The sequence below is a fragment of the Anaerococcus senegalensis JC48 genome, assembly GCF_000321005.1.
In the GTDB taxonomy this organism is placed as follows: Bacteria; Bacillota; Clostridia; order Tissierellales; family Peptoniphilaceae; genus Anaerococcus; species Anaerococcus senegalensis.
On sequence record NZ_HE578907.1, the window covers coordinates 825,824 to 869,459 of the forward strand.

Genomic DNA, 43,636 nt, shown 5'->3' on the forward strand with positions numbered 1-43,636 from the left:
TACTATATGGTATTTGCATCTCCAACTTGTATGTGATAAAGTATTTTTATCCATGATTACCTCCTTATTTAATTGTGCATGTGACTATCACAATTATACATTAAGGAGGTTTTCTTGGTGCTTAAAGCTAAAGCTTAATACCTCCACCTGCATAGCAGGTGGTTTTTTGTTTCGCTCTCTTTCGTTCGCTCAACTCACTTAAGTGGACAAAAAAACTCTTGCAAAATAAAATTTTGCAAGAGCTGAATTTTTCTATTAAACTTTTAATCTTTTTTCTCCATTATAAACTTCATCTATAATGCAAGATCCCAAGCATACTTCTCCATCATAAAAAACTGCGGCTTGTCCTGGGGTTACGGCCTTTGTTTTATCGTAAGTAATTTCAACTTTTCCGTCATCTAAAATTTTCACATGGGATTTTATATCTTTTTGTCTGTACCTAAATTTACAGGTGCAGTCAAATTCTTTTTTTAGTCCTTTAGCTGAAATTGATGATAAATTTGATCCTATTAATCTATTTGAAAATAATTTTTCGTTATTTTTTCCTTGGCAAACTATAAGTTCATTTTTTTCTAAATCTTTTCCACAAACAAACCAAGCTTCACCTTCTCCACCAATTCCAAGTCCTCTTCTTTGTCCGATTGTATGATACATTAAACCATAGTGTTTTCCCATTATATTTCCATCAGTATCGACAATATCTCCTTCTTTTGCTGGAAGATAATTTGATAAAAATTCGTTAAAATTTCTTTCTCCTATAAAACAAATTCCTGTTGAATCTTTTTTATCAGCTGTTGCCAAATTATTTTCTTTGGCAATTTTTCTTACTTCTTTTTTATCAAGATCTCCTACTGGAAATAAAACATCTTTTATTTGGTCTTGGGATAATTGAGAAAGAAAATAAGTTTGGTCCTTATTTGAATCTACTCCTCTTAGCATTTTTGTTTCATCATCTTCCCTATCAACTCTTGCATAGTGACCTGTTGCAAGGTAATCTGCACCTAAATCTTTTGCATAGTCCAAAAATGCCTTAAATTTTATTTCTTTGTTACACATTATATCTGGATTTGGAGTTCTTCCTTTTTTATATTCATCAAGAAAATATGAAAATACCCTGTCATAATATTCTTTTTCAAAATTTATTGAATAATATGGAATTCCTATTTGATTGCAAACTTTAACTGCATCTTCATAATCAACTTCTGCTGTACAAACTCCATTTTCATCTTCTTCGTCCCAATTTTTCATAAAAATTCCACTTACATCATAGCCTTCATTTTTTAATAAAAGGGCAGCAACAGATGAATCGACTCCACCACTTACACCAACGATAACTTTTATATCTTTTTTATCTTTCTTTTCCATCTATCCCCCTTAATTTTTTCAAAACTTCAAATGTATAGTCAATATCTTCTTTTGTATTTGTAAAACCAAAAGAAAATCTTACAGAATGTCTTGCCCTTTCTTCGTCATACATATTTTTTATAACATTACTTGCTTCGACACTTCCTGCTCTACAAGCAGATCCAACAGAAATACAAATACCATTCATGTCCAAATATGTAAGAAGAAGTTCATTTTTAACTTTTGGAAAATATAAATTTAATATATGGTCAGTTGAATTTTCCAAACTTCCATTTATTTCATATAAAAAATTTGACTCTTCTAATTTTTTTAAAAAATAAGATTTTAATTCTTTGACTTTTTCTCTTTCACTAATAGCTTTTGGGAAAGATTTTGCCATGGAATAAGCTCCCATTGTAAAAGATGTTCCAGCGCGCCTATCTTTTTCTTGCTCTCCACCTTTAATAAGAGGCTTGATTTTTTTATTACAATAAAGAATACCGAAAGAATTTATACCTCCAATTTTGTGGCCAGAAAGAGAAAGTGAATTGCAATGAAGTTTTTTAACATCAATATCAATATGAGAATAAGCTTGAACACAATCTACATGGAAAAATACATCCCTTTCTTTTAAATATTCTCCAATTTCATAAACTGGCTCAATTGCACCTATTTCATTATTTACAAACATTAAAGAAACTAATTTAATATCATCTGTAAGTTTTTCTTTCAATTCATCAAGTGAAAAATATCCATTTTTATCCACATCAAGAAAAACTGTTTTTTCCTTATTTACAGTATTTAAAATAGAATCATGCTCAATTTTTGAAGTTATTACAAAATCATCATTAAAATTTGACAAAATTGTATTATTTGCCTCACTAGCAGATGAAGTAAAAATAATATGATTTGGATTAGCATTGATTGATTTTGCAATTTCCATTCTTGAATTTTCCAAAACTTTTTTTCCAGCCCTTCCCAAGGCATGTAAAGAATCAGGATTTCCATCAAAATTTTCCATATGATTAAAAATATCTTCTAAAATTTCTTTTCTTTTTATTGATGTAGCTGCATAGTCAAAATATATCATTAAAATTTCCTTTTAATTTATAAAAGACCTAAATATTTAGGTCTTAGTCATCAAATTCTTCTTTTAAAACTTCAGCTTCTTCCTTAGTAAAAGTAATTCCCTTGCTCATCCTTGTATGATCTTCATTCCAATCTCTCAAATCATATTTTGGATCTCTCTCATTCCAAGAAACAAGATTTAATTCCTTTGTCCATCCTTTGGCATTGGTTGAAAGAACACCTAAATTTTCTACTATATCAAATTTAATTGCCATAAAAACTCCTAACTATAATAATTTCTTGGCAAAGAGCTTAGCAAAACATTCTCAATTTCACTAGCTGCCAATTCCATTTTTCTAATTCTTCTTTTTATTCTACCCTTTTGTTTTATAATTTCCTTATCATCAAGATCTTTTATATCATCAAAACTTTTTAAAAGATTTTTTATTTTAATATCATCTGTCTTATAAGAAAAGTTTAAATCAGTAAACTTATCAATCTTTTCAACAAAATCATAGGGATTATGGTCCATCAATGAAATATAAGAATCCATAAAAATTCTATTAAGCTTATTTTTATCATTATAAAATTGGTTTAAATTTTCATATCCTGTCAAATAAAAATTCAATTCAAACTCAGCCTTAATCAAACGAATCTTTAGTTCCATTAAATTTTTTTGATTTTTAGTTAAATTATTTTCATCAAAAACGCCCATATTATCCTCTCCTTTGAGTATAATATCACAGAAAAATTTCTCTTACAAGGATTGTATTATAAAGTTTTAAAATATCAATTTTTATTAATTAAAATTTTGTAATATAAAAAACCTAGACTAAGCTAGGTTTGGTTTATCTAATAAATTAATATGGCAATAGCCATTTGGATTTTTTTCTAAATAATTTTGATGGTAATCTTCTGCTTTTATGAAATTTTCTAATTTTTCCACTTTTATTTGTATTTTTCTTTCTTCATTTTTTTGTTTTTGATCTAAAAATTTTCTAGAAAATTCTAAATCTTTTTCATCATTTGAAAAAATCCCACTTCTGTATTGACTACCTATATCATTTCCTTGTTTATTTATTGAAAATGGATCTATAATATAGTAAAAATATTCTAAAATTCTTTCTAAAGATTTTTCTTTTCCATCATAGATTAATTCTACAGTTTCTGCGTGATTTGTTTTATATAAATTTTCATAAGATGTATTTTCCGTATTTCCATTAGCATATCCTACAAGAGTAGATTCTACTCCTTTTATATCTTTAAAATATGCTTCTACTCCCCAAAAACATCCTCCTGCTAAATATATTTTTTTCATTTTTTCTTTTTTCTCCAATCATATCTTTTACTAGGTTTTCTAAATTTAAATCCTCTTAATGATTTTGATAAAGCTGATGCCAATAAAATACCAAAAGAAATTGCTGACGCAGCTGCTAGGGTATCAAATAAATTTATTAAAGCCAAAGATTTTTCCCCATCAACAAAATAATATAGGGTATTATAGATTCCTTTTCCAGGCACTAAATTAATTATTCCAGGAACTATAAAAAGTATTGCTGGCATATGACATTTTCTTGCAAAAATTTCTCCCATAATACCTGTAAAATATGCTCCTGCTAGGGCTTTTAAAAAAACTCCATCTCCAATTACATCTCCAACTATTTGATAGATTACAAATCCTATTGCTCCAGCAAGAGATGATAATTTTATTGAACTTTTTGGACAAGAAAATAGCATAGCAAAACCCACAGCCGAAATATATGAAAATATAAATCCTAACACTAAATGCATATTTCCTCCTTATAAAATAGTCATAGGGACTGCAACTCCAATTGCAAGAGCTAATGAAATAAATAAAGACATTGTAAGTCCTACAAGTCCACTCGTTGCATCTCCACTCATCAAATCTCTTATAGAATTTGTCAAAATAAATCCTGGTACATAAGGCATCATCGATGAAATTATTACATTTGCCGTATTAAATCCACCAAAAAATTTTCCAATCATCAATGTTAAAAATGATACCATTATTCCAGCAACAAAATTATCAATAAAGTACCCATACATTTTCTTTTCAATATTTCTATAAATTAGAAAAGTCAAAAATGATACAACTAAAGTTACTGGAAGATCTAAAAATATTGGCGATTTTGGATTTACCAATATTGGAAAAGCTGTTGACGCAAGAACGGCTCCTATAATTGTAACTTTGGGATCAATTACTGTAGCTTTTCTTATTTTATCAAGTTCTAACAAAGCCTCATCCAATGTTAATTCATGGTTACAAAATTTTCTTGAAAAAGAATTAACCTTATCTACAATAATCAAATTATTTCCTCTATTTTTTACTCTCTTAACATTAGCATAAGTTTTTCCATCAACATTAAAAGAATACATCATAGCATTAAACGTCGCAAAAACATCTATGTCTCTAGCATTATAAATAGATCTTATAATTCTTTCTACAGTATCTTCAACCCTATAAATTTCAGCTCCATTTTTTAACATCATAGCTCCTGCTCTTGATGTTATTTCTAGTAATTTATTAATATCATCTTCCTTATATTTCATCTCTAAAATCCTTTTTAAAATACAAAAGTAACTTTCCTAAATTGAAGGAAAGTTACTTTAAGAAAAATTTTACATATTTTTATATTTATTTATATTTTCAGAAGTTAGAAAGTCATAAGCATCATTTATTTTTTGAAATTTTTCTGTAGCATTTGGATCTGTACTAATATCTGGGTGAAATTTTTTAGCAAGTTTTCTATAGGCAAGTTTAATCTCATATTGATCACTTGTATATGAAACTCCCAAAGTATCACATGCTTTTTGATATTTTTCCTTAAAACCAAGGTCATTTACAAATCCACCATTTTGATATGATCCTGTATTATAACCACCATCAAAATTTCCTGTGTCAAAATCAAATCCAGAAAAATTAAATCCTTGAAAAAATTCCTCAAATTTTTGATTCATTTCTTCTTGTCTTCTTTGTCTTTCTTCTTCAGCTTGTCTTCTTCTTTCTCTTTCTTGGTCAAGCCTATATTTTTTGGCGTAATCTGATAAATTTTCATATCCTTTCATTTGTCCAGATATTAATGTATCAGCCTTATCATACATCCATTCTATTAAGGTATAATTTCCATATCTTAATAAAGAAATAAATGATTTTCCTAAAAATGGAACTACAGCAATTATTAAAAATATAGTTAAAAGTCTTGGTGGAATTGCTATAAAAAATATTGGTAAAACAAATATAGCAGAACATCCAATTAACATTATAACTTGGCTTAAACCCTCAAAGACTGTAACAATGGCATTTAAAATATTAATTAAAAAATTAAATATAGAATTTAATACGCTTGCCAGTCCATGGATAAATTTTCCAAATATTTTTTTCACTTTTTTCTCCAATCTACCATGATTATACCCAAGTTATTTTTGTATGTCTACTAACCAAAAAGCTCTTCATTATTAGAATTATAAAGCTTGTAATAAATTCCTTTTTTATCTAATAATTCTTTATGACTTCCTCTTTCAACAATTCCCTCATCAGTTAATACAATAATAGAATCCGCATTTATAATTGTAGAAAGTCTGTGAGCAATGGTTAATGTTGTTCTTCCCTTGGATAATTTTTCTAAAGAATCTTGAACTATAGCCTCACTGGTATTATCTAATGAAGAAGTTGCCTCATCTAAAATTAAAATTGGTGGGTTTTTTAAAAATACTCTTGCAATAGAAATTCTTTGTTTTTGACCTCCAGAAAGTTTAACACCTCTTTCTCCAATATAAGTGTCAAATCCATTTGATAGTTCCATAATAAAATCATAAGCTCCTGCAAGCTTACTTGCCATAATTATTTCCTCATCACTAGCATCTTCTTTTCCATACAAAATATTTTCTCTAATAGTTCCACCAAATAAATAAACATCTTGTTGGACAATACCTATATTATTTCTCAAAGAATTTAGGGTTAAATCATTAATATCCTTATCGTCAATTAAAATTCTTCCCTTATTTGTTTCATAAAATCTAGGAATCAATTTTGTTACAGTAGTTTTCCCTGCTCCAGATGGCCCAACAAGAGCAACATTTTCTCCAACATTTATATCAAAATTAATATCTTCCAAAATCCATGGATCTTTTTCTCCTTGGTCGGGATATTTAAAATATGCATGGTCAAAAGAAATTTTTCCCCTAACATCTTCAAGTTTTTTGGAATTATCTTTATCAAAAATATCAGACTTCATATTAATAACTTCATTAAATCTTTCAATTCCTGTAATTCCTTTTTGATATTGGTCAGTAAATTCTACAAGTCTATTTACAGTTGCAATAATTGTATTTAAATATAAAACAAAGGCAACTAGGTCTCCTGGGCTGATTATATTTTTTATTACAAAGTTTCCGCCCATAATTATTAAAATTGCATACATACTTCCTGCAAATAATTGGTTAATCATATTATAAGATGCCATATTATAATATTTTACTTTTTTAATATCGACAAACTTATCATTGCCTTTTTTAAACTTTCTTTTTTCTAAATCTTCATTTGCAAAAGATTTAACAACATCAATTCCCAAAAGTGAGTCTTCTATACTTGCATTTATTTCCCCAATTTGTCTTTTTTCACTTTTAACTGATCTTGAAAAAGCTCTTCTTTTAACTCTTGCAGCATACACCATTACTGGAATAATAATATATAAAACCAAAGTTAAAGGAATATTTATAGTCATCAAAACTACAAATGAAATAGTTAGTTTTATAAATCCTATAAAAAATTCTTCAGGACAATGATGAGAAAATTCTGTGATATCAAATAAATCTGTTGTCATCCTACTCATAAGTTGACCAATTTTTGTTTCGTTAAAAAATGCAGTTGACATTGTCAAAAAATGTTTGAAAATATCTCTCCTCATATCTTTTTCAATATGAGCTCCCATTATATGACCATAAGATTGCATAAAATATCTTCCAGCAACTTCTACAAGTTTCGTTAGAGCATATATTAAAGTAAGTTTCATTATAATAGAATAAGTTAGGCTAGAATTTGATGCATGATCTGTGAGTGTTGATAAAATAATTGGTAAAATCAATTCACAAACAGTTGTTAAAAATGCAGAAAATAAATCAATAGCCAAAATATTTTTGTAATCCTTGTAATAAGGAATAAATTTTTTGATTAATTCTTTGTCAGAATAAGTTCTTTTTTCCATTTCTCCTCCTTTTTTATTTATACTCTAGTATTTTACTATTAATTTAAACTTATTCACTTGATTTTTTATCTGTAATTGTTAAAATATTATTAAAGATATTATTAGGAGGAAATATGGCAAGAATAATTGAAAAAACAAATCTTAATGATTCTACCATTAAATTTGTTGTAAATTCTCCAGATATTGCTAAAAGAGCAAAACCTGGCCAATTTATAATTTTAAGAATAGACGAAAAAGGCGAAAGAGTTCCTTTTACAATTTCTGAAACTGATGATGAAAACGTAACTATTATTGTTCAAATTGTTGGTGGAACAACTATAAGAATGAATGAATTAAAAGCTGGTGATGGATTTTTAGATTTTGTTGGCCCTTTAGGACAACCAACAGAGCTTAATAAATATAAAGGAAAAAATGTTTGTGTAATCGGTGGCGGTCTAGGAACTGCAATTGCCTACCCTCAAGCAAAATATTTACATAAAATAGGAGCCCATACAGATGTAATAATGGGTTTTAAAAACAAAGACATAATAATTCTTGAAGATGAATTAAAAGAATCCTCAGATAATTTATATATAACTACAGACGATGGATCTTATGGAAAACAAGGTTTTGTTACTGAAGTTTTAAAAGAAAATATTGAAAATGGAAAAAAATATGATCTTGTTTTAGCAATTGGTCCAATGATAATGATGAAAAATACTGCCCTTGTTACAAAAGAATATGACATACCAACTATTGTTTCACTAAACTCAATTATGGTAGATGGAACAGGAATGTGTGGTTGTTGTAGAGTAACAGTTGGTGGTGAAATGAAATTTGCCTGTGTTGATGGCCCAGATTTTGATGCTTTTGAAGTAGATTTCGATGAAGCAATGAATAGAGGAAGAAATTACCAACAAGAAGAAAGAGAACATATTTGTAGACTAACAGGAGATATAAGAAATGGCAAAATTTAATATGAGTAAAGAAAAGGTAACTATGCCTGAACAAGATCCTAATGTTAGAAACAAAAATTTTAAGGAAGTATCTTTGGGTTATGATTTAGAAATGGCTCAAGAAGAAGCGCTTAGATGTGTTCAATGTAAAAACAAACCTTGTATGGGAGGATGTCCTGTTTCTGTAAGAATTCCAGAATTTATTCACCAAGTTGTAGAAGGGAATTTGGATAAGGCTTATGAAATTATTTCATCCACAAACAACCTCCCAGCAATTTGTGGTAGAGTTTGTCCGCAAGAAAGTCAATGTGAAGGAGTTTGTACTAGAGGAAAAAATGGTGATCCTGTTGGAATCGGTCGTCTTGAAAGATTTGTTGCAGATTATCACATGAACAAATCCTATAATAAACCGGTTGAAGTTAGAGGACAAAATAAAAAAGTTGCAGTGGTTGGATCTGGTCCTTCTGGACTTTCTTGTGCAGCTGACCTTGCAAAATTAGGATATCAAGTAGTAATGTTTGAAGCTTTCCACACAGCGGGCGGAGTTTTGATGTATGGGATTCCAGAATTTAGGTTGCCAAAAACTTTGGTTCAAAAAGAATTGAAAAATGTAATTGGACTTGGTGTAAAACTTCAAAGAAATACAATTATCGGTAGAACAAAATCAATTAATGAATTATTTGACGAAGGTTTTGAAGCAGTTTACGTTTCAACAGGTGCTGGTCTTCCAAAATTTTTGAGAATTGAAGGAGAAAATTTAAATGGAGTTTATTCTGCAAATGAATTTTTGACAAGAATGAACTTGATGAAAGCATATAAATTCCCAGAATATGATACACCAGTTCATATAGGAAAAAAGGTCTGTGTAGTTGGTGGTGGAAACGTGGCAATGGATGCGGCAAGAAGTGCAAAAAGAATGGGTGCAGATGTAACTGTTGTTTATAGAAGAAGTTTTGAACAAATGCCAGCTAGAATTGAAGAAAGTCATCACGCAAAAGAAGAAGGAATAAACTTTATGAACCTACATAATCCTGTCGAAATTAAAGGAGAAAATGGTTGGGTTAAAAAAGTTAAATTAGAAGTAATGGAATTAGGAGAAAAAGACAAATCTGGAAGAAGACGTCCAATTCCAACAGGAAAATATGAAGAAGTCGAATTTGATTCCGTAATTGTTTCAATTGGTCAATCACCAAATCCATTAATTAAACAAACAAATTATGATATTAATACAGAATCTTGGGGTGGAATTATAATTGATGATTCTACAATGACAAGTAAAGACGGAGTTTTTGCAGGAGGAGATGCAGTTAGCGGCGCTGCTACTGTAATTCTTGCAATGGGGGCTGGTAAAAAGGCCGCTGAAAATATTGATAAATATATAAAAAATAAGAATAAATAATTTTATTTAGCTTAATTAATAATTTAATGTATCAACCTAAATCTTTATTTTAGATTAGATTGATACATTTTTTATGTGAATTTTAGAAATATATATTAATTTTTTAAAATTATATAATAGCAATATTTTAAAATAAAAATCCGATTAAAAGATTTTTTATTAATCTGTTTAATCGGATTTTTAAATTTAGATTCTATTTTATTTTTTCAATTATTCTAGATTTTGTTTCAAAATCGTCGCTAGTACCTGTAATTGATTTATTTTCTTTTGCGATTTTTGACATTTGTTCTAGAATATCACTAATTTCTGTTACATCTCCAGATTTATTTGCAAGTTTATCAATTCCTTTTGTTTTATAATCATTTAATCCCTTTTTAAATTTATCAAATGATGAAACATAATGATCACTTCCATTTTTTAGTTGACCTGTAGAATCACTTAATTTATTAATTCCATTATCTAATTGTTTAATTCCATTTGCCATTGGATTTATTGCTGTTTCATTTATATTTGCAAGTTGAGAAAGAGATTTTGATCTTTCTTGGAATTGATTTAATCCACTAGATAAAGATGCAGATCCATTTCTTAGTTCTTCGGAATTAGAATCTAATTGACTAATTGCATTTGAAAGTTTATTTACACCTTCTTGATTTGCTTGAGTTCCATATTTTAATTTTTCTGAACCTGCTTTAATTTGTTTTGTAGACTCATCAAGCATTACTACAGAATCTTGTAATTTTTTAATATTACTATTTGATAAAGCTCCACCAATTTTTTTGCTTGCTTCTGAAAGTTTTGCTGATGATGTTTGAACAGTTTCTTTTGACTCATTTAATTTTGAACTTACTTGACCTAAATTATTATTTACTTGTCCTATTGATGATGTAAGTTCTGATGATCCATTAGCTAATTGTCCTAGTCCTTGTTTAATAGCAGCATTTGCTTGGCCATTTACACTTATTGATCCAGCTTCATTGTTTAATCCTTGTTTTACTGCCTTTAAGTTTTCAATTTCTGCTGAAAGAGAGCCATCCTCATTTTTCGCTTGTAAATTTGCTATAACTTGGTCGATTGCACCAGCTTGAGCATTTATATTTTGAACACTAGAATCAAGGCTTGGTGCATTTTGAGCACTTTGATTTAAATTATTTATACCTTGATTTAATGTTTTTGAAGATTCTTCAATTTTTGAAAGTCCCCCGCTCAATTGACTAACACTATCTGCTAGTGGGCTAATTCCATTTGATAATTGACCAAGTCCATTTGATAGTTGATTCATAGAATTAGTTAAATTTGCTATATCATTTCCATTAGTTGCTTTTGATAGATTATCTCTTAAACTTGCTGTTCCATTGCTTAATTTCATAAGTGATGAATCTAATTGACTAGCTCCATTATTTAAACTAACAGATCCATCTTGCAATTTTGCCATATTATTATTTATTTGTCCAACTGCTATTGTGTATTGGTTAACACCATTATATAGCTTTGAACTTCCATTATTTAGTTGGTTAACTGCTGTATTCACTGTTTGAATTTTTCCTGGCAAACTAGCAAAAGCATTTGATAATTGATCAAATGAGCTTACTATTTTATTAGATCCTTGAGATAATTGACCTGCCCCTTGATTTAATTTTCCAATTCCATCGTTTAATTTTTTGCTTCCTTCATCTAATTTATTTGAACCATCAACAAGTTTTGCTGCATTTTCTTCTAAATCATTTACTCCATTTTTTAATTCATCTAAGGAATCAAGTTTTGCATCTTCTTGGAAAAATTCATTAGTGATAAGAGCATAAACTTCAGTTGGTTCGTAGTCTTTAACATCCATTTCCATTTCTACTTTATCTTTGAAGTTATCAAGCTTATCCCCTTCTACAACTCCTTGGAAATTTTCTTTAAGTCCTGGTGTCAAAACAGCTGCAACTATTTCATTTTTTCCGTCTTTAACAAGCTTTCCACTATTTGTTGTAAGATTTTTCACCTTATCAGAATTAAAATTCATTTCAGCAAGGGCAAGGTATGGAGAATAAATTTCTTTATTTTTACCATCTATTTTTGCATTAGTTTTCTTTTTATTAATAGCTTCTATTTTTATTTTTAAATGCCCAGATTTACCCTTTAATTTATCTGAAGTTATTTCTTTACCATCTAAAAAGTATTTTACATTTATATCAACTGGTAAATCTTCTTTTGTTTTACCTTGATAGTAAATATCTTTACTATCTTCATTCCAATTAATATAACCATTATCCAGATTAACTTTTTTATCTGTCTTTAAATTTTTTATATCTTTTAGATTTGTTTTATCTTTTACTTTTATATTATTATCAGAATTTATCCAAATTGAACCAGTTTTATCTTTTATTTTATTAGCTTCTTTTGTAACATATATTGTTTCATTTTTTCTTACACTTGAATCTTGTGCATAAGCAACATTTGTCATTAATAATGAACTTGCAAGAACTAGTGAGAAACCTTTCATTAATTTATTTTTCATATTTTCCTCCTAATTTAATCCCTTAGTTGTCTTTTTAATAAATGGAAATGCAATTTTTATTAGTGCTGGTAGGAATAAAATAATTGAAAGCATACTAATTATTGCTCCCCTTGCCAACAACATACAAATTGTTGATACAATTTCCATTTTTGAATACAAGCCTACGCCTACAGTTGCTGCCATAAATGATAAAGCAGATGTAACAATTGATTTAGATGTTTCTTTTACAGTCAATTTTAAGGACTGATCCACATCTTTAGTTTCTTTATATTCTACTAAAAATCTATCCATCATAAGAATTGAATAATCTATTGTTGAACCTAATTGAACTACTCCTATAATTATTGATGTTACGAATGGAATAGTTTGACCTAGATAAAATGGAACTCCCATATTTATTTGAATAGCAAGTTCTATTACTGCAATTAAGACTACAGGAATAGCAAATGATTTAAATACTACTGAAATAATTATAAAAACTATAATTATTGATGCAATATTTACCATTTTAAAATCTTTGTCTGATAAAACTGTTAAATCTTTGGTTAAAACAGCCTCACCTGTTAAATATCCTTTTTTATCATGATCTTTTACAATATTATTAATTTTATCTACTTGATCGTTTACCTTATCAGATGCCGTTTGATATTTTGAATTTACCATTATCATTTGATATCCATTTTTATTAAAATTATCTTTTAATTTATCCGGCATAACACTATCTGGTAAAGTTAGGCCTGTAAATGAATTTAAACTTAATACGCTATTTATACCTTCAACATCTTTTAATTCATCAACAAGTCCATTAACATTTTTTTTGCTTAATTTATCATCAACAACCACAAAATGTGTAGATGCCATATTAAAATCTTTTTTCATTTTATTTAAAGCAACTATTGAATCTAAATCTTGTGGCAAGGACCTATCAAGATTGTAATAAAGATCAGTATTTCTTGCTCCATAAATTGCAGGAATAAACAAAATTAAAAATGCAATAAATAATCCATTTTTATGACCCAATACAAAATTTGATGTTTTTTCGAATGATGGCAAAAATACTCTATGATTAAATCTCGCAACCAATTTTTCTGCAATTAAAATCATTGGTGGTAAAACTACTACTGTAGAAATTAGTCCCAATAAAACACCCTTACTCATAACAAGACCTATATCTTTTCCAAGTCCTAAACGCATCAAAATTAAAACAATAAATCCTGCAAAAGTTGTAAGTGATGATGCAAAAATTGAAGATACAGTTTTTTGAATAGCTATATCCATTGCATCATTTTTATCATCATTTTTTTTCTTCTCCTCAACATATCTATGGTACAAAAATATAGAATAATCTGTAGTCACAGCAAGTTGTAAAACAGCTGCTATAGCTTTTGTTATATAAGAAATTTCTCCTAAAAATAAGTTTGTACCAAAATTATATAAAATAGCATAACCAATATTTAAAATAAACAAAAATGGTATTATTGTTGATTCGTTTGTAAGGGATAAAATTATTAAAGCCAAAACTACAGCCAAAATAACATAAATTGGAGTTTCATGGTCTATTAAATCTTTTGTATCTTTTACAAGTGAGCTCATACCACTTAAGAACTTTTCCTTAGATTCTATTTTCTTGATATTATCTATGGCTTCCATTGTTCTAAAAGATGATGATCCTTCCTCAAATTTAACCATCAGCAAAGTACAATCTTTAGAATAAAAAACATCTCTTATTTCATCTGGTAAAAATTCATTTGGAAAACTATCACCTACAATTGATGATTTAGAAATTACATCTTCAACTCCATCAACTTTTAAAATCTTATCTTTAAGTTTATCAGCATCATAATCATCGCCTTTCAAAAGAAGCATGCCAGTTGCAGCATTTTTAAAATCTTTATCAAGAATTTCTTGACCTTGTGTGGATTCTAAGTCAGATGGTAAATATGACAAAATATCATAATTTACACCCGTATTCTTATATCCAAACCATGCAGGTATTAATAACAAAGTCATTATTAATAACATAAGTCTAGGATGATGCGAAATAAATTTTGTTATTTTCTTCATTTATTATCTCCTGTTCTATCAAAAATTTTTCTAATAATAGCAAATAAAACTGGCTTCATTTCTTCAATTGATAAAATTGAATCTTCCAATACAGCACTTTTACAAGTAGACATCATGATTTCTAGAGTGAGAGAAAGTATATAAAGTTTTTGAGACTCAGTATGATTTTTTAAAAATAAATTATCGTATTTATTTAAAATAAATTTCAAAGTCGAATCAGCTTCGCTAAGCCCATAATCATTTTCAATTTTTGTATAAAGAGTCCAAGTAATATTTTTACTTAAAAGATCTAGTTCAAAAGAATGGGCAATTAAATAATCTATTATATAATCAACAAAAGAAATATATCTTTCAATGGGATCGGTTTGTACACATGTTTTTTCTGCATTTAAAATAATTTCTGTTACAATATTTAAAACCATTTTTTCCTGCAAATCATTTTTATCTGTGTAATACAAATAAAATGTACCTAAACCAAAACCTGCTTCTGTCATAATATCTCTTACAGAAGTTTTTTCAGCACCCTTTTCTTTAAAAATTTTAAGAGCTGCCTCCATAATTTTTTCTTTTTTATTTTCTACATCACTCATAAATTATCTACTCCTTTTAATAAAATGAACACCGTTCATTTATTGCTACATTTATTATGATACAGCTTTCTGAACAATGTTCAACTTTTTTTCTAAAAAAATATTTAATTTTTTTATTTGTATAACAAATTAGATAAAATCAAGACTCTAAAGAATTATTTTTTGAATTTTTTAAAGCAAATTTTATAATTTCTATTCCTTGGTCAATTTCTTCAATACTTAAATTTGCAAATCCCAATATAAAATAATTTTCTTTGCCATTTTTTTTGTAAGTAAATCTATTTAAATCAATTAAGTGTAGGGATTTATTATTTAAAATTTTTTTAAACTTTATTATATCTATAGATTCATCTATTTTTATAAGTAAATTTAGAGAATCCACTTTTTGGGGAAAAGAAATCTCTTCAATTTCTTCCAATTTTTCAACTATAAATTTAAATTTTTTAAAATAAATATTTTTCATTCTATTTATATGTTTTTCAAATTCTCCACTTTTAATAAAATTCGCCAAGGCTTTTTGTACAAAAGTTGATACAGTATTTGATAAACCCTTAAAATTTTTTTCATATTTTTCTAACAAATCATCTGGTAAAATCATATAAGATATTCTAAGTGAAGGAGCTAATAATTTTGAAAAATTTCCGAAATAAATAACATCAGAATTTTTATCCATAGCCTTTAAACTTTCTGTAGGATAGCCTGTAAATTTAAATTCACTATCGTAATCATCTTCAATTACATATCTATCTTTTGAAAGAGATGCCCAATTTAATAATTCAATCCTTCTTTGGATTGACATAACTGTACCCATTGGAAATTGATAAAAAGGGGTTACAAAAAGACAAAGTGCATTTAAATCAGAAAGTCTATCTATTTTTACTCCCTCACTATCGAGTTCTAAAGGTATAGGATTTTTTAAATCATAAGTATAAAATTTATTACCAAAAGCATAACCAGGATTTTCAAAAGCAAAAAGTGTTTGATCCGTTAAAAGTTTCTTTATTATTGAAAATAAATGCTCAGTTGATGATGAAATAATTATATTTCTAGAATTTGTTGAAATGTTTCTAGAATTTTTCAAATAAACTTTTATAGCATTTCTTAAAGGTTCATATCCCTTATATGATCCCTTATCCAAAATTTTTATATCATATTTATCAATTGATTCTCTCATATATTTTTGAAGAGTTTTATAAGGGAAATTCTCATAATCTACCCCACTTATTGAAAAATCATATTTAATTTCTTCACCAATTTCTCTATTTTCTTCTATCTTTTTCTTATCTAAAATTATCAAGTCATCTATTTTCCTACAATAAAAACCACTCTTATCTTTTACATAAATATATCCTTCTTCTTCAAGTTTGTAATAAACTTTTTTAATTGTGTTTATTGAAACATTGATATCTTTTGATAAACTCCTAATCGATGGTAGTTTTTCATTTTCCACGATTTCTCCATTTATTATTTTATTTTTTATAATTTCATAAATTTTATCATATAAAAATTTATTATTTTTTGGTAAATTTAAATACATCTGTACCCCTATTTTTTTTATTTTTTGTTGCTTTTATTAGTTACAGTTTAGCATATAATTAAATCAAAAGAAATATTAAGGAGATAAAAATGGTAAATAAAGATATAAATAAAAAATTTGAAAAAAAGGTTATCATGGACGTGATGAATGTTGAACAAGCAAAAATTGCTGAGGCTGCTGGTGCTAGTGCAGTTATGGCTCTTGAAAGAGTTCCTGCAGATATTAGAGCTGCTGGTGGAGTTTCTAGAATGAGCGATCCTAAAATGATTGAAGAAATTATGAAAGCTGTTAAAATTCCTGTAATGGCAAAGGTAAGAATTGGTCATTTTGTTGAAGCACAAATTCTTGAATCCTTAGGTATTGATTATATTGACGAATCTGAGGTTTTAACAGTTGCTGATGATTTTAACCATATTGATAAAAAGAAATTTAAAACTCCATTTGTTTGTGGTGCTAGAAATATTTCTGAAGCTTTGAGAAGAATTTCTGAGGGTGCTTCTATGATTAGAACAAAAGGTGAAGCTGGTACTGGAAATGTTGTTCAAGCTGTAAGACATATGAGAGAAATTAATAGAGAAATCCAAAGAATTTCAGTTTTAACTGATGATGAAATTTTTTCTTATGCAAAAGATTTGGCAGTTGATGTTGAACTTTTAAAATATGTTAGAGATAATAAAAAACTTCCTGTTGCAAATCTTTCTGCTGGTGGAGTTGCAACTCCAGCTGATGCTGCTTTAATGATGCAACTTGGAGCTTATGGTGTATTTGTTGGAAGTGGAATTTTTAAATCAGGAAATCCAGAAAAAAGAGCAAATGCAATAGTAAAAGCCGTAGCAAATTATGACAATCCAGACGTGATTCTTGAAGTTTCAAAAGATCTTGGTGAAGCTATGGTTGGAATTAACGAAGACGAAATTAAAGAAATTTTTGAAAATAGATAAAAATTAAAATCAAACAATTGCCCCATATAAAAAATTCTGCAAAATAATTTGCAGAATTTTTTCTTTATACTCTTTTTAATAAATCTTTTAACCATTTTTCATCTTCAGGATCTGATGAATATCTTTTTTTAAGGTCAATTGATTTTATTGCCTTCAAATCTTTTTCATCAAGAGAAAAATCAAAAATATTTATATTTTCCTTTATCCTTTCTGGATTTGTTGATTTTGGAATTGGCATTGTTCCTCTTTCAACATGCCAACGTAAAACTATTTGAGCAGGAGTTTTATTATATTTATTAGCAAGTTTTTTTATTACAAACTCTTCCAGTAACTCACTTCTACCCCTAGCAATTGGTGACCAAGCTTGGTGGATTATATTATTTTCTTTTAAAAATTTTACAGTATCATCATTTTGAAAATGTGGGCTTGATTCTAATTGGTCGATTGCAGGTTTTTCTCCAATTTCTAAAAGTTTTTTTAGTTGAGAAAGTTCAAAATTTGAAACTCCAATTGTTTTTACTATCCCTTGTCTTTTATAATCTTCAAAAACTTTCCAAGATTTATCAAAATCCTTTCCAAACCAATGAAGTAAAACCACATCTAAATAATCTGTTTGTAGTTTTTCTAGAGACTCATCCAATGATTTTTTTGTTTTATCATATCCAAAATCACTTGGCCAAACTTTTGTTGCCAATTGATATTGATCTCTTTTTTTACCAGAATTTTTAAGCTCAGCTCCAATCATATCTTCATTTTCATAAAGCTTTGCTGTATCTATATATTCATAGCCATTTTCTAAAGCTGCTTCAATAGTTTTTGCCATATCTTCTCTATTTGTAATTTTATAAGTTCCAAGACCTAAAGCTGGAATTTTATTTCCATCATTTAATTTGTAATATTTCATACTTTCCTCCTGTTTTAATTTCTTACCCTTAAACTTATGTTATAATCATTGTATGAAAACTGTATTAATAACAGGCGCATCAAGAGGGATTGGTGAAGCCATAGCAAAAAAATTAAATAAATCCTATAATTTAGTTTTAACTTATAATAAAAATAAGAATAAGGCATTAAGTTTATTAGAAAAATTAAGAAAAGAAAATCCAAATGTAATAGCTGTAAAATGTGATGTAAAAAATGAAAATGAAGTTAATAATTTATTTGATATTGCTGAGAAAAATTTTTCTCATGTAGATATTTTGATAAATAACGCAGGAATTTCCCATTTTGGTCTTATTCAAGATATGGATTTTTCTTCTTGGAATGATATTATAAATACAAATTTATCTTCGATTTTTTTAACTTCAAAAAGGGCAATTCCATATATGGTAAGTCAAAAATCTGGAGTAATAATAAATATGTCATCTATTTGGGGTAACTTGGGAGCAAGTTTTGAAGTAGCTTATTCTGCAAGTAAGGGTGGAATCAATTCTTTTACAAAGGCTCTTTCTAAAGAACTTATACCTTCAAATATAAGAGTCAATGCAATTTCTCCTGGAATTGTTGATACGGATATGACCAAATTTGATTTATCCAGCGATGATAAAAAGGCTTTGAAAGAAGACTTAATTGAAAAAAGATTTGCAAAATCCGAAGAAATTGCAAATCTTGTTGAATTTTTAATATCTGATAAGGGATCTTATATTACAGGATCAATTTTTGATATTAATGGAGGTTTTTATTAACTTGTTCAAATTCTTTAAAATTGTACCAATAAATATATGATTTTGAAACTTTTTTACCTAGGGCTTCCTCTATGGAGTCCTTGTAAATTTCTAATTGCTTATCATAAAATCCTTCTCTTTTATAAGAGTCTGTTTTAAAATCCATTAAAATTATATGATCTTCAAATTCAAACATTATATCAATCTGACCATTTACGTAAAAATTATCTATTTTTCTTAAAAATGACTCTTCTTTTCTTATAAGTGGTGATTTTTCCCTTATATCTTTAATAATTTTTGAATTAAAAAATCCCAAAAATTTTTCTAAATTTAAATAGGAAATATATTCTTTTCTTATTTTTCCTAAATCAATAAGCTTATTAATTTCATTTTTTAAAGAATCTAAATCATATTCTTTAAATTCAAGTTCTTGGAAAATTTTATGGATAAGTGTACCTTTTTCTGTAGCTGATAGGCTAATTTGATCAAAATTTGGCCTTCTAAAGTCATGAGAAATTCCCATATCATCAAACGTAGATTTTTCATAACCGTTATTTGATAAATCATAATTTTTTGCAATTTCTGTAACTGATTTTTTTAGAGATTTGTTTGTATTCTCCAAATTTTTATAAGAAAAATTAAATGTATCTTTAATATGATTATAAATTCTTTTGTCATAATTATTTCCATCAAGTAAATCTTTTACATCAGTAAAATCAAGTTTAGAATCTGCCTTAAATTCTTCAATATAATCAATTTTAACTGAACCATTATTAAAATTATCAGTCTTATAATCCAAATCTATAAAATCAGCCATAATTTTATCATCACAAAGAATTTTTAATATCCAATCCATATAAGAAGATAAATCTAGCAAGGAATCTGTGCTTAAAATTTTATCAAGTCCTTTTTCATTTAGATCTTTTTGACCAATAATAGATAATTTTCTTTCTGCACGAGTTAAGGCAACATATAAAACTCTCATCTCTTCTTTTTTGTCATTTAGATTTAATTTTTCCAATATCAAGTCTCTTTTTATTGATGAAATTTTTATTTTGTTATCCCAATCAGAAATATTTATTCCTATTCCCAAATCCTTATCCAAAAGCATATCCTTACTTTTTCCTCTAGTATTAAATCCTTTTGAAGCTTCTGGCAAAATTACAGCCTTAAATTCCAAACCCTTTGACTTGTGGATTGTCATTATTCTTACCAAATCTTCTTCATCAGATAAATTTCTTGATGCTTTTAGATTATCCTTTTTTTGATTTTTCAAATTATCTATATAAGTTAAAAATCCAAACAAAGAATTTTCATTATTTTTATCATAATCATCCATAAGTTCTATAAAAGCTTCAATATTTTGAACTCTTTCATATCCCCTATCCCTAGCCTTTAGAAAGTCATAATATCCAGATTTTTCAAAAATTATATTTGCAAAATCATACATAGTAGAAAAATTCAAAATATATGAAAAATCTGCAAAAGTTGTGTTAAAGTCTGAGATTTTTTGGCTTAATTCATCATTAAAATTTTCTTCATAAAGTGAAAATTTTTCATAAAAATATTTTTTATCAGAAGAAAGACTTATTAATGAAAGCTCATCTTCAGAAAAATCAAAAATTTCACTTCTTAAAACAGAAAGTAAGGTTAAATCTTCTTTAGGATTTGCTATATATTTTAAGATATTTATGAAAAAGTCTACCTCTACTGTTTCAAAAGAAATTTTTGAAATATCAGATGAAAATGGAATTCCAGCTTTTTTTAATTCATTTTCAATTAAGTAGGCTCTTGAAGATGATCTCAATAAAATTGCTATATCTTTATAATTCATTCCAGAATTTATTAAATCATCAATTTCTTTTACCAAATATTCTTCTTCATTAACACTTGAATTTAAAGCCTTAATTGATACCTTTGGATATTTTTCATCAAATTCAAAGTGATAATTTAGCCTGTGATTATCATCCTTATAGGCAATATCAGAATTATTTTTAGTCATCAAGTTATCAAAAATATAGTTATTAAAATCAATCAAATCCTTGTCAGTTCTAAAATTTTTGGATAAATTTATCCTAAAAGAATCTGGATCTTTTTCATAAGATTCTAATTTTTCTAAAAAAAGTTCAGGTCTTGCATTTCTAAAGCCATAAATTGATTGTTTCACATCTCCTACAAAAAATAAATTATTTTTATTTTTTAGTTTATCAACTATATAATTTTGTATATCATTGGAATCTTGGTATTCATCGAAGAAAATATACTTAAATTGTTTTTGTAATTTTTCTACTAAGGCGTCTTTTTCTAATAATTTTATAAATTCATGCTCCATATCAGAAAAATCCAAATAATTTTCTTCTCTTTTTTTATTTTTATAATTTTTTTCAAATTCAAAAACCAAATTTTTAAGTTCAGATAAAACTTTCTCTTCCTTTGGATCAAAAAATGCCTTTGTGATAGAATCAGTATTTACTACTATATTTTTTAAATCTGTAAATTGGTCCTTATAATAATTTCTTTTTGTTTTTACAAATAAGTCTTCATTAGGATCATCTTTTTTCTTATTAAATCTTGTTTTTGCTTTAAGATTATAATCAAATTTTTCAAGACTATCATCCCACTTATCTTCTATTACAGATTTTTTTAAATTATAAAAATAAGAAAGATCAATATCTATCATTTCGATAAATTCTTTACGCATAGACTTTTCTACTATAAATTTTTTTAATACTTCTGCATTTTTTATAAGCTCATCTACTTTTTTTTCAATAATTTTTTTAAATTCAGAAAAATCAAACTTATTTCTTGTATGATATTTTATCCAATTTTCTGGATCTACCTGACTTTTTGAAAAATCGTACAAGTCCAAAACAATTTCTTTTGCATCATTATCATCTTTTTCTTTTGCAAAGTTGTGCAAAAAATCAATAAATTCTTGGTCATTTTTTTCATATTCATTTTCAAAAAGCTCATCAATTGCATCTTTTCTTAATAAGGCTTGTTTGGAATCAGCAGCTATTTTAAAAGATGGTGAAAGATTATCTGATAAGTAAAAATTTTCCCTAAGCATATCTGCGCAAAAAGAGTGGAGAGTTTTAATAAAGGCATCATTTATTGATTTTATTTGTTTTTTTACAAAAGACCTATCAATATTTTTATTATCCAAAAGCTCAGATAATTTTTCTCTAATCCTATCTTTCATTTCAACTGAAGCCTTGTTAGTAAAGGTTACAATTATCATGTTTTTTATAGGAATTTTTTCCTCAATCATTAAAGATACTACTCTATCAACCAAAACCCTAGTTTTTCCACTTCCTGCCGCAGCAGAAACTATAATATTTTTATCTCTAGTTTCAATTGCTTTTTTCTGATCATCAGTTGGCTTAAATTTACTCATCTGATAGCTCCTTTTTTATTTTATCTAAGGAAATTTCATTATTTAAATCTCTAAATTTATCTTGATCTATTGTATAATCAAATTTACAAATAGACCTAAAATCACAATTAGTACATTCATAAGAATTTTTATTTGTTCTTAAAGGATTTAATTTAATGTTTCCATCTTTAATTTGACAAATATAATTTGAAATTAATTTTTTTATAAATTTTTCCAAAATTTCTTCCTCTTCAGGTGTAAATATATTTACCTTTCCTCTTGAAATTTTGAAAATATCAGATTTTTTTCCATTAAAATCTTCATCTAAAAGCTTTAAAACTTCCTCATTTATTTTTATAATAAGTCCATTCATTTTTGTCTTTTTGTTATATATATCAAGGATTGTTTTTTTAGTAAATGGATCATCAATTTTTTGAACCTCGTCCTTAAGTGGCAAATAAAAACTTGCTACAGGTGAAAGATTTTCAGATTTTTTTTCTTTAACTGATAGCATATAGACGAAAAGTTGAAGTTGAATTCCGTTAAAAACATATTTAATATTTATTTCAGTACTGCCCGTCTTATAATCAATTATTCTAACAAAATCTTCAAACCTATCAATCCTATCAATTCTTCCTTCTAGATAATTATGATCATCAACATAAACTTCAGGATATTTTTGACTCTTTCCATATTTTTCTTCAACACTATCTATTTGAAACTTTCCTTTTTTTATTTGGTCTAAAACTTTTTTTGTTGATTTTTGAGTTGAAGCATAAACATTTGATAAGATAAATTTATTTTTGTTATCATTTGCCCTCATTTTTTCTAAAGAATTTTCAATTGCTTTTTCAAAATTTTCCCTTACTAGATTTTCTAATTTTTTATCGTCAAGATTTTCAATGTCTATTCCCCTTAAATCTTTTGAAATATTTTCCATATTATAGTGGACAATATTTCCAATTTCCATCATATCTACATCCAAATTTTTATTTTTTTGGGCCCTTAATCCATAATTAATAAAATATTTGTAAGGACATCTTGCATATCTTTCAATTTCAGAAACAGAAAACCTATTTTTATTATAAAGTCTTTTAGAAATTTCCTTATTTAGAGGATTTTTATCATTCGAATAAGCAAATCCTTTCATAAACAAATCATAAGAAGAGTTTTTGGACTTATTAAATTCGAAATTTTTTGAAAAATCTTTTTTATATTGAAGATAGGCTTTTACAAATTCTTTTTCCCTATCACTTACCTTTTCCTTTTCTTTTATGTCCCACAAAATTTGATAAGCTTTCAAATCTAAAAGATCTTTTGAATATTTTACGTGCTCAAATTTTTCTTTTGAAATTTTTTGATAACTTATATTTGGAAAAATATTTATAATATCAGAAATACTTGTAGACCTATTCATAGGATCATTATTTTTATTTATTAGGGAATATGAGAAAATAATTTTTTGAGATGAGGTAAACATTCTCAAAATATTTAAAAGAATCTTATCATTCTTTTTTTCCTTATAAATTTTAAGGTCAAATCCTTCATTTTCCAATAAACTTTTCTCATTTTCTGATATTAACATTTCGGAATTATTATTTTCTGGAAAATAAATATCAGTCATACCTACAAAAATTTTAATTTTCCTATCATTTATCCTATCTCTTGAAAAATCTCCGATTAAAACTTGATCAATTGCTGGAGGAATCAAGCCAATAGAAGTCGCCTCACTTGCCTTTTGAATTAATTTATATATTTTTCTAAGATTAGTCTTGCTATCTTTCATTATTGATTCAATTTGTTCAAGAATTGTTATAAATTTATCCCAGATTTGCTTATTTTCTTCATGAATTTCTATTTTATTTTCTTTTATATATTCTTGATAGTGATTAAAACCAGATTTTATCCTTCCATTATCAATGACTTTAAAAATTTCTTTTACAATTAAGCTTGCACTTAGATTTTTATTTCTCATTTCATATAAGTCTTTTATCAAATCTAAAATAATATTTCGAATTGAATTAACCTTATCCAACTCTTCTTGTTTTTCTTTTTTAATTTCATCTTTATAAAAATTTTCATCTAAAGTAAAATATTTATCATCAAAAATCATTGAACCTTTAATTTTTCTGGTATTTATATATTTTTGAAAGGCTAAAACTCTTTCTAAAGAATTTTCTCCAAAATCTATTAAATCTGACCTAATAAAGGACTCAAGGTCAGTTTTTCTAAAATTAAAAACAACAAGTCTAAGTAAAGAAAGCCAAGTTTTTACAACATGGTTGTCAGACATTTTTTGAGATTTATCAATAAATATAGGAATATCCATCCTAGAAAAGATTCTTCTAATTAAATTTTCATATTCATCTTCATTTGTCATAACTATGGATATATCAGAATAAGAGTATCCTTTTCTTATTAATTTTTCTATCATCAAGGCCATATTTTCAATCTCATTTGTAGATGAAATTGATTCAACAATTTTTATATTAGAAGTTTTACCCCAAAATTTTTCAGGATTGTATTTTTCAAAATTTTCATATAGGTGTTTAATATCTAGAATATCAGATTTCTTCTCTAAATTTATTATTTGACTTTGTCCCAAATTTTTTACACTTTCCACAAATCTCAAGGATTGTTCAAAAATTTCCATGTCATTTGCCAAATGGTTTTCGTAATATTTTGAATCAAGAGAAATTGATACAGTAATTTTTCCACCTATTTTTATAAGCTCTTTTATGAAATCTAATTTTAAGTCTGACAACAAATCAAATTTATCAAAGTAAAAATTAACATTTTCCAAAAAATCACAATATTTAATATTATCCTTTATGATATTAAGCTCATCTTCGCTATCAATATAAGAATTTTCTAATTTTTTCAAATAAGAATCATAAATTAATTTTATTTCTTTAAATTTAAGCTTGGTCATGGTATCAAGATTTTCATTATTTTCTATTTGATCAAAAAAATCATTATCAAAATAATATTCTTTTATATTTGAAATAAAATCTGAAAGGTTATTAACAAAATCTATATCTGATGCCTTATTTGAAAATAATTTTAATTTATCATCAATCTCATCTAAAACATTTGTAAGTAAAATTGTTTTAGATACCTGATTTAAATTTTCATGTTTTTTTAAAGATAGTCTTTGAGAAACATAGGAAATTAATGATGAAAAAGACAAGACTTTGGCATCCATAACAGACTTATATTTTATAGAATCAATAAAATCCATATCACTTTCCAAGGTATATTGTTCAGGAACTATTAAAAAAGATTTTTCCTTATTTTCTAATTTTTTTTCTATATCCTGATAAATATAAATGGAATTTTCTTCAGGAAATTTACTCATTATTATTTTTATCATACAACCACCTTCAAACTTGAGCCTTCTGTTTTTGAATATTTAACTTCAATTTTTGCATCAATTGCATTTTTCAATTCTTTTACGTGAGAAATTAAACCGATAAATTTATTATCGTAAGATAATTTTTCTATAGTCCTAATTGCTTTTTCTAAATAATCATCTGACAAAGTACCAAAACCTTCATCAATAAAGAGTGTATCAATTTTTATTCCCCCATTTTCCCCACTTATTTCATCTGAAAGACCAAGGGCAAGAGCCAAAGATGCAATAAAACTTTCTCCACCAGAAAGTGAAGCCTCACTTCTAATTTTTCCAGTATTATAATCCAAAATTTCTATATCAAGGCCATTATTTTTTCTCTTATCACTTGTTTCTTTTTTTCTTAACATTTTAAATTGGCCATCACTCATATCTTTTAATCTAAGATTAGCGTAGGTCAAAATTTTATTAAAATAATTAGAAAGAACAAATGTTTCAAAATTAATTTTTTCCCTTCCAGAAACTTTAGATAATGATCCATCACAAACCTTTGTAAGTTTATATAAAATTTCATCATCATTTTTTGATTTATCCAAAGAAATTTTTATCTTATTAATTTCTTTATCACTCTCAAATAATTTTTCGTTTTTTAATCTAATTGAAAAAATAGAATCATTTATTAGCTCTATATTTTCTTTTAAATTTTCTATTTCCTCTTTTATTTTCTCAGTTTGATAAATATCGATGTTTTTATATTCTTTGAGACTTTCTATCCTAATAGAAATATTATTTAATTTTTCAAAATAGAGGCCGATTTCTTCTTTTTGTTTTAGCAAATCATCTGCAATCTTTAAATATTTTAAAAACTCATCTATATTTTCAAAATTTTCTTTTACTTTTTCTTCAAAAATTTGATTTTCTTTTATGATTTTTTCTTTAGAAGTTTTTAAATCAGAATCATAATTTAATATTAATGAAGATGATGATGACTTTTTATTTTCCAATTTTTGAATATCTTCTCTTAAAATTTTTATTCTTTTTTCTTCTTCATTAACAAAGTTTCTATCTTTTTCTAAACTTTCTTCAATTTGTTTTTTATTAAAAATACTAAGTTCTTCTTTTTTTATTTTATATTTATTTTGAGTATCGCTTATGTCATCTAGATACTTAAATTTATCAAGTTTATTTTTTAAATCTTTTAAGTCAGATTCAATTAAATTTGCCTTTTGATCAAGTTCTTCCTTATTTTTCTTTTTTTCATCATATAAGCTAAGGTTTTTTTTGTATAAATTTCTAAGATCTTGATAAGTTTTTCTATAGTCATTTAAGTTTTTTTCATATTCTTTATGATTTTTTAAATTATTATCAATTGAATTTTTTAAATCAGAATTTTTTTCTTTTAAAAAATCAACCTTAATCTTTAAATCCATATAATTATTTCTTATTTTTTCTAAATCAAAATCCCTTACTTCTAAAAATTCTACTTTTTCATCACAAATAGACCCACAAATTGGACAAATTCCATCTTTTTCTAATTCTTTTCTAAATTCATTAATAAGAATAGATTTTTTTGACTCTTCTGCTAATTTTAATTTTTCACCTATATTTTTTAAATTAGACTCTGATTTTTCAAGCTCTTTTTCCAGTTTTTGTAATTCTTTTACTTTTTTATCATTTTCTAAAGATTTTTCATAAAGATTTTGGTAGTCCCTAAGCTCATCTTTTATTTCATAAGCTTGATCTTTTATTTTTTCAAGATTTTTAGCAATCTCAAGTAGACTATTTGATAAATTTCTTATTACATCATTTGTACTTTCTTTTTTTACTAAATAATCATCTATCTTTTTCTTATATTCTTTAGAAAGTTCTATATTTTTTATATTTTTTTCTAATTCTTTTTCCAAGGAAAAAAGTTCATTAAATTTTTTTATTATTTGTTCATTTTTTACAATATTTTCTTTTTTTTGATTAATTTTTATTTCTATTTCATCTAAATTTCCTAATTTTTCTCTGCATTTTCTAAGATTTTTCTCTATATTATATAGATTAATTTTCTCATCTTCTAATTTTTGACCTATATTTTCATAATTTTTTTTATAATCTAGTAAATTATCATAATATGGCTTTATAAGAATAGATTTTTCAGATAAAATTAATTCATTTTTTAAATTTTCATAGTAGTGTTTTTCACTTAAAACTTCTTTTTTTTCAAAGTTTAGAGTCTTAAGTAATCTAATTTTTTCATTTTCTTTTTCATAAAAACTTAGTTTGGAAGTTTTACCATCCAAAATCTTAGATAAAGAATTCTTTTCTTTATTTTTTTCATCCAAGTTTTTTTCTAAATCTTTAGATAAGTCTTTTATTACTTTTTCAATTTTGGAAAAATCCTTTAATTCAATTGTTTCATCATCAATATTTTCATCTAATAGGTCATTTTTATTTACTTCTGTTTTTAATTTATTTGCAATAAATTCTATATTTTTCTTAGAATCCTTGCTAGCTTCCTTCAATTTTTCCTCGATATCCTTGTAAATATATGATGAAAAAATTTTAGATAAAAGAGCTGCCTTATCATCTGAACTTGATTTTAAAAATTTGGAAAATTCTCCTTGAGCTAAAATCATGACCCTATTTAGTTGGTCAAAATTTAGACCAATCAAATCAATTATCTTCTTATCAGTTTTTTGTGGTCCATCAGATATTAAAATTTCCTCATCTTTTTCATACTTATAAAATTCAACACTATGGCCTACCTGCACATTTGTTCTTGTTTTTTTGGCCCTTTGTTTTGGAATTCTTTTTATCCTATATTTTTTACCATCAAGATCAAAAATAAAATCAACATAAGTAGGCGGATTATTTCCATTCAAAAAATCACTTCTTAAATCATCTATAATAAAACCTTCTCTTTGAATTTCACCAAAAAGTGCAAAACTTATAGCATCAAAAATTGAAGTTTTACCACTACCCGTATCTCCAGAAATTATAAAAATTTTGGAATCATAAAGTTTGCTAAAGTCTATCAAAGTTTTATTTTTGTAGGTCATAAATCCATACATTTCAAGACTTATTGGTTTCATTCGATCACCTTTTTAAAAATTTCTTTATCTTTTTCACTCATATTTTCATCCATTTTAAACTTATAAAACTCTTCAAAAACTTCCATAGTAGATAAATTTTCAAGGTCAATACTTATATCATCAGAATTTTCCAAATCAATAGTATTTTTATACTTTATAGAAACAGCATGGGGAAATTTCATTTTTAATTTCGCCATGGGTGAATCTATAGGATGATCATCCTTTAAAATAAATTCTATATAGTCATTCGAATTTTCCATTTTTAAGATATTTTCAAAATAATCTTCAATTTGACAAAAATCATTTAAAGCTTTTATCTCTATTTCTTTTATAGAAATATGGTCTTTTAAATCTACTATAGTCACTGATTTTTTTTGCCTTCTTTCTGAAAATGAATATTTCATAAAGGTTCCACAGTATCTAATTTTTTCATCTATCACAAAATGTTTTCTGTGAAGATGACCAAGGGCTACATAGTCAAAATTTTTAAATAAATTTGCATCCATAGCATCATTTCCACCTATTGTTAGAGGTTTTTCTCCCTCGATTTCTTCATCTTCATATGCTTTTTCATTTGCATAGCAGTGACTTATCAATACATTTCTATCTTTATAATCAATATTTTTTAGAAGTATCCTATATAAATCTGTAAAATTTTCTATATTTGAATCAATTTCATTTTTTGCCCTAGCTAGGGATATATAAGGAATAGGATAAAAATTAACTTCGCCAAATTCATCTTCAAAAGTTAAAGATTCATCAAAAGAATTACCAAAAATATAATAAGAATTTTTTTCGAAAAAACTTTTAGAAATTTCAAGTCTTTTTCCTGAATCATGATTTCCAGAAATTGCTATAATTTTTTTCTTAAAATCAAAAATAATCCTATCAACAAAGTCAGAATATACTTTCATAGACTCGCTATTTGGAATAGATGTATCAAAAATATCACCAGCTATAACGACTATATCTATTTTTTCACTTTTGATAATTTCTAAAATTTGGTCAAGGCAATATTTTTGATCTTCTAAAAGTGAATATGATCCTATATTTTTTCCTATGTGAAGGTCTGATAAGTGTAATAATTTCATTTTTCTTCCCTTACATATATAAACTCATTGTCAGTTGAATTGTATGGGTCATAAATATAATTGCAAAGGATTATTTTTTTAATTTCTTCTGGGTCTTTGATTTTTTTGTTTATCAAATATTTAAGCATCCTACCACGCATTTGTTTTGTATAAGAAACAATAGATCTTATTTTTCCGTTTCTATTTTCTTTAAATGTTAAAGTCAATAATTTTTGATCTTTTTTCAAATATTTTTTTATTAGCTTTGCATATTCAGCACTTGCCAAATTTATAATAAAATCTTCATCCTCAAAAGCCTTTTCGTAAATTTTATCAGCCCAAAATCCAGGCATATCTATCCCTTTCGAATCCATATATAACCTATAATCAGATATTCCTGTAAAAGGCTTACAAAGTCCATAAAGAGCAGAAATTATATAAACATGATTATTTAAATATTCCAAATCATTAAAATCTTCTTTTTTAAATTGTTTAAAAACAAGTCCATCATAAGAAAAAATTGCAGGGTTTTTTAAATTATTAAAATCAAAATCTTTGTAATCATAATAAGCTTTTATTGCTAAATCATCATTACAAGAAAACATATTTGCCAAATCATTTATAGAAAAACTCCTAAGTTTTTCGACCAAGTCTTTTGTTTCTTCTTCAAATAAAAGTCCTTCTGTTTTTTCATTTTCAAAATGTTTAAACCTTTTTGCAGGTGAAATTATTATTTTCATATCAAACCTTTCTATTTTTAATTCTTAATTAATTATATCATAGAAAATTTTCACAAAAAAAAAGACAGGCGAACCTATCTTTTAAAAATTTTTTGAATTATTAATGAAATTATCATCCCAATAACAGCTATTACTACTATAGCGCCACCTGGTTTTATTCCCAAATAAAAACTTGCGCTAATTCCAGCCATCATATAAAATATTGCGATAATAATTGATTTTATGAAAGTTTCCTTATAAGATTTTGAAATTAAAAGTCCACTTGCAACTGGCAAAACCATTAAAGATGAAATCATCAAGGCCCCAACAGTTTTTGCAGAAATTCCAATTGTTACTGCTGTCAAAAATGTAAAAATATTTGAAACTAATTTTGAATTAATTCCTGCCAAATTTGCCATTAATGGGCTAATTGAATTATATAGAAGAGGATAGTAAAGATAAAGGCTAAAAAATAATACAAAAACAAAAATTACACTTACTACAATAAGGTCAGTTTTTGTAACACTTGTAATCGAACCAAATAAAAATGATTCAAAACTTGTTCCACCAGGGGTGAAATCTGACATAATCGCTGCAAGTCCAATTCCCAAACTCATTATTATAGCTGTAGCCATATCTCCAAAGTTTTTGAATTTTTTCCTAATTATTTCTATAGCAAAACTTGCAATAATACAAATTATTATGGATGAAAAAACTGGATTAATCCCAATAATTAAACCGAGTGCCACACCAGATAAAGCCGTGTGTGATAGGGCATCACCTATCATCGATGTCCTTCTATTCACCATAACAATTCCAATCATAGGAATTATTATTGCAAGCATAAGCCCAACCAAAAGAGCTCTTTGCATAAATTCGTAACTAAGCATCTACTATCCTTCCATTTTTAATTCTAATCTGCCTTTTTGAAAATTCTCTTACAATATCCATCTCATGAGAAATCATTAAAATTGAAATTTTATGTTTGTCATTTAAATTGGATAGAAGTTTAAGAAAGTCTCTTTTTGATTTTTCATCAACACCAACGGTAGGCTCATCTAAAATAAGAAGATCAGGATCGTTGACCATTGCCCTTGCAATCATAACTTTTTGAGCTTGGCCTCCCGAAAGTTGATTAAAGGGAATATTTAAAAGATTTTCTATATTTAAAATTTCAAAAATATTATAAACTTTTTTATAACATTTTTTTGTTGGTCTATTAAAAATATTAAATTTTTTATACAAATTTAAAACAACAAATTCTTTTCCAGTTACCGGAAAGGCTACTTTGTTTGCATCATTAACTTGAGGTACATATCCAATTTTAGAATAATCATCAAATTTTTCAATGTCTTTTCCAAATAATTTTATTTGACCTGATTTTTTCTTCAAATCTTTTAAAATTAATTTTATGAGAGTAGACTTTCCAGAGCCATTTTCGCCCTGGATTGTCAAAAAATCTCCCCTATTTAAATCAAAACTTAAATTTTTTAATATATTATCCTTGCCGTAAGAAAAGACTAAGTCTTTAACTTCTATATCCTTCATCTATTTTAAACTACTTTCCATTAATTCTAAGTTTTCTTTTATCATTTCTTGATAAGTTTTATTAGCTTTCAAATCGTTATTACTTGCATATTCTATAGTATTTATAGCCTTTGCGTCAAGTGATAATTCATTTGCTAAGGTCTTAACATTTTTATCAGAACCACCTTTTTCATAGAAAAGTGCTGAAATTTTTTCTTTTTTAACATAGTCAATGGAATCTTTCATTGTTTTTGCATCAGTTTCACTTGTTGAAGTTATTGAAGTAAGTGGAATTTGAGTTAAACCATAATCACGAGCAAGATATGAAAATGCTTCATGATCTACTAAGAATTTTTTATTTTCTTTATTTTCTAATTTATCTCCATATGTTTTATCAATTTCTTCAAGTTCTTTTTTTATTTTTTCAAAATTTCTCATATAATAATCTTTATTTTCTGAATCAATTTCTGAAAGTTTATCTGCAATATTTTTTGCTTGAATAATTCCATTTTTTGGTGCTAACCAAATATGTGGATCATACATACCATGGTGGTGATGTTCTTCTTCATCTTCGTGATCATGGTGGTCAGAGTCTTCACTATCTTCCATGCTTTCATGGTCATGGTTGTCTTTGTCTTCGTGGTCGTGATGATCACTATCTTTATCTTCTTGTGATCCTTCATGATCATGATGGTCACTATCTTCGTGGTCATGATCTTCTTCATCTTCAGTTTTTATTAAATCAATTCCCTTAGATGTATCAACCATTTCTACTTTTGAAGCATCTTCAACCTTATCTTTCCAAGATTCAAGACCTGCACCATTTAAAAATAAAACCTTAGCATCAGATAATTTCGCCATATCTTTTGCTGATGGTTCAAAATCATGAACTTCTGTATTTAAATTTGTAAAAGATTCTACATTAAATTTATCTCCAGCTATTTGTTTAGTTAGATTATAAATTGGATAAAAAGAAGCATATATAGTTTCTTTTGTAGATTTTTCACTTTGTTTTGTTTCGTTTGAACTGTTTGAATCATTTGAGTTACTTGTTTGGTTATTTTTTGCACATCCTGTTACAAAAAGGCCCAAAACTAAAGCTATCGCTAAAAATTTTTTTTTCATTTTTTCCTCCTTAATTGCAAATCATTTGCAAGAAGTATTATATAACTGTTTTATTTTTTGTCAATATGATATTATAAATTAAGAGGTGAATTTTTTGAAAGCAAGAGATTTATTAAGAAATAAAAATATTAGAGTCACAGAAAAAAGAAGAATTATTTTAGAAAAAATAATTGAAAATAATGATCCAATTTCAGCAGAAGAAATTTTAGAAAAATTAAAAAATGATAAGATAAATCTAGATCTTTCTACAATTTATAGAAATTTAAATACACTTGAAGAAGTAGGACTTCTCTTAAAAAACACAAACCTAGATGGAATTTCATATTTTCAATTAAACACAAATGATCACAAACATTTTATTACTTGCATGTCTTGTAATAAGAAATTTATTATAGAAAACTGCCCAATTCATGAAGTTGAAAAGCAAATTGAAAAAGAAACAGGATTTATTATCAAAGGACATAGTTTTGAATTTACAGGAATTTGCCCAAATTGCCAAAAAAAATTAAATAAATAAATTTAAAAAGTTGATAAAAATTTTTTTATCAACTTTTTTTCTTTAAACTCTCTTATTAAATTTTTCTTTATCAAATGAACCTACAGAATTTGCAACTATCATTGTTCCAGATGCATCTCCTGTTGTATTTATTGCAGTTCTTGCCATATCTAAAATTCTATCTATTCCCATTATCATAGCAATTCCTTCTACTGGAAGACCAGCTGATGATAATACCATTGATAGTGTTACAAGACCAACTGAAGGAATTCCTGCAGTTCCTACTGATGCTATTGTTGCTGTCAAAATTACAGTCATATAATCATTTAAGCTTAAATCTATTCCATAAGCATTTGCAATAAATACTACCGCTACTCCTTGCATTATTGCAGTTCCGTCCATATTTATTGTCGCTCCCAAAGGAATTGTAAATGAAGAAATTTTCTTATCAACTCCAATATCTTCAAGAGTTTGAATATTTAATGGAACTGTTGCATTTGATGATGCAGTTGAAAATGCAAAAGTCATAACTGGAAAAAATTTTTTCAAAAACGAAAATGGATTTACTCTTACAAAAATCGTTAAAAGTAGCATATAAACTATTAAAAGTTGGAAAGCTAGTCCCAAAATTACAGAAATCATATATGATAACATTGATAAAATAACATCATAACCAAGATTTGAAAATGTTCTTGCTATTAAGAAAAATACTCCAATTGGTGCAAGTTTCATTACAGCCATAGTCATACTCATCATTAAATCATTCATTTCTGTAATTATATTGCCCAATGTTTCCATTCTATCTTCCATTCCTGCAATCAAAAGTCCAACTATAACTGCAAAAATTATTATTTGTAACATATCACCCTTTGCCAAAGCTTCAATAGGATTTGTTGGAATCATATTTAATAGCGTATCTTTCATTGAAGTTTTTTCTCCAGTATCCATTTTAAACTCATTAGATCCCAATTCCATATTCATTCCCTTACCAGGATTTATTATTGATGCCAAAGAAAGAGCTATTATTATTGCAAGAGCTGTAGTTAAAAGATAAAATAAGACAATTCTTATTCCAACTTTTCCAAGAGTTTTTGTATCCCCCATATTTCTACAGCCATCAGCAATTGAAAAAAATACCAATGGAACAACTAGCATTTGCATAGCTCTTATGAACATTTGACCTAATAAATAAAAAATTCCATCAATTATAATGTCATCTTTGATATGACTTTTAGGTACAAAATAATGCATTAGAATTCCAAGAATCATTCCACAAATTAGGGCGATAAAAATTTTAGATGTTAAGCTTAACTTTTTATCAGATTTAGCTTTCATATCCATACTCCCTTCTCAGATAATCTTTTAAAGAATCTTCCCAAGATGAAAAAGTATTTTTTCCCAAAAGACCCAAAAAATAATTATCTATTCCTCTAAAGGCAGGTTCGTAATCAATCCTATCAGAATCTCTAACTTCTTCTACCTTTGCATCAATTTTTGTTATATCAATAATTTTTTGAGCAAAAGCTCTAAAAGAACAAGTTCCTTCACATGAAGCATGGTAAATTCCATAAGCATTAGTTCCTATAATTGAAATTAAAAATTTTGAAAGTTCATATGCCGAAGTTGGAGATCCATATCTTGATTTTGGTACTTTTACAAGTCCATTTTTTGCTTGTTCTATTATTGATTCTATTAAATTATTTTCTTTAGAATAAAGTCTTGATACTCTTACAATAAAATATCTATCAGCAAAATCTTTTACAAATTCTTCTCCCAAAAATTTACTTTTTCCATAAACTGAATTTGGATTTGCCTTGTCAATTTCTTTGTATGGATGAATTGTTTGTCCATCAAAAACATCTGCAGTAGATAATTGAACAAGTTTTGCCCTTACCCTATTTGATGCTATAGCAATATTTTTTGCTCCCAAAGCATTTAACAAATATGCTTTATCAGGATCATTTTCACATTTTAATCTATTTGTAATTCCTGAACAATTAATTATTATTTTTGGTCTATTTCTATCTACAAATAAATTTACTTCTTCTTGTTTTGTAATATCTACTTCGTCCTTGTCAGTTGCAATTATTTCAGCTTCCAAAGGATCTAAATATCTTAGAAGAGTCGAACCAAGTCTTCCATGTGCTCCTGTAATCCAAATTGTGTTAATTCTCATAAATTTTTCCTTTCTATATTGTAAAAAATTAAATATATGTTTTATTATAACATATTGCAAATTATTTTTCATTTATATTTGTTAATTATCTTGATTTCTAATTAAATTATTTAATCAAATAAAAAAAGCTAGTAAAACTAGCTAATTTAATCCTATATCTTTTCTATAATATTTATTTTCGTAACTTATTTTTTCACAATCATCATAGGCGATTTTTCTTGCAAGCTCTAAAGTTTTTGCTTTAGAATTTATTGTAAGAACTCTTCCCCCATTTGTCAAAATTTTTCCATTTTCTAATTTAGTTCCATTATGAAAAATTAATGAATTTTTTACATCTTCGAGTCCAATTATTTCTTTATTTTTTTCATATTTTAATGGATAACCATCAGAAACGAGAATTAATGATAGTGAATAATCACTAGACCATTTGATATCATCTTTCTTTAAAGTCTTATCAAGAGCTTTTTCTATAATTTCTACAAGGTCTGATTCAAGTCTTGGCATTAAGGTTTCTGTTTCTGGATCTCCAAATCTTACATTAAATTCTAATACTTTTGGTAAATCATTATCTATCATAAAACCAATAAATAAAATTCCATTGTAAGAAAGTTTTGAATTATTAAAACCATATTCAATTTGTTTTAATATTTTTTCTATATTTTTTTCTGTTTTTTCAGAAAATTTACTAGGAGAATATGTACCTACTCCTCCAGTATTTGGTCCCTTATTCCCATCATAAATTTGCTTGTGATCTTTGCAAGTTTCTAATGGAAATAATTTATTATTTGAAATCAAACACAAAACAGATGCCTCTTCACCTTTTAAGAATTCTTCTATAACAACAGTTTTTCCTTCATCTCCAAATATTTTTTTATTAAAAATATCATCTAAACTCTCAAGAGCTTTTTTCTCATCCTCACAAATTATAACTCCTTTTCCAAGACAAAGCCCATCAGCTTTTATTACTAAAGGATAAGAAAAATCTTTTAATGAATCTTTAGCATCGTCATAATTATCAAAAGATTTATATTTTGCCGTCGGTATATTATATTTTTCTAAAAAGTTTTTGGTAAATTTTTTTGATTTTTCAAATTTCGCACATTCTTTATTTGGTCCAAAAATTCTAAGGTTATTTTTTTCAAATTCGTCTACTATTCCCATACATAGAGGATCTTCAGGACCTACAATTGTTAGACCTATCTTTTCTTTTTTTGAAAAATCAACCAATGATTTTATATCAGTTGGATCAATATTAATATTTGTACAAAAAGAATTTGTTCCTGCATTTCCCTTTGCCATAAAAATTTGATCTACTTTTTTTGATTGTGATATTTTCCATGCTAAAGCATGTTCTCTTCCACCATTTCCAATTATTAAAACTTTCATCAAAGACTCCTATTTTTTACAAAAACCTTATTATCTTTTATGTAAAATAAATCATCACAAAAATCTTTTACAGATTTTGTCAAAATTTCATGTTCTTTATCCAAAACTTTTTTTGCAATATCATCAATTGTATCTTCTTGGTCGATTTCTACAATTTCTTGATAAATTATTGGGCCAGCATCAGCATCTTTGGTAACAAAATGTGTTGTAGCTCCTGTGAATCTTACACCTTTTTCAAAAACTTTCTCGTGAACTTTTCTTCCATAAAATCCAATACCACAAAAAGATGGTATTAGAGATGGATGAATATTAATTATCTTTGATTCGTATTGACCAATAATTTTTTGAGGTAAAATTTTGAGATAACCGGCAAGAACAACAAGATCTATATGTTCTTTTTTTAAAGTATCAAGTAATAAATCATTATCTGTACAAACCATTGTTTTTATAGATGATTTTTTTGCTCTTTCAAGTCCATAAGCTTCTTTTTTGTTTGAAATAACTATTGAAATTTGACCATTTATTTCTCTTTTTCCACACGCATCAATTATAGCTTGAAGATTTGTTCCAGATCCTGATATTAATATGGCAATTTTTTTAAAATTTGAGGTCGATTTTTTTATCATTTTCTACAATTTCTCCAAGATCTAATAATTCATTATTATCAATTATTTCTTTTACTATTTCTACATATTTCTCGTCTACTGCAAAAACTAATCCTACTCCCATATTAAAAGTTTCGTACATATCTTTTTTATCAAGATTTCCCCATTTTTGTAAAAGTGAAAATATTTTTGGAGCTTCTACATTTGTAAGGTCAATTTTTGCACAAAGTCCATCTGGAATCATTCTTGGAATATTTTCATAAAATCCACCACCAGTTATATGACTTAGGCCATTGATTTCAATTTTATCAAGTAAGGCTAAAATTTCTTTAACATAAATCTTGGTTGGCTTTAATAATTCTTCACCAAGACTTCTTTCAAGTCCTTCAATTTTTTGATCTAAGGATAATTTTTCTTTTTCTAAAACAATTTTTCTTACAAGAGAATAGCCATTTGAATGAATTCCTGAAGATCTTAAACCAAAAATATGGTCTCCTTTTTTTATTTTTTCTCCAGTAATTATTTTTTCCCTATCAACTATTCCTACACAAAATCCTGCAAGATCATAGTCATTTTTCTTATAAAGACCCGGCATTTCTGCAGTTTCTCCACCAATCAGAGAAGATTTTGCTTCAAGACAACCATCAGCAACACCTTTTACAATTTTTTCCATTTTTTCAGGAATAAGTTTACCACATGCAATATAATCTAGAAAAAATAAAGGTCTTGCACCTTGACAAAGTATATCATTTACACACATTGCCACACAATCAATTCCAATTGTATCGTGTTTGTCCATCATTTGGGCAAGCATAACTTTTGTTCCAACTCCATCAGTCCCAGATACTAAAACTGGATTTTTTATATCTAAATTTTCAAGACTAAAAAGTCCAGAAAATCCTCCAAGTTTACTTAATACATTTTTTGATTGAGTTTTTTCTACAATATTTTTAATTAATTCTACTTCTTTTTGACCATTTTCTACATTAACACCGGCATCTTTATAATTTATTGACATTTTATTTCCTTTCTAAAGGGTTAAATCCATCAAAACAATTTTCATAATATGTTTTGTTTCCACAAGCTTCTCTTAATCCTTCTAGAGAAATAAATCCCAAAGAATCTGCTCCAATTATTTCTCTTACTTCTTCTACACTTCTATTACTGCTAATTAAATGTTCTTTATCAGCTACATCAAATGTATATTTTTCTTCTTTTACAACTTGAGGAGAGGAAATTCTAACATGGACTTCTTTTGCGCCTGATTCTCTTAGTATTTCTATTACTCTTTTCATGGTATTTCCTCTTACAATAGAATCATCAACAAGCACAACTCTTTTTCCTTCCAAAAGATGTTTTATAGGATTTAACTTTATTTTTATTCCTTTTTTTCTCATTGAATCTGTTGGAAGAATAAATGTTCTATTTATATACCTATTTCTAACAATAGCTCTTTCATATTTTATGTTTGAAGCGCGAGAAAATCCTACTGCAGAAATAAGTCCACTGTCGGGACTTCCTACAACAATATCCGCATCAACAGGATGTTCTTTATAAAGAATCTCTCCCATTTTAATTCTTGCATCATAAACACTAATACCATTTATACATGAATCAGGTCTAGCTGTATAAACAAAATCAAAAATACATGGAGAATTTGAAATTTCTTTTGTAAAATATGATTTTTCTCCATTCTTATCTACTATATAAATTTCTCCAGGTTTTAATTCATGGCAAAGCTCTCCACCAATAGATTCTATTGCACATGATTCACTAGCTACTATATAATTATCATTATTTTTTCCTACGCAAAGGTTTTTAATTCCATAATGATCTCTAACAGCAATCATTCTTTCATCACTTAAAACTAAAAGCGAATATACGCCATTTAAATTATTGACATACTCAATAATTTCGTCTATATTTTTTGAATTTAAATTATTGACAATTTCTTCTGGAGAATTTTCATTAAAAAATTTTCCATCAATAGCTATTAAATTTTTATGATTTGAATTTTTTGGATAAAACATCCATGGCATTGGCAATAGTGATCTATCATCTTCAGCAAACATATATTTTACATGACCTAGACCAACATTTCCTGAAAGAGTTGATATATTATCAAGACTAATATTATTTGCAATTTCTCCCTTACCTCTTATTTCTGATAATTTTTCATGAGAAAGCAAAGAAATTCCCATAGCTTCCTGTCCTCTATGTTGAATAGCATAGAGGGCAGAATAAAGATCTGGGAATATATTTTTATAATTTTTTTTTGAAAATATTCCTACAATTCCACTCATTATTAATTTGCCTTATATTCATATTCAGAATTATCTATAGTTTCTTTCATTTTAACTCTCATATCCTTTAATTTTTCTCTTAAAGAATCATATTTTACTGAAAGAATTTCTATAGCTAAAATTGCAGCATTTTCACCACCACCAATTGCAACTGTCGCAACTGGAACTCCACTTGGCATTTCAACTGTAGAAAGTAGGGCTTCAATTCCTCCAAGATGAGATGATTTTGCAGGAATTCCTATTACAGGTCTTGTTGTTAAAGCTGCAATTACACCTGATAAATGAGCAGCTTTTCCTGCAATTCCAATATAAACTTCACTTTCTTCTTCGCTTTCTTTTACATATTTTTCTAAACTTTTTAAAGCTCTGTGGGCAGAAATTACCTTAACTTCATAATCAATACCAAATTCCATTAATTTAGAAACAACTTTATCAGCAATTGGGCTATCAGACAGTGATCCCATAATTATAGAAACTTTCATATAAACTCCTTATTAAAGTCCTAAATATTTAGATAATTCCATTGGTTCAATATAAGTTCCATCTTTATATGCTCTCATATTTCCACCAGAAACTTCATCAATCAAAACAACTTCACCAGTTGAAGCAAGTCTTCCCCATTCAAACTTAATATCATAAAGATCAAGTCCGTGCTCAGCTAAAATGTCTTTTACAAGTTTTGCAACTTTTTTATTTTCTTCAATAATTTCTTTATATTCATCATGAGATAAAATATTTAATTCAACTAATCCATCTTCAGTAATAAGTGGATCTTCACGATCATCATCTTTTAAAGTAATTTCAGAATAAGCATCAAGGTCTTGACCTTCTGTTGCATAAAGTCCATATCTTCTCATAAAAGATCCAACAGCTTTAAATCTTGTAATAACTTCTAAACCTTTTCCAAAAACTGTACATTTTTCAATTTCCATAAGATTTTTATCAAGATCAGCTCCAAGATAATGAGTTTTTACACCAGCTTCATTTATTTTTTCAAAGAAAAATTTAGAAACTTTTAAACATTCAGCACCGGCACCTTCTTTTTCACCAGCAACTTGATTTCCACCTGTATCAAATACTCCATCAGTTCCTGTCATAGTATCCTTGAATAAACAAAAGTATTTTCCATTTTCTTCAACTAAATTTTTTGTCTTACCTTCGTAAATTGTGTTCATTTTTTTCTCCTTAAAAATTTTTTTACAAAAAATAAGCCCAGAAGGACAGGCTACGAAACCTATCCTCCTGGGCTTTTATCCCTCTGGTGTAATACTTAAAAATATCCGTACCGCTCGGTCTTGAAAAAACAGATCCCTAGGTACACTTTCGCCCATTTCTATGAGCCATATTCTTCGTTCATGTTCATAATACCAAGCCTAATTTTAATTGTCAAGAAAGTTTTTTGATAAAATTTATTTTTATAATTTATAACTTGTAAATTACCCTATTTGAGATAAAATAATTAAGAGAAAAAGAAAGGATTTAAAATGATTAAAAAGAAAAGTTTAATTAAAAATATTGTTATAGCAATTCTTTTATTAGCTACAATTCTTTTTGGCTTTAAATATTTTTCATCACGAAATGAAAATAAAATCGACAATAAATTAATCCAAAATAGAATAGAAAATGCCAAGGAACTTACAAGTTTAAAATATTCATACACAAACATGGGACAATTCGAAAATTCAAATAAGTTTTATGGATATGATATACCATTTACTCAAAAAAAATTCATCGTTTCTTATGATGGTATGATTTCTTGTGGAGTAGATCTTGATAAAATGGATGTAAAAGTATCAGCTAAGACCATAAATATAAAATTACCAAAATCAAAAATTTTATCACATGAAATATATGAAGATTCCCTAAAAATTTTCGACCAAAAAACTTCAATTTTCAATCCTATAAAAGTAGAAGATTATAATGATTTTGCAAAAAAACAAAAAAAATCTGTAGAAAAAAAAGCAATTGAAAAAGGAATCTTAATAGAAGCAAATAAAAAATGTGAAAAAGCAATAAAAGAAATAATAAATATAGACAATAGTTTAGAAGATTATACAATAAATATACAATTTAAATAAGGGTTTACCCTTATTTTTTTATGCTATAATAAATACATGAAAGGTGGTAATATGAAAATATATTTAGGTTGTGACTTATTTACAGAAGGACAAAGATGGCAAGCTTTAGAAATTCAAAAAGCATTGGAAAAAGAATTTTCTGATATAGAAATTTATAATCCAGCACAAAATTTAGAAATAAATGATAAATCAGCAGGATTTACAACAAATTACGATATACTTTTGGCTGATTATGAGAGACTTAAAAATTCTGATATTCTAATAGGATTAATGGATACAAAAGATTTGGGACTTGCTGCAGAAATGGGAATAGCCTTTGAAAGAAAAATCCAAATTTTTCAACTCTACACTGACATTAGACTGGGTGGAAATGACAAAGAAGATAAATTTGATCCAATGAAAAAAGATATTTTTCAAAATGATTTTTTATATATAAATAAACTTGTAACAGGACTTTCCTATGTTGACAAAAATGGAAACAAATTCAAAAGACCAAGAATTTATAAGACAAAAGAAGATTTGATAGAAGATTTGATTTTGTATATAAAAGAAAATAGATAAAAAGACTGTAAGATAAAACTTCCCCAAAAAGTAAGCCTAAAAACTAACTTTTTGGGCAAATCTAAAATTTATACAAATTTTTTTCCTATTTAAATAATCCAACCAAAGTATCACTTATCTTATCTTTTATAATATCTAGGTTTCCAATTTCATTTTTTAATTGATCAACTAATTGGTCTCTACTTTCCTTGTCATCAACATTTTTAATTTTATCAAATAAATCTTTTTGCCATCCATCTTCTGAATCATTGTTTTCTTTTTTGAAAGCTTGAACAAATTCATCTACATATAATTTCTTATCTTGAACCATTTTTTCTATAACTTTTTCAATTTCGCTCATAATAACTCCTTTTAAAATAAATTCATTAAATAAATACCCAATAATTTGTAAATCAATCTGTTACTAAAATTTTTTATTGATTAAAAGCAAACACAATAATATAATGGAAATATTGAAAATTTCAAAAAGTTATAAAACGTAACAAAATCAAAACTACCAGCTTAGCTGGTAGTTT

Annotated in this window: 38 protein-coding genes; 7 read left to right on the forward strand and 31 right to left on the reverse strand. The window is 26.7% G+C overall.

Annotated elements, in window-relative coordinates; translation table 11 throughout:
• Positions 1–255: 255 nt before the first annotated feature.
• The 9 genes from mnmA to ASHG_RS04250 form a co-directional block, all read right to left on the reverse strand.
• Positions 256–1,365: a tRNA 2-thiouridine(34) synthase MnmA gene (gene mnmA, locus ASHG_RS04210; RefSeq protein ID WP_040397727.1), complete on the reverse strand. Its 1,110-nt coding sequence runs from the start codon at positions 1,363–1,365 to the stop codon at positions 256–258.
• Positions 1,349–2,434, reverse strand: coding sequence for a cysteine desulfurase family protein (locus ASHG_RS04215; protein ID WP_040397729.1), 1,086 nt, complete (start codon positions 2,432–2,434; stop codon positions 1,349–1,351). Before ASHG_RS04215 ends, mnmA begins: the two co-directional genes overlap by 17 nt.
• Before the next feature lie 43 nt (positions 2,435–2,477).
• Positions 2,478–2,687, reverse strand: a complete 210-nt coding sequence (locus ASHG_RS04220; RefSeq protein ID WP_040397731.1) for a YdbC family protein — start codon at positions 2,685–2,687, stop codon at positions 2,478–2,480.
• Positions 2,688–2,695: 8 nt separating this feature from the next.
• Positions 2,696–3,127, reverse strand: coding sequence for a hypothetical protein (locus ASHG_RS04225; RefSeq protein WP_040397733.1), 432 nt, complete (start codon positions 3,125–3,127; stop codon positions 2,696–2,698).
• Positions 3,128–3,244: 117 nt separating this feature from the next.
• On the reverse strand, positions 3,245–3,730 hold the full coding sequence (gene msrA, locus ASHG_RS04230; RefSeq protein WP_040398397.1) for a peptide-methionine (S)-S-oxide reductase MsrA: 486 nt from the start codon (positions 3,728–3,730) through the stop codon (positions 3,245–3,247).
• Positions 3,727–4,203, reverse strand: coding sequence for a threonine/serine exporter family protein (locus ASHG_RS04235; RefSeq protein WP_040397734.1), 477 nt, complete (start codon positions 4,201–4,203; stop codon positions 3,727–3,729). Before ASHG_RS04235 ends, msrA begins: the two co-directional genes overlap by 4 nt.
• Before the next feature lie 9 nt (positions 4,204–4,212).
• Positions 4,213–4,983, reverse strand: a complete 771-nt coding sequence (locus tag ASHG_RS04240) for a threonine/serine exporter family protein (RefSeq protein ID WP_040397735.1) — start codon at positions 4,981–4,983, stop codon at positions 4,213–4,215.
• A 69-nt stretch (positions 4,984–5,052) separates the two neighbouring features.
• Positions 5,053–5,817 (reverse strand): J domain-containing protein, encoded by a 765-nt coding sequence (locus ASHG_RS04245; protein ID WP_040397736.1) that lies wholly within the window; start codon positions 5,815–5,817, stop codon positions 5,053–5,055.
• A 50-nt stretch (positions 5,818–5,867) separates the two neighbouring features.
• Complete coding sequence (locus ASHG_RS04250; RefSeq protein ID WP_040397737.1) at positions 5,868–7,637, reverse strand: ABC transporter ATP-binding protein; 1,770 nt, start codon at positions 7,635–7,637, stop codon at positions 5,868–5,870.
• 113 nt (positions 7,638–7,750) lie between these two features.
• On the opposite strand from ASHG_RS04250, the gene ASHG_RS04255 reads away from it, so the two are divergent.
• Complete coding sequence (locus ASHG_RS04255; protein ID WP_040397739.1) at positions 7,751–8,593, forward strand: sulfide/dihydroorotate dehydrogenase-like FAD/NAD-binding protein; 843 nt, start codon at positions 7,751–7,753, stop codon at positions 8,591–8,593.
• Positions 8,580–9,971, forward strand: a complete 1,392-nt coding sequence (gene gltA, locus ASHG_RS04260; protein WP_040397741.1) for an NADPH-dependent glutamate synthase — start codon at positions 8,580–8,582, stop codon at positions 9,969–9,971. Before ASHG_RS04255 ends, gltA begins: the two co-directional genes overlap by 14 nt.
• Before the next feature lie 193 nt (positions 9,972–10,164).
• Here the strand turns inward: gltA and ASHG_RS04265 are convergent, their stop codons facing one another.
• From ASHG_RS04265 to pdxR, 4 genes are all read right to left on the reverse strand, one after another.
• On the reverse strand, positions 10,165–12,471 hold the full coding sequence (locus tag ASHG_RS04265; RefSeq protein ID WP_040397742.1) for a methyl-accepting chemotaxis protein: 2,307 nt from the start codon (positions 12,469–12,471) through the stop codon (positions 10,165–10,167).
• Positions 12,472–12,480: 9 nt separating this feature from the next.
• Positions 12,481–14,535 carry an efflux RND transporter permease subunit gene (locus ASHG_RS04270; protein WP_040397743.1) on the reverse strand — a complete coding sequence of 685 codons (2,055 nt, stop codon included), beginning with the start codon at positions 14,533–14,535 and terminating at the stop codon, positions 12,481–12,483.
• The gene (locus ASHG_RS04275; protein ID WP_040397744.1) at positions 14,532–15,125 is read right to left on the reverse strand and encodes a TetR/AcrR family transcriptional regulator; all 594 of its coding nucleotides are present in this window, start codon (positions 15,123–15,125) and stop codon (positions 14,532–14,534) included. The genes ASHG_RS04270 and ASHG_RS04275 overlap by 4 nt, the downstream gene beginning before the upstream one ends.
• 139 nt (positions 15,126–15,264) lie before the next feature.
• A complete protein-coding gene (pdxR, locus tag ASHG_RS04280; protein WP_040397745.1) occupies positions 15,265–16,662 on the reverse strand; it encodes a MocR-like pyridoxine biosynthesis transcription factor PdxR in 1,398 nt (465 codons plus the stop codon).
• 89 nt (positions 16,663–16,751) lie between these two features.
• Here pdxR and pdxS point away from each other — a divergent pair, with 89 nt between their 5' ends.
• Positions 16,752–17,603 carry a pyridoxal 5'-phosphate synthase lyase subunit PdxS gene (gene pdxS / locus ASHG_RS04285; RefSeq protein WP_040397747.1) on the forward strand — a complete coding sequence of 284 codons (852 nt, stop codon included), beginning with the start codon at positions 16,752–16,754 and terminating at the stop codon, positions 17,601–17,603.
• A gap of 64 nt (positions 17,604–17,667) precedes the next feature.
• Here pdxS and ASHG_RS04290 read toward each other — a convergent pair whose 3' ends face one another.
• Positions 17,668–18,507 carry an aldo/keto reductase gene (locus ASHG_RS04290; protein ID WP_040397748.1) on the reverse strand — a complete coding sequence of 280 codons (840 nt, stop codon included), beginning with the start codon at positions 18,505–18,507 and terminating at the stop codon, positions 17,668–17,670.
• A 52-nt stretch (positions 18,508–18,559) separates the two neighbouring features.
• Here ASHG_RS04290 and ymfI point away from each other — a divergent pair, with 52 nt between their 5' ends.
• On the forward strand, positions 18,560–19,288 hold the full coding sequence (gene ymfI / locus ASHG_RS04295; RefSeq protein ID WP_040397750.1) for an elongation factor P 5-aminopentanone reductase: 729 nt from the start codon (positions 18,560–18,562) through the stop codon (positions 19,286–19,288).
• On the opposite strand, the gene ASHG_RS04300 is transcribed toward ymfI, so the two are convergent.
• The 8 genes from ASHG_RS04300 to ASHG_RS04335 all read right to left on the reverse strand — a co-directional run bounded on the left by ASHG_RS04300 (position 19,269) and on the right by ASHG_RS04335 (position 33,516).
• Positions 19,269–22,664 carry a UvrD-helicase domain-containing protein gene (locus ASHG_RS04300; RefSeq protein WP_040397752.1) on the reverse strand — a complete coding sequence of 1,132 codons (3,396 nt, stop codon included), beginning with the start codon at positions 22,662–22,664 and terminating at the stop codon, positions 19,269–19,271. The genes ymfI and ASHG_RS04300 overlap by 20 nt on opposite strands.
• Positions 22,657–26,016 (reverse strand): PD-(D/E)XK nuclease family protein, encoded by a 3,360-nt coding sequence (locus ASHG_RS04305; RefSeq protein WP_040397753.1) that lies wholly within the window; start codon positions 26,014–26,016, stop codon positions 22,657–22,659. The genes ASHG_RS04300 and ASHG_RS04305 overlap by 8 nt, the downstream gene beginning before the upstream one ends.
• Positions 26,013–29,075, reverse strand: a complete 3,063-nt coding sequence (locus ASHG_RS04310; RefSeq protein ID WP_040397754.1) for an SbcC/MukB-like Walker B domain-containing protein — start codon at positions 29,073–29,075, stop codon at positions 26,013–26,015. The genes ASHG_RS04305 and ASHG_RS04310 overlap by 4 nt, the downstream gene beginning before the upstream one ends.
• Positions 29,072–30,166: an exonuclease SbcCD subunit D gene (locus ASHG_RS04315; protein ID WP_040397755.1), complete on the reverse strand. Its 1,095-nt coding sequence runs from the start codon at positions 30,164–30,166 to the stop codon at positions 29,072–29,074. The genes ASHG_RS04310 and ASHG_RS04315 overlap by 4 nt, the downstream gene beginning before the upstream one ends.
• Positions 30,163–30,885, reverse strand: a complete 723-nt coding sequence (locus ASHG_RS04320; RefSeq protein WP_040397757.1) for a YaaA family protein — start codon at positions 30,883–30,885, stop codon at positions 30,163–30,165. Before ASHG_RS04320 ends, ASHG_RS04315 begins: the two co-directional genes overlap by 4 nt.
• A gap of 74 nt (positions 30,886–30,959) precedes the next feature.
• Positions 30,960–31,754: a metal ABC transporter permease gene (locus ASHG_RS04325; RefSeq protein ID WP_040397759.1), complete on the reverse strand. Its 795-nt coding sequence runs from the start codon at positions 31,752–31,754 to the stop codon at positions 30,960–30,962.
• Positions 31,747–32,412 (reverse strand): metal ABC transporter ATP-binding protein, encoded by a 666-nt coding sequence (locus ASHG_RS04330; protein WP_040397760.1) that lies wholly within the window; start codon positions 32,410–32,412, stop codon positions 31,747–31,749. Before ASHG_RS04330 ends, ASHG_RS04325 begins: the two co-directional genes overlap by 8 nt.
• Positions 32,413–33,516, reverse strand: a complete 1,104-nt coding sequence (locus ASHG_RS04335; RefSeq protein ID WP_040397761.1) for a metal ABC transporter substrate-binding protein — start codon at positions 33,514–33,516, stop codon at positions 32,413–32,415.
• Between the two features lie 94 nt (positions 33,517–33,610).
• Here ASHG_RS04335 and ASHG_RS04340 point away from each other — a divergent pair, with 94 nt between their 5' ends.
• Entirely contained in the window at positions 33,611–34,033 is a 423-nt protein-coding gene (locus tag ASHG_RS04340; RefSeq protein ID WP_040397762.1) for a Fur family transcriptional regulator, read from the forward strand.
• Between the two features lie 42 nt (positions 34,034–34,075).
• Here ASHG_RS04340 and ASHG_RS04345 read toward each other — a convergent pair whose 3' ends face one another.
• The 8 genes from ASHG_RS04345 to ASHG_RS04380 all read right to left on the reverse strand — a co-directional run bounded on the left by ASHG_RS04345 (position 34,076) and on the right by ASHG_RS04380 (position 41,657).
• Positions 34,076–35,347 carry a dicarboxylate/amino acid:cation symporter gene (locus ASHG_RS04345; protein WP_040398398.1) on the reverse strand — a complete coding sequence of 424 codons (1,272 nt, stop codon included), beginning with the start codon at positions 35,345–35,347 and terminating at the stop codon, positions 34,076–34,078.
• On the reverse strand, positions 35,337–36,188 hold the full coding sequence (locus ASHG_RS04350; protein ID WP_040397763.1) for an SDR family oxidoreductase: 852 nt from the start codon (positions 36,186–36,188) through the stop codon (positions 35,337–35,339). Before ASHG_RS04350 ends, ASHG_RS04345 begins: the two co-directional genes overlap by 11 nt.
• 141 nt (positions 36,189–36,329) lie before the next feature.
• On the reverse strand, positions 36,330–37,574 hold the full coding sequence (purD, locus tag ASHG_RS04355; protein WP_040397765.1) for a phosphoribosylamine--glycine ligase: 1,245 nt from the start codon (positions 37,572–37,574) through the stop codon (positions 36,330–36,332).
• On the reverse strand, positions 37,574–38,200 hold the full coding sequence (gene purN / locus ASHG_RS04360) for a phosphoribosylglycinamide formyltransferase (RefSeq protein ID WP_040397767.1): 627 nt from the start codon (positions 38,198–38,200) through the stop codon (positions 37,574–37,576). Before purN ends, purD begins: the two co-directional genes overlap by 1 nt.
• Positions 38,172–39,197, reverse strand: coding sequence for a phosphoribosylformylglycinamidine cyclo-ligase (purM, locus tag ASHG_RS04365; protein WP_040397769.1), 1,026 nt, complete (start codon positions 39,195–39,197; stop codon positions 38,172–38,174). The genes purN and purM overlap by 29 nt, the downstream gene beginning before the upstream one ends.
• Before the next feature lies 1 nt (position 39,198).
• Entirely contained in the window at positions 39,199–40,482 is a 1,284-nt protein-coding gene (locus ASHG_RS04370) for an amidophosphoribosyltransferase (protein WP_040397770.1), read from the reverse strand.
• 2 nt (positions 40,483–40,484) lie between these two features.
• Positions 40,485–40,964 (reverse strand): 5-(carboxyamino)imidazole ribonucleotide mutase, encoded by a 480-nt coding sequence (gene purE, locus ASHG_RS04375; protein ID WP_040397772.1) that lies wholly within the window; start codon positions 40,962–40,964, stop codon positions 40,485–40,487.
• Positions 40,965–40,976: 12 nt separating this feature from the next.
• Positions 40,977–41,657, reverse strand: coding sequence for a phosphoribosylaminoimidazolesuccinocarboxamide synthase (locus ASHG_RS04380; protein WP_040397774.1), 681 nt, complete (start codon positions 41,655–41,657; stop codon positions 40,977–40,979).
• 309 nt (positions 41,658–41,966) lie between these two features.
• On the opposite strand from ASHG_RS04380, the gene ASHG_RS04385 reads away from it, so the two are divergent.
• Positions 41,967–42,560, forward strand: coding sequence for a DUF4230 domain-containing protein (locus tag ASHG_RS04385; protein ID WP_040397775.1), 594 nt, complete (start codon positions 41,967–41,969; stop codon positions 42,558–42,560).
• Between the two features lie 51 nt (positions 42,561–42,611).
• Complete coding sequence (locus tag ASHG_RS04390) at positions 42,612–43,121, forward strand: nucleoside 2-deoxyribosyltransferase (protein ID WP_040397776.1); 510 nt, start codon at positions 42,612–42,614, stop codon at positions 43,119–43,121.
• An 85-nt stretch (positions 43,122–43,206) separates the two neighbouring features.
• Here ASHG_RS04390 and ASHG_RS04395 read toward each other — a convergent pair whose 3' ends face one another.
• Positions 43,207–43,461: a hypothetical protein gene (locus ASHG_RS04395; protein WP_040397778.1), complete on the reverse strand. Its 255-nt coding sequence runs from the start codon at positions 43,459–43,461 to the stop codon at positions 43,207–43,209.
• Between the last annotated feature and the right edge of the window lie 175 nt (positions 43,462–43,636).

What these genes read in the sequence shown, in the direction of transcription:
- ASHG_RS04315 (WP_040397755.1), bottom strand. Translation starts at nt 30,166, where the DNA reads ATGAAATTATTACACTTATCAGACCTTCACATAGGAAAAAATATAGGA.
- ASHG_RS04330 (WP_040397760.1), bottom strand. Translation starts at nt 32,412, where the DNA reads ATGAAGGATATAGAAGTTAAAGACTTAGTCTTTTCTTACGGCAAGGAT.
- ASHG_RS04390 (WP_040397776.1), top strand. Translation starts at nt 42,612, where the DNA reads ATGAAAATATATTTAGGTTGTGACTTATTTACAGAAGGACAAAGATGG.
- pdxS (WP_040397747.1), top strand. Translation starts at nt 16,752, where the DNA reads ATGGTAAATAAAGATATAAATAAAAAATTTGAAAAAAAGGTTATCATG.
- ASHG_RS04275 (WP_040397744.1), bottom strand. Translation starts at nt 15,125, where the DNA reads ATGAGTGATGTAGAAAATAAAAAAGAAAAAATTATGGAGGCAGCTCTT.
- gltA (WP_040397741.1), top strand. Translation starts at nt 8,580, where the DNA reads ATGGCAAAATTTAATATGAGTAAAGAAAAGGTAACTATGCCTGAACAA.
- ASHG_RS04370 (WP_040397770.1), bottom strand. Translation starts at nt 40,482, where the DNA reads ATGAGTGGAATTGTAGGAATATTTTCAAAAAAAAATTATAAAAATATA.
- ASHG_RS04270 (WP_040397743.1), bottom strand. Translation starts at nt 14,535, where the DNA reads ATGAAGAAAATAACAAAATTTATTTCGCATCATCCTAGACTTATGTTA.
- ASHG_RS04395 (WP_040397778.1), bottom strand. Translation starts at nt 43,461, where the DNA reads ATGAGCGAAATTGAAAAAGTTATAGAAAAAATGGTTCAAGATAAGAAA.
- ASHG_RS04385 (WP_040397775.1), top strand. Translation starts at nt 41,967, where the DNA reads ATGATTAAAAAGAAAAGTTTAATTAAAAATATTGTTATAGCAATTCTT.
- purD (WP_040397765.1), bottom strand. Translation starts at nt 37,574, where the DNA reads ATGAAAGTTTTAATAATTGGAAATGGTGGAAGAGAACATGCTTTAGCA.
- ASHG_RS04220 (WP_040397731.1), bottom strand. Translation starts at nt 2,687, where the DNA reads ATGGCAATTAAATTTGATATAGTAGAAAATTTAGGTGTTCTTTCAACC.
- ASHG_RS04305 (WP_040397753.1), bottom strand. Translation starts at nt 26,016, where the DNA reads ATGATAAAAATAATAATGAGTAAATTTCCTGAAGAAAATTCCATTTAT.
- ymfI (WP_040397750.1), top strand. Translation starts at nt 18,560, where the DNA reads ATGAAAACTGTATTAATAACAGGCGCATCAAGAGGGATTGGTGAAGCC.
- purE (WP_040397772.1), bottom strand. Translation starts at nt 40,964, where the DNA reads ATGAAAGTTTCTATAATTATGGGATCACTGTCTGATAGCCCAATTGCT.
- ASHG_RS04250 (WP_040397737.1), bottom strand. Translation starts at nt 7,637, where the DNA reads ATGGAAAAAAGAACTTATTCTGACAAAGAATTAATCAAAAAATTTATT.
- ASHG_RS04300 (WP_040397752.1), bottom strand. Translation starts at nt 22,664, where the DNA reads ATGAGTAAATTTAAGCCAACTGATGATCAGAAAAAAGCAATTGAAACT.
- pdxR (WP_040397745.1), bottom strand. Translation starts at nt 16,662, where the DNA reads ATGTATTTAAATTTACCAAAAAATAATAAATTTTTATATGATAAAATT.
- ASHG_RS04235 (WP_040397734.1), bottom strand. Translation starts at nt 4,203, where the DNA reads ATGCATTTAGTGTTAGGATTTATATTTTCATATATTTCGGCTGTGGGT.
- ASHG_RS04335 (WP_040397761.1), bottom strand. Translation starts at nt 33,516, where the DNA reads ATGAAAAAAAAATTTTTAGCGATAGCTTTAGTTTTGGGCCTTTTTGTA.
- purN (WP_040397767.1), bottom strand. Translation starts at nt 38,200, where the DNA reads ATGATAAAAAAATCGACCTCAAATTTTAAAAAAATTGCCATATTAATA.
- ASHG_RS04225 (WP_040397733.1), bottom strand. Translation starts at nt 3,127, where the DNA reads ATGGGCGTTTTTGATGAAAATAATTTAACTAAAAATCAAAAAAATTTA.
- purM (WP_040397769.1), bottom strand. Translation starts at nt 39,197, where the DNA reads ATGTCAATAAATTATAAAGATGCCGGTGTTAATGTAGAAAATGGTCAA.
- ASHG_RS04215 (WP_040397729.1), bottom strand. Translation starts at nt 2,434, where the DNA reads ATGATATATTTTGACTATGCAGCTACATCAATAAAAAGAAAAGAAATT.
- ASHG_RS04265 (WP_040397742.1), bottom strand. Translation starts at nt 12,471, where the DNA reads ATGAAAAATAAATTAATGAAAGGTTTCTCACTAGTTCTTGCAAGTTCA.
- ASHG_RS04255 (WP_040397739.1), top strand. Translation starts at nt 7,751, where the DNA reads ATGGCAAGAATAATTGAAAAAACAAATCTTAATGATTCTACCATTAAA.
- ASHG_RS04380 (WP_040397774.1), bottom strand. Translation starts at nt 41,657, where the DNA reads ATGAACACAATTTACGAAGGTAAGACAAAAAATTTAGTTGAAGAAAAT.
- ASHG_RS04320 (WP_040397757.1), bottom strand. Translation starts at nt 30,885, where the DNA reads ATGAAAATAATAATTTCACCTGCAAAAAGGTTTAAACATTTTGAAAAT.
- ASHG_RS04350 (WP_040397763.1), bottom strand. Translation starts at nt 36,188, where the DNA reads ATGAGAATTAACACAATTTGGATTACAGGAGCACATGGAAGACTTGGT.
- ASHG_RS04290 (WP_040397748.1), bottom strand. Translation starts at nt 18,507, where the DNA reads ATGAAATATTACAAATTAAATGATGGAAATAAAATTCCAGCTTTAGGT.
- ASHG_RS04310 (WP_040397754.1), bottom strand. Translation starts at nt 29,075, where the DNA reads ATGAAACCAATAAGTCTTGAAATGTATGGATTTATGACCTACAAAAAT.
- mnmA (WP_040397727.1), bottom strand. Translation starts at nt 1,365, where the DNA reads ATGGAAAAGAAAGATAAAAAAGATATAAAAGTTATCGTTGGTGTAAGT.
- ASHG_RS04345 (WP_040398398.1), bottom strand. Translation starts at nt 35,347, where the DNA reads ATGAAAGCTAAATCTGATAAAAAGTTAAGCTTAACATCTAAAATTTTT.
- ASHG_RS04240 (WP_040397735.1), bottom strand. Translation starts at nt 4,983, where the DNA reads ATGAAATATAAGGAAGATGATATTAATAAATTACTAGAAATAACATCA.
- ASHG_RS04325 (WP_040397759.1), bottom strand. Translation starts at nt 31,754, where the DNA reads ATGCTTAGTTACGAATTTATGCAAAGAGCTCTTTTGGTTGGGCTTATG.
- msrA (WP_040398397.1), bottom strand. Translation starts at nt 3,730, where the DNA reads ATGAAAAAAATATATTTAGCAGGAGGATGTTTTTGGGGAGTAGAAGCA.